The organism is Hyphomicrobium sp., from assembly GCF_019753045.1.
Classification (GTDB): Bacteria; Pseudomonadota; Alphaproteobacteria; order Rhizobiales; family Hyphomicrobiaceae; genus Hyphomicrobium_B.
Window position 1 is genome coordinate 57,310 of record NZ_JAIELN010000012.1, and the last position, 57,671, is coordinate 114,980.

Genomic DNA, 57,671 nt, shown 5'->3' on the forward strand with positions numbered 1-57,671 from the left:
CGATCTCGACGCTTAGCCAAACGCGCCAGATCGTTTTGAAACGGGAACCGCGGCGGTGCAATGCCTGGCAACCGATTGCCGGGTATGTGCGTTGCTATCCCAGCTTGGATAGCGCCGATGGCAGCCTATTCGGGCAAGAGCCAAAACATCCATTCACGCGACAACTGGGAAATCAGGCGGCAGTGACAGTCATGGACAAGCCATCCCCGTCATTAGAACTGCCCACGCATGGGGCTGCTACTTTACCCAGTGTCACGGTTGACAGTTACAATATCGAGGTGTGCGACTACGACGGGTTCGTCGGCGACAAAGCGAGCAAGGGCGCATTTTGGGACATCGTCGAGAAATGGCGCAAGGCGCTCCGGAAGGCCGGTGAAGACCCGTTCGGAAAAACGGCCACGGAAGAGCTATCGAAGAAGCAGTTGGTCGACGAATTAGAAAATGGTGATCCGGAAGCTGCCGGCGTCGTACAAAGTGCGGTCGAAGAATTTTCTCAGCAATTCGCCCATGTCATCCGGCGCTTTTTGCGGACCAAGGAATGGCGAGATACCGAAGCTATCGTCATTGGTGGAGGGTTTCGCGGCAGCAGACTGGGAGAACTCGTGGCGGGCCGGACAGGGCTCATTCTCAAGGCCGAGAAACTCAAGGTCGACCTTGAAATGATACATAACGACCCCGACGACGCCGGTCTTATCGGTGCGGCCCACTTGCTGCCGCCCTGGATGCTCAAGGGACACGATACGATGCTAGCCGTTGATATCGGCGGCACCAACATACGCGTCGGCACGGTCGAATTGAACATCGGAAAATCACGAGATCTCGTGAAAAGTAAAGTGGCGAATTCAGAGATCTGGTGCCATGCGAAGGCCGAGACGGACCGGCAGGGCGCGGTCGGCCGATTGGTGAAGATGCTCGAGGACCAAATTCGCTGGAACGGCAAAGAGAAGCTCGCGTTGGCGCCCGTTATCGGCATTGGCTGCCCAGGGATCATCCGTGAGGATGGCTCGATCGATCGGGGCGGCCAGAATCTTCCCGGCAATTGGGAAAGCAGCAGCTTCCATCTTCCCAGCAGCATCAAAGAAAAGATAGGAGAGATCGGCGGATCCGAAGCGATGATCGTCATGCATAACGATGCGGTCGTTCATGGATTGAGCGAATTACCCCATATGCAAGATCGCAAGAATTGGGCTGTTCTGACGATTGGAACGGGCCTTGGCAATGCGCGCTTCACCAACCGCGATGTGAAGAAAACGAAATAATAGTCGCTCAGCGGCCTTGATAAGATCTCGTTCGAAGCAAAACATTAAGCCTCGGCAATTTCATAGTTGAGGGTGAGTGATGGCCGATATTGTAATCGTCAATCCGCGCTTCAACACGTCGTTCTGGGGTATGGAGAAATGTATGGGGCTGCTTGGCAAGCGAGCGAATCTGCCTGTCGCCTGCCTGCCTTTGCTCGCGGCTCTCGTTCCAAAGCACCACGACGTGACCATTGTCGACGAGAACATCGAAGACATCGACTTCGCTCGTCTCGCACGGGCCGACATGGTGTGCGTCACGGGCATGACTGTCCAGGGAACACGGATGCGGGAAATCCTAAAGGAGGTTCGCGCTCGCGGCGCCTTCACTGTCGTCGGCGGCCCGATGGCCACCGTCGAGCCGGAAGAACTGGAGGATCTCGCCGATGTTATTTTCGTCGGCGAAGCTGACCTTACGTGGCCGCAGTTCATCAATGAGTGGGAAGTCGGCCGTCATGCTTGCCGCTACGAGCAACACGACAAGACCGACATGACGACTTTGCCGCCGCCGCGGCTCGATCTCCTCAAATCGCAACATTATATGTTCGGGAGCATGCAGATCTCACGTGGGTGCCCGTTCACCTGCGAGTTTTGCGACATCATCGTCACCTTCGGGCGAAAACCGCGTTTGAAATCCACTCAGCAAGTGCTGGCGGAACTCGACGCCTACTATCGCGAAGGCATCAAAATCGTCTTCGTCGTCGACGACAACTTGATCGGCAACAAGAAGGCCATCAAGCCGATGTTGCGTGAGATCGCAAAATGGCAGGAAGACCATGCCTACTCGCTCACTCTCTTCACCGAAGCATCGTTGGATCTTGCGGAAGACGACGAGTTGATGAGCCTAATGGGGCGGGCCGGTTTTCAAAGTGTGTTCATTGGCATTGAAAGCCCTGATGAAGCGTCTCTCAAAGAAACGAAGAAACTTCAGAACGTGCGTGAAAGAGCGGGCACACTGACTGAACGCGTAAAACGCATTCAAGACAGCGGGATTGACGTCTGGTGCGGAATGATCGTCGGATTCGACAACGATAAGCCGGGGGCGTTCGATGTTCTTCCGGGGTTTCTAGCTGAAGCGAGGATCGCGAACGCTCTCATCGGCTTGCTACACGCTATACCGACTACGCCGCTGTTCGATCGCCTGAAAGCCGAGGGCAGATTGAATGACGCTGCAGGCAGCGAGAATTTTGGCACCAACGTCATTCCGCTCGGCATGTCGCCAGGCATGTTGCGGGAAGGTTTGACCAGAGTGACCGAGAATTCCTACTCAGCGGATGCCTACTTCCAGCGGCTCGATGCTTTGTTCGTCGATGGTGGCTTCAAGTTCGCGGCTCATCGACTCCCTTATTGGCGGAACCATCGGCTAGCGTGGGCAAAGAGCTGCCTTGAGGATTATGTGAAGTTCCTTGTGCTGGCGACGCGTCTTGTTCGCCGCGTCGAAGACAGAAGCTTGGCGCGCCGTTATCGCGCGCAGCTGCTCCGCGCCTTTCGAGCCCGCGCGTTTGAGCCTCAGCTGCTCTTTACCTACGCAGTGAAAACGGCAATGCACTATCATTACGATGCGATCGCGAAGAGCCTTTCGGCTTCAGCCGGCGGCCCGGTCCCGGAGTCGGTGCGCTCATTTTCGCGCGCACGTTCGCGCGATACCGCCGATCGGGTTACGACAGTCGGCAATCGCGCGGTGCATTAGGAGCGCTCGGCGCTCCAGACGCCTGAGCACAGACCCGAGGGACCGCTGCCCCTCCAAGTCCCGCCGGCTTGAAATTCACCGAACCGTCCGGTTCCATAGGCAATGCGTGGGCCAGCCACTGCATTCATCCGAGCCTGCCCGGAACCTGAAATTCGGCCTCCCAATTGAATTGGGTAAAATGCGAAAGATCCGCTGGTCGAGAAAATTCGGCCACCGGTTATCTCAAGTCCAATCTCGATGTAGCCGCAATGGCCGTTGGTCGTCTCGGCGACCATGCTCCAATATCCATCGTACCGGGCAGCGGTTGCGGGCGGAGCCGAATAGATGATTGCGGAAGCGGCCAACAGAGCGATGTTGCTCATACGATTGCCAATCATAGGAAATCTCCTACGTGCATCAATGCGATTTGTCCGGATGGCAAGGCGCGTCGAAACTCCGGAATCGAAAGCCTCTGCAAACCATCACCGACCTCGCTATTAGTTCGAACCACTAGCTGGCTGCGGCTGCCGCGCAATCCAACTTGCACATCAGAGGCGGGTTCCCTCCCCTCGTTCGCGAATGCCGGGACGTTTTCCGAGCTGATATTGTTGCTCAAGATCGCGAATGCATGACGAGCCGATCGCGGTTATTCCGTGTGCATCCTCGTCGGCCCTGTGCCTACAGGCAAGGCGCGACTGTGAGTGGAGAAAGACGGGCGGGTTACTGCATATCACCAGTGAGACTGAAATGAAGTGGACTATTATTTGCCCGAAATTCTCTGCAATTCGATTTCTGACATTGCTGCTCAACCTTGCGTTGGCACGCCATTCTGGCGCTGCGCCATTCCATTGCCCTCACCCTCGACGCGAGGACGAGAAGCCGGCCGTAGCCGCTCGCGCAGCGCTTGAAATGTTACGTAGAGGGACGGTATCGCGAAAATGCCGATGACGGACGCGAAGATCATTCCACCAAATACCGGCGTTCCGACGTCTCGTCGCGCAAGTTCCGAAGCGCCTGTTGCGATGACCAGCGGCAGCAGGCCGAGTATGAAAGCCAAGGACGTCATCATCACCGGCCGGAACCGCAAGCGGCTGCCTTCGGTGGCAGCCTCGCTGAGCTCGACGCCGCGTTCTCGTTGCTCCTTGGCGAATTCGACAATCAGAATGCCGTTCTTGGCGGCGAGTCCTATCAACACCACCATTCCGATCTGGCCATAGAGGTCGAGGGTCAGACCGCCGATGACGATCGCTGCAAAGGCCCCAAAGACACCGATGCTGACCGATAGCAGGACCGGAACCGGAATGACCCAGCTTTCATAGAGCGCGACGAGAAACAGATAAGCAAATAGCAGCGCGAACCCGAGAATGATCGGTGTCTTGCCCTCGGCGCGCTTCTGCTGAAATGCCGTGTCAGTCCATTCGCCTGCGTAACCCTCAGGCAGCGTGCGCGCAGCAACCTCCTCCATGGCGTTGAGAGCCTGTCCAGATGAAACGCCCGTTGCGGGGCTACCCTGAACCGTTGCTGCTCGGACATTGTTGTAGCGAATGATTGCCGGCGGTCCGATGACGGGGCGAACCTCCAGCAGACTACGCATCGAAATCATTTCGCCTTTCGCATTGCGCACATTGATCCGGTAAATATCGCTCACGCTTGTTCGATCAGCGGCGTCTGCCTGCACTTGGACTTGCCACGTCCGTCCATAGAGGTTCATGTTGTTGACGAAATACCCGCCGAGCGAAGCCTGCAGCGCTTGAAACACGTCGCTTAGCGACACGCCGAGAACCTGCACCTTGTCTCTGTCGATGTCGAGATACAGCGAGGGATTGGTCGCTGAATAGGTGCTGAACACGCGAGAGAGTTTCGGGTCTTGATTGGCGGCCACGAGGAGACCGCGCATTACCTGCGCCAAAGATTTCGGGTCGCTCCCGCGCAGATCTTTCAGCACGTACGTAAAGCCACCGCCGGAGCCAAGGCCGATGATTGGTGGGGGTGCCAACGGCACGACTGTACCGCCGACCAGCTCTCTAAATTTCGGTCCGAGCCGCGCGATCAGCGCGTGCGCTCCCTGCGAACGATCCTCCCGCTCGGAAAACGGCTTGAGCGTAACCACCATGAAGGCGGCGTTTGCCTGCGAATAGTTATCGATGAAATTGAGGCCGATAACCGAGGTAACATCTTCGACGGCCGGCTCCTCCTTCAGAATCGCCTCCGCGCGCTTCATGATATCAGTGGTGCGAACGACCGAGGCGCCGCCGGGAAGCTGAGCAATGACGAACAGCGCACCCTGGTCGTCTTCGGGTAAGAATCCGGTTGGCGTTATCTTCGCCAAGGCGACAATGCCGGCGGACGCAACGGCAACAAGAACCAAGCCGATCAGGGAGATACGAAGCATGCGTGCAACGCCGGCGCCATAGGCATCTCTGATATAATCGATCCCCCTCATCGCCGCGCCGATGATCCCCCTTCGAGGTCCGTGGTGCGGCTTCAATAGAATGCCGCACAATGCGGGCGAAAGCGTTAGCGCGTTGATTGCTGAGAGAAGCATCGATACCGCAATCGTCACCGCGAATTGCCGAAACAGCTCGCCGGAAATTCCCGGAATGAAGGCGACCGGCACGAACACGGAAAGGAGCACGAGCGTGATTGCTATGATCGGCGCCGTGATTTCCGCCATGGCGAGTTTTGTCGCCTCGGCGCTCGACAGTTCGGGACGCTCCTCCATGACGCGCTCGACGTTCTCAACCACCACGATCGCATCGTCGACGACGATACCGATCGCCAGCACCACAGCGAGCAACGACACGGTGTTCGCGGAATATCCGATTGCGAGCAGTACGATGAAAGCGCCGATCAAACTCACGGGCACGGCAAGAGTCGGTATCAACGTCGCCCGGATGCTGCCCAGGAAGAGATAGACAACGATAACCACCAGAATGAAGGCTTCGATCAGCGTCTTTTGTACTTCGTGGATCGTTTCGGTTACGAACTCGGTGGGATCGTAGGTGACTTTCCAGACCAGATCTGGCGGAAATCTTTTCTCCGCGTCCGCTATCTTCGCACGGACTTCCTTCAGGGTTGCGATCGCATTGGCGCCGGGGGCTTGGTAGATGGCGATCACGGCTGCGGGAGAGCCATTGAAGAGCGTTTCGCGATCGAGGTTGGCCGCCCCGAGTTCGAGACGAGCGACGTCACCAAGCCGCAATACCGAACCGTCGGGATTCGTTCGCAACACGATCTTCTCGAAATCCGCAACGTTGTTGAGGCGTCCCTTTGTCTGGATGTTGAGTTGTAGTTGTTGCTCGTTGGAGATCGGGCGGGCGCCGATACGCCCGACAGCGGCTTGAAGGTTTTGCGCGTGGATCGCGTTTATTATATCGCCGGTCGTAAGGTTCAGACCGGTTAGCCGGTCAGTCCGAACCCAAGCGCGCATGGCATAGTCCTGCGGCCCCCAAAGCGTGGCGTCACCGACGCCCGGCGTACTTTTGATCTGGTCGAGAAGGTTGATCGTGACATAGTTCGAGAGGAATAGCGGGTCATAGGTATGCTTCGGGGAATAGACCGCTAAGACACCAAGGAGTGCCGACGACTTTTTCTTTACCGAAACACCTTGCCGTTGAACCTCCGGCGGCAAACTCGAAAGCGCGACCTGGACTCTATTATTGACGTTGACGGTGTTGATGTCGGGATTGGTGCCGATTTCGAACGAGCAGATGAGCGTGTAGCTGCCGTCATCGCCGCTCACGCTCTTCATATAGATCATCTTGTCGACGCCGACGACCTGCGCCTCGATCGGCTGCGCAACAGTCGCATCGACGACCGATGAATTAGCGCCTGGGTACATTGTCGTAACCTGCACCTGCGGCGGAACGATATCGGGATACTGGGCGACCGGTATCGCATATAGCGCGAGCGCGCCGGCGATTGTGGTGACGATGGCAATGACGATTGCGAGGCGGGGACGGTCGACGAAGAGCGCGGAGAGCATCGGTCAACTCCGATCGGCGGTTCCGGGTAATGGTGTTGCGATGACCGATGATCCCGGACGGACCGACTGCAAGCCCTCCACAATCACCTTCTCTCCGCCCGATAGGCCTTCATCGACTATGATGTCGCTTCCACTCTCGCCCCCTGTCTTAATCCGCCGGACCGATGCTTTGCCGTCATCGACGACGAAGACGTAAACGCCTTGCTGATCTGCAATGAGAGCCGCCTGAGGGACGACGACTTTTTCCTTAGGCTCGCCAGATTGAATGGCAACGCGCACCAGCTGTCCGTCGATCAACGCGCCGGTGGGATTGGGGAACTTGGCACGTACGAGGACGGTGTCGGTCGAGCGATTCACCGTGACGTCTACAAAATCGATGGTGCCTTGGTGGTCATAGGTACGGAGATCGGCGAAGCGCAAGGTCGCCTTAAGTTGCGTGACGTCGAGATCGCGCCCGCTCTGCTGCACTCGCAAAAATTCACGTTGACTGACCGGGAACGTAACGTACATCGGATCTTGGCTGACAATGACCGTCAGCGGACCGGTCTCCGGGCTAACGACATTTCCTTTGGTCACGCTCGTTCGGCCGATTTTTCCGGCGATCGGTGCTGTGATTTCCGTGTATCCAAGGTTGATCTTGGCCGTATCGAGAGCCGCTTCGTTGACGAGAATGTTTCCCTTGGCTTGATCGTCCGCTGCGAGTGCCTGGTCTCGCGCAACAGCGGTGCCGGCGTTTTTCTCGTAGAGCTCGCTCGCGCGTTTGAGCTGAACCTCACTCAAGACCTTGGCGGCTTTACTCCGCTCCAACGCCCCCGCAGATTCGTTCACCGCCGCTTTAAAGAGCCCGCTCTCGATCCGGTAGAGAGGCGCGCCGACATCGACCATGTCGCCTTCTTTAAACAGAACTGCTTCCAAGTAACCTGTAATTCGCGCCCTAACCTCGACACGGTCGATCGCTTCAACGCGCCCTACAAAATCGAGAGCGGATGACACGGGTTTCCGCTCGGCGCTCGCAACGCCGACGGAAATTTTCTCGGATTCGCCTTGTTGTGCGCGAGCCTGTTGTGCATGCGCTTGGGAGGCCGCCATGCACATGGCCACGACCGCGATATTGGCAAGGCGCATTTCGGCCTCCCTTCAAATTATCGCCGACTGAATGACGTGTTCTGCCGAACTTTTATATTTTCGTGGACCAATCCTTCGCCTAACAATACGCCGTTGACGGTGCCGGGTCACTCACTCGTATCAAGTGTCGTCGCACACGGTTACTGTCCTCGCCCCTGCACAAAGATCCTCCTCTTCCGCCGCCGCTTGAAAGTGGACGGACGATAAACGCCGCACAGGGATGAAGCGGAAATACCGCCATGGGCCCCTACAGCACTAGGCAACTACGACGCCGGAGGCGACGGTCGTAACGGCAATGCTCGGCTGTGGCTGCCCATGACGGATGCTTCTCGATTAATGTGGCTCGGGAATAAATTTGAAGGGATAGGCGTCGCCGGAATCGTCGACATGCCTCTTCGGCAGCTTGACCTTCTCGCGCTTGATTTCGACATAGGGAATTCGGCTCAGAAGATGTTCGATAATGTTCAGCCGCGTTCGCTTTTTGTCATCTGATCGCGCCACATACCACGGTGCCCACGCAGTGTCGGTCGCCGAGAACATCTCATCTCTGGCACGGGAATAGTCGTCCCAGTGGGTGTAGGATTTCAGATCCATCTTTGATAGCTTCCAGATCTTTCGACCGTCATCGATGCGCGCCTCAAGCCGCTTCGTTTGCTCGTCAGGGCTTACCTCCAGCCAATACTTGATGAGAACGACGCCGGAGTCGACAATCGCTTTCTCCACCTCCGGCACGACCTTTAGGAAGCGCTGTGCCTGTTCCTCCGTACAGAAACCCATCACACGCTCGACGCCCGCGCGATTGTACCAACTGCGATCGAAGATCACGATCTCACCGCCCGCTGGAAGGTGAGGTAGATAGCGCTGAATGTACATTTGGCTCTTCTCGCGGTCCGTCGGGGCGGGAAGCGCCACCACGCGAAAGATGCGCGGACTTACTCTTGCTGTTATGGCCTTGATGGTGCCGCCTTTGCCGGCCCCGTCACGTCCCTCGAATACGACGCAGACCTTCTGGCCCTTGTGGCGAACCCATTCCTGCAACTTGACGAGTTCGACGTGAAGCTTCTCAAGCTCGCGCTCGTAGTCCTTGCGCTTGAGCTTCACATTGTGTGACGTCGCTTCTTCGAACGAATGAGCTTTAGCGTCTTTGCCGTGTTCCATGTGAGTCCTCAGCCGAACCGAGTGCCCAACCGTCGCCAATTCCAAGCCCGTGCCGATTGTGACTGATAAAGGCCGCGCTTGAAACAACTCTTCATGTTTTTCGCTATTAATTCGCTATTGCGCCGCGGGAAGCTATGAGAGGCGGCCGCCTAAACTTGTGGAGTCAGATAGAAAGCAAGACCAAGGATCAGGTAAACGGCGAGTAGTTGAACGCCTTTTAACCAATCCGACCGGCCATCGCTTGCGACTTGCCCTGTAATCACTACCGCCACAAACACAGCAAGCAGCAAGCCCTTCCCGAACAGAAGATCCATGGGCTGCGGTCCAACAAGCAAGCTCGCCAGAACAAGGACTGGCGCCACGAACAGTGCGACTTGAATGCTCGAACCAATCGCAATCGATAAGCTGAGATCCATTCGGTTCCTTACTGCTGCTGTAATAGCGGTTGAATGCTCGGCGGCATTTCCGATTATGGCGATGACGAACACGCCAACGAATATATTGCTCAGTCCGAACGCGTGCGCGGTCGGCTCGACCGTGCCAACGAGGATCTCGCTCAGCCACGCAATTGCAACGGTGCAGACTGCAAGGACCAAGAGCGATTGCGCGAGCGTCCAGGACTCAGCTTGCTCGCCATTCTCCGATGCCTTGGCCCCACGAAAAAATGTCGGATGAGTCCATAGGGAGAATACGAGAAACATGGCGTAGACAGCCAAAAGGACGAGAGATATCGAAATGCTCAGCGCGCGCTCGCCTCCCGCATACTGCTCTCCCACCAGAACACTGTAGGCGGCGGGAATGACGAGCGCGATGACCGCTAAGGTCAGCATCGTTGCCTCGGCGCGGGCGCCGGCAAGATTGAAATTCTGTTCGCGATAGCGCAGGCCGCCAGCCAGCATGGAAGCGCCAAGCACAAGAAGAATGTTCCCCACGATCGATCCTACAATCGTCGCCTTGACGACATCTTGAAGGCCGGCGCGCAAGGCGGCGAGAGCAATGATCAATTCCGCGGCGTTTCCGAATGTAGCATTGAGGAGTCCCCCAACGCCTTCGCCGGCCCGATCCGCAAGCTGCTCAGTGGCGCGCCCGAGCCATCCAGCCAAGGGAAGTATACCGATCGCCGCCGAAGCGAAGATCAGCGCATAGTGGCCCGGGGCGAAGTGGTTAAGCGCGATTGCGACAGGGCCAAAGACCAGCAACCAATTCGGCATCGTTTGTCTCCCCGGTTGGCGATAGTCACGGACGCCTGTCCTCCCAATCGACCCAGTCGACAGGATAGGTATCCAGGTAGGCGCTGACGGCTGCGCCGACAGTTGGAAAGAACGACTGCTCACCGAGCGTTGTGAGCAATCCGAAGCGCTTCAACTTGTCTTTGACGGGATCTTTCAACTCCGCAAACAAAAGCTCTATGCCGGCCTCTCGCAGGGTGCTGTCCAGTTCCGCCACCACGTCCGCCGCGGTGACGTCGACGCTTGTTACCGGCTCCGCTGCGACGACCACCCACCGCACCGGCGTCCGTGAATTCTCGACGGAGGCAATCACACTTTGCTGAAACAGCTCCGCGTTTGCGAAAAACAAAGGTGCGTCCCAGCGGAAGAGCACGAGACCCGGGACCTGCCGGGCCTGCGGGTAGCGAACGACGTCGTGGTAGCCTTTGACGCCTTCCGCCCGGCCGAGAATGGCGAAGTGGGGCCGCCACGCATCCCAGAGGAATTCGATGACCGCCACGATCACAGCGAGCGCGATTCCCTGGATGGCACCGAACACGGCGACGCCAGCAAAGCATAGCATCGACAGCCAGAACTCCCACTTCTGCATGTGATAAATGCGGATCAAATCTTTGACCTCAATCAGCCCAATGGCCGACGCGATCACGACCGCGGCAAGTGCGCTCATGGGCAGGTGCTGAAGCAAATTCGGTGCGGCGATGATGAGAAGGGCCACAGCGATGGCGCCTACGACCCCCGTCATTTGCGTCTTTGCGCCAGCTGCCTCTGCGACCGGTGTACGAGAGGAACTGCTGCTAATGGGAAAGCCTTGAAAGAAGCCCGTTGCGAAGTTTGCCGCTCCGAGGCCTATGAGTTCCTGATTGGGATTCACGTAGGTTCGCGTACGCGCGGCGTAGGCGCGCGACAGGACACTCGTATCGGCAAAGGAAATGAGAGCGACGGCGAGGCCCCCGGACAGAACCGCCGAAAAATCCGCGGTTGAGATCCACGGCACTTCGAACGCAGGCAGTCCCTGCGGTAATGGCCCCAGAACGGATACGCCTGCGTTCTCGGACAGGCCGAAGATTCCCACGACGGCCGTCGCGCCGATAACGGCGATCAATATTCCGGGGACGACCTTGAATCGCTTGAGGATGAAGATCACAGCCAGGGTTGCGGCTCCGACGCCGAAGGCAACCCAGTTCACGCGTCCGTTGATTATGCCGTTACCGATCGCCCAGATATCCCGCAGCGGACCAACGCCTTCGACTGAGAAACCCAGAAATTTTGGCAGCTGGCTTAGCAAGACGGTCAAAGCGATGCCGTTCATGTAGCCGTAGCGGATTGGCTTCGAGAGAAGCTCCGTCACGAAGCCAAGCCTGGCCAATCCCGCTCCGATGCAAACAATGCCCGACACGATGGCCATCGCGCTCGCAAGGGCCACTGCGCGCATTGAATCGCCTGCCGAAAGGGGCAGTACGACAGCAAGAATGACGGCGGCGAGCGATGAATCCGGTCCAAGCACGAGAATGCGGCTCGGACCGAATAGGGCGTACACGAACAACGGGACGATGGTCGCATATAAGCCGTAGATTCCCGGCACGCCCGACGCGACGGCATAGGCAATACCGACAGGCACGAGCATCGTGGTGAGCACCAAACCGGCCACGATGTCATGCCGCAGCCAACCGCGATCGTACCCCTGCAGCATTCTAATGCCGGGAAGCCTACGTTTCAGGCCTGACTGATCAATAGCGTCGCGCCGAAGCGATAATCGGCCTTTTCTGGATGCGGGCGCGGCCGGATCAATGTTCATCTCTGGCGCCCTGAAAGCGCAGTCCAACAATCGATTTGCAAACTGCCGTTTCACAATTGCGCTGTTGGGAAGCGGCCGCAAGAGGGAGATGCTTTGTTGCACTTCTCATCGGAGCCATCTCGCAATGCACAAGCGAACTCCGCTCGCGAGAACTCCTGAATGGATGGAAAAAGGCATTCAGCGCTCGCCCAACGCACCCAAATTTGATAATTAGTATTTGTACTGTATTTTAATCAATCGATTGCGAGTGACCTTCACGGAAGAAGATCGCTTCGAAAATAAGATGGGCGATTCACTCAACTGCAGTGCGGACAAGTTTGGAATCTCGTGGCAATGCCGGGCTCTCGGTCATGGCGACCAACGATCGTTAACCAGCAGATTTTATCGCGCCATGAGCTGCGAACTTCCGTTAGCTATTTATCGCTCTCCTAATCTTGATTTCGATCGACGTCGGCATATGCTTCAAAAACTTCGTATGCCGGTGGATCAATTGGAGCAACCGGACATGCCCGATTCAGCGATCTCAGCCGTCCGAACGCCAAACAACACGTGGCCTCTCAACTTCGCCCACGACGCGTGGGCGTATTCGATCGATGCCTGGCAGCGGAGCATTCTCATTCTCGATGCGCTTGAGCAAAATGCGGCCGCGGCTCCAACGGTGCAAACAGTCAGAAGTTCGAAGCATCACTGAGAAAGCAGCTTTCCGCCGGCCGAAGACAGAAGGAGAAGGTAGCATGCCTGGACTGTTGCGACCCGAAGATCTGCAGATGATCGCATCCGACGCGGAAATGGAAGAGCTGAAGCGCGAGCAAAAGCTCAGTCAAAGCCATAAACAGCAGCAACGCGAACTGCGCGAAGCCTTCATGTCGCGCAAAGTCGCGCCTGAGGCGGTCGAGCGCATAAACAACGCCGTGCGCATCGCAGCTCAAAACGGACATCATCACCTACAGGTCATTACGTTCCCGGCGCACTACTGTAGCGACGGCGGACGGCGCATCAACATAGCGGATCCCGAATGGCCGACGTCGCTAACCGGATTCGCCAAGGATGCGTTCGAATTCTACGACGTGCAATTGCGGCCACTTGGGTACAAGCTTCGCGCAGAGATCGTAAGTTTTCCCGGTGGAATGCCTGGGGAGGTGGCGCTCTCCATCGTGTGGTAACCTTTTCAAAGGAGAGAGGTTAAAGCGAGCATGATCGACGCTGCATCGCTGAACCTCCTCATGGGAAAAAAGGCGCTGGTCACCGGCATCGCAAACGATCAGTCGATTGCTTGGGGATGCGCCAAGGCTTTTCGGTTCTTCGGCGCCGATGTCGCAATCACCTATCTCAATGACCGGGCCAAGCCCCACGTCGAGCCTCTCGCTAAAGAGATCGATGCCCCTATCTTCATGCGGCTTGACGTGCAACAGGAGGGCCAGCTCGAGCGAGTATTCGAAACAATAGACAAGGAATGGGGCAGGCTTGATCTTTGTGTTCATTCGATCGCGTTCGCGCCGAAGGAAGACTTGCAGGGGCGCGTTGTCGATTGTTCCAAAGACGGCTTTCTTCAAGCGATGGAAATCTCGTGCTGGTCATTCATCAGAATGGCGAAACTCTCCGAGCCCTTGATGAAATCCGGCGGAGCCCTGTTCACGATGACCTATTACGGCTCGCAAATGGTGGTCGAGCATTACAACATCATGGGACCGGTGAAGGCTGCTCTCGAATCCGCGACGCGCTACATGGCCGCCGAACTCGGACCGAAAGGCATCAGAGTTCACGCGATATCTCCCGGTCCGCTGAAGACACGCGCCGCCTCAGGCATCACCGAATTCGATAAGCTTCTTCGAAAAGCACAATCGAAGGCGCCGAGCCGCAGTCTGGTCTCGATCGATGACGTTGGCATTGCCGTCGCGTTTCTCGGCATGGACGGAGCTAAGCTGATCACAGGCGAGACGCTGTTCATCGATGGCGGATACCATATCATTGATTAGATCGAGCCGCCGATGAGGCTGGCTGCGATTCATTCGAACGCGAGTGAGACTGGCGCTCAGCAAAATTGACAATTTTGTAATCTTCTAATCCTTGCGCTGAGCATTCAGTTGCTCCCTCGCAACCTCATCTGTCCCGAACAAAAATCGGGAAAACTTTCCACTCCGTCGGGTTCGGCGCGTTTGCCAAACTGGCCTAGCTGAACTGTCGATTCTCGTTTGCCAAAAACCGGGGAAGGCAAAGAGCAAAATCGATAACTCTGCTGCGTGATGTTCTCCTGTTCGGGACAAGATCGAAGCAGTCAGGATGGGGGACGGCATGAGGCATCCGACTTTCGCCTTGGCGACAGTGGTCGCATTATGCGCGGCGGTAGAAATCGCAGGGCCGGCGATCGCACAAGATGCGGGAGGGCCGCCATCCACATCCGCGCCGGCGCCGTCCACATCTGCTCCAGCGCCTGCCGGGGGCGCCACAACGCCGAGCACAACTCTTCCGGAAGTCCAAGTCATTCAGCAAAAAAAGCCGAAGCCGGGGCCTTCCAAACACGTGACCAAAGCGCCAAAGGAGGCGAAGCCGATCCCCTCCGTGCAAGTGAGCAAACCTCCCGCGAAAAAGCCTGCTCCAGTTGCGGCCGCGGCTGCCGTTGCGCCACCGGCAGCTGCTCCACCGCCGGTCGCGCCGCCACCGGCTGTCGAATCCGATACGGAAGGCGTATCGCAGGGCGTGACGTATGAGGTTGCTCCTGGTCCGAGCACCGTGAAGATGTCGCCGATCAGCGGTAGTGAGATTCCGATCGAGAAAGTGCCGGGCGGCGTCAGCACCATCTCCGCAGGCGAGATCGCACGGCTTAAGGCGGATTATGTGCCAGACGCGCTAGCGCACTATGTGCCTGGCGTGATCCTCAGTGACGTCCAAGGAAACGTCTTCCAGAACAACGTCGACTATCGAGGCTTCACTTCATCGCCGGTCGATGGCGTGCCGCAAGGACTTGCCGTCTACCAGAATGGCGTCCGCATCAATGAAGCCTTCGGGGATACGGTCAATTACGACTTTCTGCCAGCCGTCGCCATCAACCACATGGCGATCTTGAGCGGCAACCCCGTCTACGGCTTGAACGCGATTGGCGGCGCGCTGACGATCGACATGAAGGACGGATTCAATTATCAGGGTTTGGAGACGGATGCGCGCTTCGGATCTTTCGGCCGGGCGCAGGGCTCCATTCAGGACGGCATGCAGTTTGGCAACTGGGCGACCTACATTGCGCTCGAAGATATTCACGATGACGGTTACCGCGATTTCGGAACGTCGGATATTCGCCGGATGTATGCCGATCTCGGTGTGAGAGGCGATGGTTCCGAGTTTCATATCAACTTTACCGGCGCCGATAACACCTTTGGCGCCGCGGCTGCATCCCCTATCGAGCTGTTGGATGAACGGTGGAGCAAGATCTTTACATCCCCGCAATCGACAACCAATCAAATGGAGATGGTGTCCGTCAACGGGAAGGTGAAAGCTTCCGACACTTGGGACTTGGCCGGCGTCGCCTACTATCGCCACTTCAATCAGCAGCATGTCGACGGAAACATTTCCAACGCGAGTCCCTGTCCCATCTTGCCCTCCGGCACGACGACTGGAGCATGCTTCCAGAATCTCGATGGCACCAACACCCTGCTGAGCGATACCAATGGCAATACAATCCTCTTGCCGAATGACCTCACGGGCCTCGGCGAAATTGACCGAACATCCATCGATGCGAACAGCTTCGGCGTTTCGCTTCAGGCTGTAGACAAGGAAAGGCTCTTTGATCGTCACAATCAGTTCTTGGTGGGAGCGAGCATCGATCACGGCAACGTGTCGTTTCGATCTTCCGCCGAGCTTGGATTTTTCCGACCGAATTTCATCGTAAGCGGAGGTGCCGGGTTTGTCGGACCTGTCGCCCAGGGATGCGATCTCACTGCTTCCGGAGACCCCGCCGACGGGTGCACTCCCAATGGAGCGACCGCTCTATCCGACATTCGGCCCGTCAATATTTCGACGACGAACACGTACTACGGCATATTCTTCCTCGACACGTTCGACGCGACGGATCGATTGGCTCTGACCGTGGGCGGTCGATTCAATATCGCCGACCTCCGTATCCATGATGAAACCGGTTTGGCCCCGAACCTCAACAGTTCCCCCACCTATACGCACTTCAATCCGGTGGCGGGTGGCACATATAAGCTCTTCGACGGGATTTCGGTTTACGCCGGCTATTCGAAAGCCAATCGCGCTCCGGTTCCGGCAGAACTCGCCTGCGCAGATCCCAATCAACCGTGTCTTCTGCCGAGCTTCTTGACCTCGGATCCGCCGTTGAAGCAGGTCGTCTCGAATACGTGGGAGGCGGGCTTCAGAGGTGAAAACACAAATATTCTGACACACGAAAAGGTGAGCTGGAGTCTCGGCTATTTCCGCACAACGAATAATGACGACATCACAGAGGTCGCATCAGCCATCATCGGGCGCAGTTCGTTCGCCAACGCCGGAGAAACGCTGCGGCAAGGCCTCGAGGCGCAGCTGAATTATTGGTCGGGAGGGCTTTTCACCTACATGGGATACAATTTTGTCGAAGCCACTTTTCAGAACGATCTGACCCTTCCCTCACCCTTCAACCCCGCGGCCGATGCGGATGGAAATATCTTCGTCCATCCCGGAGATCGCATTCCGGGCGTGCCGGCCCACAAGTTCAAAGCTGGCTTCGATTACGGTCTAACGCCGCGTTGGAGAGCAGGAGCCGATCTGATCGCTGCAAGCAACCAGATCTTCTTTGGCGACGCGTCCAATCAGAATGAGCCGCTTGGCGGTTATGCAAAAGTCAACTTGCATACCTCCTACGATGTGACCAAAAACATTCAGATCTACGGGCTCGTGGACAACCTCTTCGACCGGCACTACGGCGCTTACGGAACCTTCTTCGATGTTGAGGAAACCAACGACAGCGGCGCGGCGCTCGGCAGCATTACTTTTTCGAATCCACGCACTATTGTACCGGCTCCGCCAATTACGGCGTACGGCGGCATAAAATTCAAGTTCAACTAAGCTCCGCCAAAGGGGGAACCAACATGCTGACCCGATATATCTTGGTCGTTGCCATGCTCTTCTCTTGCGGCGCCGAGCCGGCTTTGGCGGCGCTGAAGCCCGGCGATAAGGCGCCGATGTTCAAAGCGCATGCCTCACAAGGCGGCAAAGAATTCACGTTCTCGCTTGCCGAGGCGCTGAAAAAGGGACCTGTCGTCGTCTACTTCTATCCGCAGGCTTTCACGTCGGGCTGCACCGTCGAAGCGCACGAGTTCGCGGAGGCGATGGAGAAATTCAATGCCCTCGGCGCGTCAGTCATTGGCGTCAGCAACGACGACATCGCAACGCTCAATAAGTTTTCGACATCGGAATGCCGTAGCAAGTTTCCGGTCGCGGCAGACAAGGATCAGCGGATCATGACGGCCTACGATTCCGTGATGATGGGCTTCTTGCCGTATGCAAACCGCACATCGTACGTCGTCACGCCGGATGGGCGGATCTCGTACGAATACACGTCGCTCGATCCATCAGACCACGTGAAAAATACGCTGGCTGCAATCCAGAGCTGGAAGACAAAGCACGAGTAGCCGCGCGCTCTCGTTCTTAGCTCTCAGCCGGCCCTGATCACCGAAACGCCCGCTTCTTCGAGCGCATCGGCGATTGCCTGGGGCGGCTCGGACTCAGTGACGACACGATGCACAGCTTCCAGCGGCGCGACCTTGATGAGGCCGCCGCGGCCGAATTTCGACGCATCGGCGAGCACCGTGACGGAACGCGATTGCGTGATCATCGCGCGTGCGACATCCGCTTCTCTCAAATCGAAATCGAGGATGCCCACCGTCTCGATCGAGCCGACGGCAAGCACGGCGTGGATGGCATGAAACTGGCTGATTTGATCGATGGCCAGCGGGCCCAGATTCTCAGTGCTTTCAGCGCGATACTCGCCGCCGATCAAAAACGTCGAGTTGGAGGTGCCGCGCGCCGCCAGTGCCGCAATCGCCGCGGAATTGGTGATGACGGTCAGACCGCTTGCCATCGCGAGCTCTTCCGCAAACAGCAATGTCGTCGTTCCGGTATCGACGAACAGGGTATCGCCGGGCTCAAAGAGTTGTATGGCGCGCCGTGCAATAGCGCGCTTGGCATCGGCATGCTCCAGGAGGCGCCCCTGAAACGATCCCTCGATGTCCGCCTCGGGAGCCCCCCGAGGCTCGGCAAGGGTCGCCCCACCATGGATTTTGCGAACGCGGCCGCGCTCCGCCAGATCCGTTAGATCCCGCCGGATCGTTTCCCTTGAAGTTCCAAGGAGTTCCGCCAGCGCATCGACGGTTACCCGCTCGCGCTCGCGAACCATTTGCTCAATTCGTTCACGCCTTATGTTAGGCCGCATTGCATTCTGCCCGTTCGGTCATTTTATTTGACTGTTCAGCCATTCTATTGGAGCATGCCACAGATATTTCGCCCATACGGGCAAAATGTTGACGATGTCGGTCCGAGTTAACAACTGGGGGTTGGGAATGGGTCAGGACGAAGATACCAAAGTATTGCATTCCATGGGCTACGCGCAGGAACTGTCGCGGCGCATGGGTGCATTCTCGAACTTCGCAATTTCGTTTTCCATCATTTGCATTCTTGCGGGCGGCATCACTTCATATCCGCTCGCAATGGGAACGGGCGGCGGTTTCCAAGCAACCATCGGCTGGATCGTGGGCGGCGTCTTCGCTCTCGTCGTCGCCACGTCGCTCGGGCAGATCGCATCAGCCTATCCGACAGCCGGCGGTCTCTATCATTGGTCATCCATCCTTGGCGGACGTGGTTGGGGTTGGGCAACAGCCTGGATCAATCTCCTCGGCCTTATCTTCGTCGTCGCGTCGGTAAACGTCGGCGTCTGGCTTCTATTTCGCGACCTCGTTCTTGCCGGCGTTTTCCACATGGACGTCACCGCGTGGACCACGTTGTCGACCGATCCGCTGCCTGCCGGCATGACAGCCGATCAAGTCGCGGCCAACAATAACCACGCCTATCTGGTTCAGGTCATTGCAGTCAGTCTCATTACGTTTTGTCAGGCGGTTTGCAACCACTTCGGCATCAAGCTCACCACTGCACTCACGGATTTTTCCGGATACCTGATCCTCGTCGTTGCGGTCGTGTTGACTGCGATGTTCCTGATCTGGGGAGCGAGCTGGGATTTCTCGCGGGTCACGACGTTCGTCAACAACACCGGCGAGCCTGGCGGCGGCTATGTGCCGGAGCCACGCACGGCTCTCGTCGCCTTCCTTATCGGTCTGCTCTATCCGCTCTATACGATCACGGGCTTCGACGCGTCGGCGCATACGTCTGAAGAAACCCGCGATGCCCGCAATGCGGTGCCGCGCGGCATGATCCATTCGGTGTTCTGGTCGCTCGTGTTCGGCTTCGTGATGGCGTTGTCGTTCGTGCTCGCCAGCCCCGATATGGCGGCGACCGCCAAAGACGGCGCAAACGCGTGGTTCAACCTCTTCAACAACCTGCCTGCGCCGCAAGCACTGAAGGACGTGATCGCGATCTCGATCGTGCTTGCGAACTTCATCTGCGCTCTCGCCGGTCTCACCTCGACCTCGCGCATGATCTTCGCATTCGCCCGTGATGGCGGCCTGCCGGGATCGAGCGTATGGAAGAGGGTCAGCCCGACGTGGAGAACGCCGGTTCCGGCCATCTGGCTCGGAGCGGTGCTTTCCGTTGCCGCAACGCTCTACTCGCCGGCCTTTGCTGCTCTTGCTGCCGGCTGCGCGTTGTTCCTCTACGTTTCGTACGCCATGCCGATCGCGGCTGGACTCCTTGCTGAAGGAAAGACCTGGACCGAGTTCGGGCCGTTCCGCCTCGGCATCTGGTCGAAGCCGTTGGCACTGCTGACCGTACTTGGCGTCTTCGTGCTCATGTACGCGGGCATCCAGCCTCCGTTCGACATTCTCATCAACTATGCGATCGGCCTGCTCGTTCTCCTCGTGGTGCTGTGGTTCGGAATCGAATCGCGCCGCTTCAAGGGTCCTCCGATCGGAGCCGAAATTGCGAAGCGGCAAGCTGAAATCGCTGCGGCCGAGCGCGCCGTCGGCGAAGCCGTTTAAGACTCATGTAACGAAGGCCGCGAGCTCACCGCTCGCGGCCTTTTTGTTTCCGTTACGTCGCTCGCAATCAAAAACGCCGAATGGCAAAGGACCAAAGCAATATGTCGATCGCAGATGTCGCGATCGTAGGCGCAGGTGTCGTCGGCTGCGCGATGGCGCGACGTTTCGCTCTCGAGGGGGCAAAAGTCGTTCTTCTGGAACGCGGCGCGGACCTCCTCTCGGGCGCCAGCAAGGCCAACAGCGCCATCTTGCACACGGGCTTCGATGCGCCGCCCGGCAGCGTCGAACTCAGCTGCATGCAAGCCGGATACGCCGAATACCAGGCGATACGCGAAAGCTTCAATCTTCCGTTGCTCGAAACCGGAGCCATGGTCGTTGCCTGGTCCGACGCGGAGAAAGCGGCGCTCGACGGGATCGAGGCGCAGGCGCGTGCAAACGGCGTCCACGATGTGCGGCGACTGACGGCTTCCGAAATACGCGCGCGCGAACCGCAGCTTTCGCCTCGCGCGCTCGAAGCTCTGCTGGTCCCGGGCGAGCATGTGATCGATCCGTGGTCGCCATTTCTGGCTTATCTGCTGCAAGCAAAAGCCCACGGCGCCGAGATCCGATTTGCGACAGAGGTGATTTCTGGAAGCTTTGACGGCGATATCTGGACGCTACAGACGAGCACCGGCGAGCAGAGGGCGCGAACCGTCATCAACTGCGCCGGACTTTTTGGCGACCGGCTCGACGCGCGTCTCCTCGGCGCGGCTTCATTTCAAATACGCCCGCGCAAGGGTCAGTTCGTCGTCTTCGACAAGGCGGCGGCAGCGCTGCTCAGAACCATCGTCCTGCCTGTTCCGTCGGAGCGCACCAAGGGCGTCGTTCTTACCCGCACCGCTTTCGGGAACTTGCTCGTTGGGCCGACAGCTGAAGAACAGCAAGATCGCGAACGCGCGAACGTCGTGGACGACACGCTTCGCGGTTTGATCGCGCGCGCCGTGGAAATGGTGCCCGCTTTGGCGGATGCCGGCGTGACAGCTGTCTACGCTGGGCTTCGTCCCGCGACCGAAGAGAAACATTATCGTATCTCCACGCATCCAGACCGCAATTGGATCACGGTCGGCGGCATCCGGTCGACGGGCATGACCGCATCGCTCGGCATCGCGCAGCACATCTACAAACTCTATGAGGAGATGGGTCATCGCCACGTGCCCGTCGCGGAGCCGGCAACGGCGCGCGTTCCAAATCTCGCTGAGCATGAACCGCGGGACTGGCAATCGGCGGGTTATGGCGAGATCGTGTGTCACTGCGAGATGGTGACGTTGCGAGAGATTGAGCAGGCTCTTTCGGGTCCGCTGCCGCCCGGAAATTTCGGTGGCCTCAGGCGTCGCACACGGTGCGGCATGGGCCGATGCCAGGGCTTCTATTGCAACGCCCGGCTGGCGCAGCTCACGGCCGGACATTTTGCATCGCCTCTGGCAGTCGGAGATGCTGCGTGATGGCCGTGCAGTCTGAGAGATCCGCGAGCGTTGACGCGCTCGTCATCGGCGCCGGACCTGCGGGCCTCGCGGCGGCGACGCGGCTGAAGCGTCTCGGTCTTGCGCGCGTGATTGTCATCGATCGCGAGCTCGAAGCCGGTGGCGTTCCCCGTCACTGTGGGCATTCGCCGTTCGGCATGCGCGAATTCGGACGCGTATTGACCGGCCCCGCCTACGCGCGGCGGCTGACAGACGCCGCAAGAGGCGCGGGTGTTGAACTGATGCTTGGCAATACCGTCGTCGCGATCGACACCGCCGAATCTTTGGTCGCGACTTGCACGAGCAGCGAAGGCATCGTCCGCATCGCGGCCAAACGCATAATTCTGGCGACCGGCGTACGCGAGACGCCGCGCGCGGCGCGCCTCGTTTCGGGCGACAGGCCTCTGGGCGTTCTGAATACGGGCGCTCTGCAGGGATACGCGTATCTTCAACATCTGGCGCCGTTTCGCAGGCCAGTGATCGTCGGCACGGAACTCGTTTCGCTTTCGAGCCTGCTGACGTGCCGCAAGATCGGCGCGCGTCCGGTCGCGATGATCGAGGAGCGGAGCGGACCGACGACGCGGCGGCTTTTCATGGGCTTGCCGCGCCTGCTCGGCGTGCCGGTATTTTATGGAACCCGCATCACCGACATTCGAGGGGCGCAGCGTGTCGAGGCCGTGACGCTATCGGGAGCGGACGGAAAGCGGCAAGACATAGAATGCGACGGCGTGCTTTTTACGGGCCGCTTTACGCCCGACGCGCCGCTCGCTCGAGCCGCGGGGCTCGACATCGATAGCCGCACTGGCGGCCCGACGATTGATCAATTCGCACGGACGAGCGAGCCGCGGATTTTCGCTGCTGGCAATGTGCTGCATCCGGTCGAGACAGCCGGTTGGTCGTGGCGAGAGGCAGTGCGCGTCGCGGACTTCGTTGCTGCCGATCTCGCTGGGTGGCTGCCATCGCCAGACAACGCGATCACACTCACACCCGGAGATGGCGTCCGCTATGTCGTGCCGCAACGCATTGTGCGGGGACCTGGGGGATTGTCTCATATTCAATTGCGTGCGACCGGCGATGTTTCCGGCGCATTGGTTGCCCACAGCAAAGGCCAGCGATTGAGAACACAACCGATGACATCTGGACCTGAGCGCCGGATTCTGGCGCCGCTAGATGCGTTCCGTCAGGCCGATAGCGATATCACCTTTAGTTTCGATAACCGCCGTTCAACGGCATCCCGGAGCGATGCGACATGCGTGTAGCGGCGATCGATCAAGGCACAACTTCGACGCGGGTTCTCGTCGCCGACACGGACGGTACGGTAGAGATCGCGTGCTCCATAACGCATCAACAAATCCATCCGCATCCCGGCTGGGTGGAACACGATCCCGAAGAGCTGCTGTCGAACATTCGGGCTTGTCTCCAAGCTGCGGGCGCCGTCGATGCGATCGGCATCGACAATCAGGGCGAGAGCTGCCTCGCGTGGGATGCGCGAACCGGCGCGGCGTTATCTCCTGTCATCGTATGGCAGGACAATCGTACCGCCGACGTCATCGAACGCCTGAAGGCGGCTGGCGCCGAAGCATTGACGCTGGCGCGGGCCGGGCTGCCGCTAGATGCGTATTTCTCAGCCTCGAAGCTCGCTTGGATCATCAATACGCTTCCGGCGGCGAAGGCGGCCTTGGACGCGGGGCATCTGCGGCTCGGCACGACGGATGCGTTCTTTCTCGACCGCCTGACCGGCACCTTCGCAACGGACGTTACGACAGCCTCACGCACGTCCTTGATGAATCTCGAGACAGGACAGTGGGATGAGGAGCTCTGCCAGCTCTTCGGCGTTCCGATGTCGTGCCTGCCAAAAATCATGCCGACCGTTGCCGATTACGGTCGCGTTGACGGGGTGCCGATTACCGCGGCCGTCGTCGATCAGCAGGCGGCCCTCTTCGGTCATGGATGCCGAAAACCCGGCGATGCCAAGATCACCTTCGGCACCGGCGCATTCGCACTGACGGTGACGGGCGACAAGATCGCGCGCGCGCCGGAAAAAGGTTTGCTGCCGACGGTCGCCTGGTCAATCGATGGCCAAATGACCTACGCGGTCGACGGCGGGGTCTATGACGCGGGTTCGGCCATCGAATGGGCGCGGCGCATCGGTCTTGTGACGGATCTGACTGCGGATCTCGATTGGTTCGACTGTGAGCCTGCTATCGAGCGCGGCGTCGTCTTCGTGCCGGCGCTTTCGGGCCTCGCCTGTCCGCATTGGGACCGGACGGCCGCGTCGCTTTTCCTCGGCATGTCGGCTGCGACGACACGGGCGGATCTCTGTCAGGCGTTGCTCGAAGGAATTGCGCTCAGCGCCGCGGATGTCGTCGGGGCCATGGACGCGCACGTTGCGATTGGCCGTTCGATTGCCATCGACGGCGGCCTCGCCCGCAGCCGGTATTTCGCGCAGTTCCTTGCCGACATGATCGGCCGCGACGTTGTCGCGACGAGCTTCGATGAGCGCACGGCATTCGGGACGGCGTCACTTGCCGCGCGCGGCGCCGGCTTTGCATTGCCTGAGCCCGAGACCGTCTCGCGGACGTTTTCGCCGCGCGCCGGCGATAATGGCAAGATACGCGCACGCTTCAGCGAGGCCGTATCACGGGCCAAGGGCTGGCGGGATCACGGTGGACAGCAGACCGGCTAAACGTTCGCAAATAGATAGGTGAGCTGACATTGGAACTCCCCGCACCTACATGTTCGGGAGGCCGGAGGTTTCAATGGTTCCACTTTCCATACTCGATCTCGTTCGCGTCACAGTAGACACCGATGCGCGCGGCGCTCTCGATAACGCGCGCGACCTCGCCGCGCATGCCGAACGCTGGGGCTACCGCCGCTTCTGGGTCGCCGAGCATCACAACATGCCGGGGATCGCGAGTGCTGCGACTTCGATCGCCATCGCGCACATTGCCGCCGGATCGAAGTCCATTCGCGTCGGTGCCGGCGGCATCATGCTGCCCAATCATGCGCCGCTCATTATCGCCGAGCAGTTCGGCACACTTGCACGGCTTTTTCCCGGCCGCATTGATCTGGGCGTCGGCCGCGCGCCCGGCACGGATCAGCTGACGGTGCAGGCTCTGAGGCGGCAACCGACTGCCGCCGATACGTTCCCGCGCGACGTACTCGAGTTGCAGGCCTACTTCGAACCGGCGGCGCCGAACGAGCGTGTGCAGGCTGTGCCGGCGGCCGGAACGAAGGTGCCCATCTGGATCCTCGGATCGAGCACGTTCGGCGCGCATCTCGCGGCGGAGCTTGGACTTCCGTACGCGTTCGCTTCTCACTTCGCACCCGACCAACTGCTGGCCGCGCTCGACGTTTACCGCAGCCGCTTCAAACCGTCGGAGCAACTCGCCCGACCGTACGCGACGGTCGGCGTCAACATCATCGCCGCTGAAACCGACAGGGAAGCGCGGCGGCTGGCGACGACGCAGCAGATGTCGTTTGCCAACATCTTTCGCGGGGCGCGGGGGCTCAGCCAGCCACCGATCGACGACATCGAGACCTATTGGACGCCGCGCGAAAAGGCACAAGTTCTGCAGATGCTTCAGCGTTCCATCGTCGGCTCGCCGGAAACGGTCCGCGCCGGCATCGACGCGCTCATTGACGAAACCGCTGCCGACGAGATTATGATCGTATCCGACGTTTATGATCATAACGCGCGGTTGCGCTCGTTCGAGCTCATCGCGGCCGTCCACGAAACCAGCGGCACAGAACACATGTCGACGGAGACTTGTCCTTGAGCGACGACAAAAGCGAAACGCCTCCGAGCGCGACCAAGCTTACGCGGAGCAAGCAACGCTGGGCGCGGGAAGGCCGCTTCCTTACGGGACGAACGGCGCGCCCAGAATCGGAGCGGCTGCCCCCGGGGCAGCACGTGGTTCGCGATTGGCCCGTACTCGATCTCGGGGAGCAACCCGCGATTGCTCTCGACGCTTGGAACCTCGTGATTGACGGCACGGTCGATCATCCCGTGACGCTCGATTGGGCTGCATTTCAGAGCGAGCCTCAAACGGCGAAGACTTCGGATATTCATTGCGTGACGACTTGGTCGCGGTACGACAACCGCTGGACCGGCGTCGCGACACGAGATCTGCTCGAACTCGTCATGCCGAACGCCGCCGCCCGCTTCATCGTTCTGCACAGTTATGATCGCTATACGACCAATATAACGCTCGAAGACTTTGCGTCCGACGACGCGGTCGTGGCGCACACGTGGGAAGGAAAGCCGCTGACCCGAGAACATGGCGGGCCCGTCCGCCTCGTGGTGCCACATCTTTATTTCTGGAAAAGCGCGAAGTGGCTGAAGCGGATCGAGTTCACGGCTGAGGACGCGCCGGGGTTTTGGGAGGTCAACGGCTATCACAACCGCGCAGACCCGTGGCTGGAACAGCGCTATTCCGACGATTGAAGCGGCGGCTTCACGTGCGGCTCAATTGGTTAACATCCCCTGGGGACGAATTGCACCTAACCCCCCGATGAGTGAACGCGAATGCGTTTGGCTCGCGGCGCAGTATGAGGGCATAATTTCTGCCATCGTTTCGGCGGAGCATTCACGCTAAGGTCGAATCTTATTGCGGGGCAATTAAAAAAAGGGGGGGTCGATTGTTTCCCCATCGACGTTTTTTCGGCATCGCGCCGGCAATTTTGCCGATAGCGATTGCGTTTCTCTCCCTGGTCGTGCCGCCAGCCGATGCGCAGGCAAAGGACGCTGCGGACGATTGTGAAGGCGCCATCGGCCTGTCGGTACTCGCTTCGCCAGTCGCGCCGTGGAAGGGCGCGCCGTTGCGGGTGATTTTCACTTCGGAAAAGCCGATCACGGCCGAATTCTCGCTCGCCGGTCCCGATGGCGCGATCGCGGTCAAGTCCAGCGAGCGTCACGGCGGGCCGCCGTATTTCTGGTTCGCCGAAGTGGCGTCGCCCGCCGCCGGAACGTGGCACGCTAAGCTCACGCGCGAAGACGGCGACGCCAATTGCGCGACGATCACACGTGAGATCACCGTCGGCCGAACCGCATCGGCACCCATCAAGGCCGCGAACAAAAGTGTCTGGCCGGTCAGGGGCGCATGGAACCGGTCGACCGAAGACCTCTATTCGGCCTGGATCGAGAAGTTGTTCGACGCACCGGTCGAGCAGGAACTGTCATGGCCGGCTTTGCATGAAGTGCTGCGCGATAAATCGCGCAATTTCCTGTTCAACCATCTCGGTCTTGACGAGGACTCTAAAAAGCTCGTCTTGAAGCCGGATTGCGCCGACCTCCCATACTTCCTGCGCGCATATTTTGCATTCAAGACCGGGTTGCCGTTCGGATACTCGAAGTGCACGCGCGGCGGCGGCGGTAAGGCGCCCCGGTGTCCGCAGTGGTTCAACATTCAGCGGGAAGAATCCGCCCCGGCGTCCGATCAAAATGATGCGCAGGCAGGCTCAGGTTCGCTCTTCGGCGTTTTCGGTAATGCGGCCGCGCAAACAGCCCCTTCCCGCGCTTCGTCGCGGCCCCCAGGCCTTGTGCCGGGATTTGGCTACTATTTGCGAACGACAGTCGCCAATGGGGTTCATTCGGGCTCCGGCCGCACGGCGGCGGACGACGACAACACCGATTATTATCCTGTCCCGCTCACGGCGGACGCGCTTCGTCCGGGTACGATCTACGCCGATCCCTACGGGCACGTATTGGTGCTCGTGAAGCGGATCGCGCAGACGAGTGATTCCGCTGGGGTCTTTCTTGCGGTCGATGGTCAGCCCGACGGGACTGTCGCGCGTAAGCGGTTCTGGCGCGGAAATTTCCTCTTTGCACAAAACCCTTCGCTCGGAAGCCCCGGCTTCAAGCGCTTCCGGCCTGTCGTCGCCGATGCAAAGGGTGGTCTGCGACGGCTGGCCAACGCCGAGATTTCGAAGGATTCCCAGTACGGAGACTTCTCCCTCGAACAATCGAAGCTCGGGGTCGAAGACTTTTACGATCGGATGGACGATGTGATGTCGCCGGAACCGCTCGATCCTTTGCGGGCGATGAAGGAGACGATCACGGCGCTCGAAGAGCAGATCAAGACCCGTGTCACCTCCGTCGAGAACGGCCGCAAGTATCAGAACGGCGGGGGCGCGGAGGTCGCAATTCCGGCAGGCGCGTCGATCTTTGAGACGACCGGAGCATGGGAAGATTTTTCCACCCCATCCCGGGACCTAAGGTTGCTTATCGCAATCGACGTCGTGCGCGGTTTTCCTGATCGTGTCGCGCGGCGGGCGGACCGGTATGCGATGCCCAAGGATAAGAGCCCCTCTGAGGTTAAGGGCGAACTGGAGAGCGTGCTCGCAGCTGAACTTGCAGCACGGAAGTTCTCCTATCCGCGCACTGATGGCTCGACTTGGACGCTTGCCATGAAGGACGTCATCGACCGCGCCGCCGATCTGGAGATGGCGTACAATGTCAACGATTGCGTCGAGCTCAGATGGGGTGCGCCGCAGCAAAGCGACGAGGCTTCAACTTGCAAGCGTCGCGCGTCCTCGGCGCAACGGGCCAAAATGGCGGAGTATCGCGCGTGGTTTCACGACCGGCGGCGCCCCGCGCGCGAATAGCTGAACTTTCTCGGCGATTCAAAAAGGCAGATGATACAAAAATCATCTTGGAGATTACGCTCGTATACATGAAAAGACCCCGACGATTTAACGGCAATATTGCCGGGTCGACGGGGTCAGTTGAAGATTGATAAAATTAATACGTAAGAAAAAATGATTTCTGCAACATGCTATGCAGTGTACTGAATAACCGCTCCTCTTGCTAGGGCGCCGAATTCCAAAATGAGCTGACGTTGCTGAGGATTTGCGTCGCCAATATCCGCGCAGTTGCTGCACATCTTTGCGAAGATCCGGAATGATGTCTTGGGAAATGCAGCACAATAACCCCGCCGCTATATCGCGCTTAGCGATATCCCCAAAAGCGGAAAAAGCCCCGAAAAAAATTTATGGCCTAGGCTGATTGGGCGAAAGTTTTCAACCGGAATTGATCAGTCTGAAGAAATCTGCATTAGGACAACATTGGCGATAACCCGGCGCATTATCGCTCGGCGGAAATCGCACTTCACTCTGGCGCGTGCAGAGCTTCGCTCATCGTCGCGAAAATTGGAGAGACGATTGCGCTTTGTGAGGCGATCACTTGACGAGCGCCAACCCGCGAACTTCCCGTGTCGCAGTCAACGCCCCGATGACAAGGATCGCGAGGCGCGAAACCGCGCTTGGGGCGCTCTCGTCTCGCCCCAAAATAGCGTCGCTGATTGTCGTGAAGTCTATTCGGAGCGGCTCAGGACTTTCCGATCAGCGCTATGATTTCGGTTCGTGACGAAGACCACCAAACCGGTACCGAGAGCACCCAAGACAAGCAGGGCCTCAACTGCGAAAATCATGGTGTAGGCTGAATCGGGCATTGCGCTTCCCTCTTTATTCTTATGCGGCAATGAAACGCTGTTCCCTCGCAAAAAGCTACCCAGGACTGCGCTAAACGGCATTTCTTTTTCGAATGCGCGCTGCACTGCACAAAGCCATCTCCAAGCCGTAGACTTTGATTGGATGGTATTTTGTCGAACGATCGCATGCGCTTGCGATCTTCATTACGCACCCAGACTACGGGTTATTGAGAAACGTTCTTCCCGCGGCGCAACCGGTTGCCTAACCCTGCTTGGGCAAATATCCCGATTGAACTAACGAGTTTCGAGGAACTGCTGGAGTTCAGCTCGAGTCGGGAGAGCCGCTCGAGCGCCGAGCCCCTTGCAACTGATCGCGGCGACGGCGGATGCAATGCGTGCACACTCAGCATCCTTCAGGCCTTCGGATATCGCCCATGCAAACGCGCCGTGAAAGGCATCGCCGGCGCCTGTCGTGTCGACAACTTCGACGGGGAACGCAGATTGGCGGCAGAGTTCTCCGTTGCCGGTCATCCAAAGATACCCGTTTGCGCCCAAGGTTACGCCCGCATGGCGAATGCCGGATTGAACCAGCGTCGCCAGGCGCTCCTCGTCGCTGGAGCCCCTCACGAATTGCCTGAAGGCCGGGGCGGAGAAGATCGCGTAGTCGGCGAGCCCGAGGACTTTCGAAAGCAGTTGCCCGCTGTTCAGATCAATATCGAGGACGGTTGGGACGTTCTGAGCACGGGCGGCTTCGAAAGCGGCAACGGTTCCTTCAAGCCAGGTCAAGTCGCTGGAAACGGCGCCCGCATTCGCAATATCGGCAATGGGCAGCCAATCGGCGGCGAGAGGGAAATCATGATCGTCCTCGCTGATGACGAGTCGTTCTCCGTTACGATCAACGATGACGGCAGCAGTCGCCGATGAAACGCCGGCGCACGTGCGCACGTGGTTCGTATCGACACCCACCGCATCGAGTTGCTGGCGAATTATTGCGCCGGAAGGATCATCGCCTATGCGCGCCCAGAGCGAGACATCGCCGCCGAGACGCGCGATTGCGGCTGCAGCGTTCGCTGCCATGCCGCCTCCGCTCGCGACGTGAGCGAGTGCGCGAATTTTCGTAGGCGATGATGGAAACGCCTGGATCCGATAAACGTAATCGAGTGCGGCGTGGCCGACCGCGATGATGTGCTTTCCGGGCATGAAGCTTTCGCGCGTATGGACGACTTCAGGGTAGTGGAGGACGCTCATCCGGCTGGTCGCCAAGAGAGCTTCGCGCGCTCGCGAGAACGTTCAAACGAGCATGCAGCCGCTCGATCTCGTTCAGGAGATCGAAGACGAGCGCGATGCCGGCGGGATTTAGTCCCAGGTCCCGATCGAAGCGTTTCGCCTTCGCGGCAACGACGACGCTCAAGCTTGAAAACCTCCATTCGGACGGGCTCTGTCCCTCAGGCTCGATGATCCCCTGCTCGACGAGTTCCGAAATCCACGCCACTTCAACATGGCAAGTGTGGCAGAGTTCTTCGAGTGAGTAGACCGATGCGGGACCAATCATTTCAGCGGGCATCGGCTCGCGCTCTCCATTTGCCATGTCTCAAACTCCCAGGTTGGCGCGTGGATCGAACGCCAACTCCTTCGCCATTTCCTCGTAAATCTGACGCGCCTTTTCGTTTGTTGCCGGCGGCCAAACGATCTTCAGAACCGCGTATAGATCGCCGGGCGGCGTCGCCGGAATTCCGCGGCCTCTGACCCGGAGTTCGCGGCCATGCGCGGAGCCGGGGGGAACTTTCAGCATGATCGCTCCTGCGGGTGTCGGCATCTTCACGCTTGCACCCAATGCGGCTTCCCACGGGGCAACCGGAAGATCGAGATAAAGGTCCTTGCCGACCACGCGATAGCGCTGCTCGGGCTTGAAGCGGATTTCGAGATAGAGATCACCTGCCGGGCCGCCTCCCATTCCGGGCGAGCCCTGGCCTTTCAAGCGAATGCTCTGTCCCTCGGTAACGCCTTTCGGGATCTGAACGGTCAGACTTTTATCGCGCACCAAAACGTGGCCGCCCTCATCGAGTTCCGGCACGCGAAGCGTGATCGTGCGCGTGGCGCCTTCGAGTGCGTCCTGGAGATCGATGACGATTTTCGCGTGATGATCTTCACCCCGCATGCGGAACGTCGTGTGCGCGCGGCCGGGACGCTCCGCGCGAGCTCCGCCGAAAATAGATTCAAAGAAATCGCTGAAGTCGCCTGCTCCGGGCTTCCCAGAAAACTCGAATCCGGCATCCCAGTTTGGAGGCGGCCTGAACTCCTGCCCGGGCTGATAATCTTTGCCGAGCTGATCATAGGCGGCGCGTTTCTCGGGATCGCTCAGGACATCATTGGCTTCGCCGACCTCTTTGAACTTTGCTTCGGCACCCTCCTCCTTGTTGACGTCGGGATGGAATTTTCGCGCGAGTTTGCGGTATGCACGCTTGATGTCGTCCTCGGTTGCATTTCGTTCCACGCCGAGGATTTTATAATAGTCCTTGAATTCCATGTGGGCTCACATCATCGGATGAGGTTTAGCGCATCAGTGATAATCTCCCGGTGATCGAAGGCAATATCAATACCATCGAAGTCTTTTATCCAGACCACGGCTGCTGCATCGTCGGCGGCTCTCGCGTCGCCGCGCGCGTCATTCGTCAGGAAGGCGACCGAGCAGATGTGACCGCGAGGATCTCGATCGGGCCGTGAATAAACGCCGACGAGCGCGAGATTCATCGCGTCAAGCCCCGTTTCCTCCGCCAATTCGCGTCGCGCCGCATCTTCCACTGTCTCACCGATTTCGACAAATCCCCCGGGAAGCGCCAGATAGTCCTTGAATGGCGGATTTTTCCGCCGGACCATAAGGACTCCGCGGTCCTGATCGACAACAACACAGTCGGCGGTCAGGGCAGGCGTTTGAGGAAGCGGCATGGCGATCCTATTTATGGCGAAAGCGACAACGTGAAAACTGCGACGAGCGCCGGATTGCTGTTGTATCGCGATAGAAACGGGCTTGAAGTTTTGCTCGCTCACCCTGGTGGACCCTACTGGCGCAAGAAGGATGAGGGTTCGTGGACAGTACCGAAGGGTGAAGTTCTAGCCGGAGAGGACTTATATAAAGCAGCGTTTCGCGAATTTGTTGAAGAGACCGGATTTCACCCTCGAGGCATTGTCACTCCTCTCGGGTGCATCCGGCAGGCCGGCGGCAAGCGCGTTCATGTGTGGGCGGTGGAGGGCGATTGGAATCCTGAGACGCTCGTTAGCAATACGTTCAGCATGGAATGGCCGCCGCGCTCTAGCCGGATACAAGCTTTTCCCGAGATCGATCGCGCCGAATGGTTCGATATCGCGACAGCGCATCGCAAAATACTGAAAGGGCAAGCCGAATTGCTCAACCGGCTCGAGCTTTTGCGGCATACTAAATGAGGGCGCCGTTCAGGAGTGGCACCTCATCGTTATGGAAGCGACCGCGCAATACGATCCAATACGAAAACAGCGCTAACCGGATTTTAAGCAATCCGGCAGTCGAGGGGCGAAAGCTCTGAAAGTCTTAGGGAATATCGTGGGATATCGATGGCATGCGCGCCGGTCATCTCGAGAGGATTGGGATGGCCGGACAAGTGCGAAAAAATTCCAACGGGATTGAGTGGCGTCATGGACGAATGCAATTCAAAGATCGTGCTCTCTGAGGCCTATTCGGAGAGGCTTTCCGACGACGAGATCGCGGAGATGATGGCAGAGGCTGCCATGGTCGACCTTCTATTCCAGTCTGGGCGAATTTCGACTTTGTATCTTTCCGGCATGGCGGCAGCTGCCGATGCGTCGTCCGAATGGCATCCGGAGCCCGAAGCCTCGGCGGCCTAATTCGCAATTCGGTCCACGGCCTTTTGTCAACGAATGAGCGGGCGCGATCTTGCCCCGCTCATTTTTTTGCGCAGCTCGTCTCTCTGAAGGCGAGCCGATCTCATTTCACAGGGCCATACTCTGGGGCATATTCCGGCGCCAACGGTTCCGCTACGGCACTGAAAAGGTAGGTCAGGCCAATGCGGGTTACCCAGAAGCTGTCCTCAAATTTCGCTTGGACATGACACGGTACACCAGGACCGCCGCAGGAATCAAACGAGAACGAGTTGTTGTCGGTTCCTAGATCGACATAGGCTGCGTCGCCGCGAAACGTCCAATGGTCCCTGAGAAAAATTTCGAAGCCGCCGCCCACCGTCCAGCCCACCTTCGTTTCGTCATTGTGCCGCGTGAAGGGCCCATCAAGCGCAAATGGATCGGAGAATTTGTGGTCGACGGTCGCGTAGGCGAACCCGCCGGTCGCGAACAGAAGTATGTTGTCATCGGCTATGACGCCTACCCGCCCATTCAGCGAGCCGAACCAATTCATCGATGAGTTGAAGGATGGGCCAAACCTTTCGTTTCCTAAGCGGTTGTCGGCGCCGAAATAGTTGAACGCCGATTCAATGCCGATCAGCGCGTTTCCGCATTGGATATTGTAACCGGTGTACGAACCGAGGGTGAAACCCTTGTCGTTGCCGCTGATCGTGCCCAAATCGCCGGACACCTTAGACCGCATGCTGCCGCCGCCGAGCTCACCGCCTGTGTAAAGGCCTGAGTATATGCCGCCACATGGCGTTCCAGGCGGCCCGCCCCAAAGGATATCCGGGCCATCAGCGCGCGCTGCGGAGGCTCCAGCGAGGCAGATTATCAGCGCAACAACTATCTGAATGATCTTCATAATATGGACACCCGTCTAAAATCCAATTTTGAAAAATCTGACGTTCGAAGTCGAAAAATTCTCAAGTCTGAAAAATCTGAATCGGTATTTTGAAATCCGAGAACGGCGGCCCGAAAATCCAAACCGCGATGAGCGCTTGAGCGTCACAAGCAGGGGATGTGATTCGCAGAGTGCCGTCGAGCGGCGAGCTGCGGGTTTCGATCTCATTGCAGAGAGGCGTTGCTCAACTTACACGCACGCCGCCTTTCGGCGAGATCGCCGGCGCGTTCAACTGTCATTTCGTGATTTCATTTAAAAAGATACGGCGCGACTTTACGCAAACTCCACGCCACAGCGGTACGATCAGATATATTTCGCGGCATATTTTTATACTCTGGATCTTTTTACAGTGTTGAAGGGCGTATTAGCGCAGATCGTGCCTGATCGGGCGGCGATCGTTGAGCGGGACAAGGGCATCGCGTTTCTATCGGCTACGCGATCCATTTATCAGCTCAATGAGCTATTCTACTTCTGTGCAAACATTCCCCGGCATTCGAGCCGCGCGTTCGTACATTGTGCTTTCAGCAGTGATTTCGCTGCGCAAGCGATTACGTCTCATCCGATTTCGCCCGAGCAACTGGCGGGCCTCGAAATCATCAAGCTCTCTCAGCGATGGAAGGAGTGCAATAGCGGTGACGCTGCAGAGTCCGCCATCGCACTGACGGCGCGTGGACGCGAAGTCGCGATCCTGGGTTTCTCTCGCAGCCCAACCCCTGCCAGCGAAGCAGATGCTGAAGATCCTCTCTCCTCGGCCGAGCTGAAAGCGCTCGGGGATTATTTCCATAGCCATATGCTCAGACGGAACGGCATCGATACGTCCGATGCGCTCGTGATATCTGCAAGAGAACTCGATTGCCTGAGATGGGTCGCAGCAGGAAAATCGGCGTGGGAAGCAAGCGTGATTCTTGGAATCAGCGAGCGCACGGTTCGCTTTCATCTCAATTCCGCGCGGGAAAAGCTCAACTGCACGACAACGACGCAAGCGGTCGCAATGGTTGTCGCTCAACAACTGATTGCGATATGACGCCGTTTCGCTCCTGATTTTCGGAACGCATATACGTTCGCCGTGTGCGGCTCGGCGACTGGCGCCGAATACAAGCATTCTTTCGTGTTCGGCAGCTGACTGCTTTCGAGAGCTGCGCAAACGCGCACGTATTCAGACCAGGCTTGAAGAGCATATGACCGGCCTTCGATCGCGTCTGCGAGTGTCCGAAGCACTCGGTCCGCGATGATGGACGCCGCGATCATCATTCCGGCTGTCAAAGAACCTGCGAGCATGAGATGCACGCCCCAGCAAATGATGGCAATCGGCGCAGCGATGCGAACGACCCGTGCGGCGAGGGTGTTTTTGAAAAGTGCTGCTCTCAAGACAACGAGAGCGGCGGTGAACGCGATTAAGCCGAGCCCGGGATCAATGAGGAAGATGACGGCGAAGAAGAGCGGCGTCAGCGGCGCATCGAATAGGAGCAGCATCGTCGGGCTCGACAGAAAGGCGCGCAGCTTATGCAGAGCGCGCAGCTCTTGCATCTGGCTACCGGACCTGAGCAGGGCTGACAGCATGGCGCTGCCGAGGACCGCCTCCATCGCAGCGCCGAGCCTGCCGAGCGGTCGCCTTCGAAGGATGTCGAGCACCGACATCATAGCGAGAATACCGAGCGTGAGGGCGGGCAGCATTACCAGCGGATCCATGCCGCCGCCGGATAGGGCCTGGTCGGCCATGCGGAAGGAATAGATCGGTATCGCGAGCATCAGCAGGTTGGCAAAAATCGAGAATGCCGCAACTGCGGCAAGCGTTCTTTTTGCCGTCAATCTCCACAGCGCCAGGGCATGGACGGCACGATCCTGCCGCTCAGATGGGGCGGCGGTCGATGCAATGCTCTTGAATGACCGCTCGACATCGCGGTGAATGTTCGCGAGTCTGGCGAGAGCCGGATGCGGGCGGATGGATTTGCCGAGGTCATCAAGCGTCCCCGGCGTGCGATCCGTGACTAAGTGTAGACCGTGTCTCTCAACCGTTGACATGACCGGCATCGAATAGGTTGAGCGTACTGGTCAGGTCATCGAGATCGAGGTTCGATGCCGCCAGATGGTGGGCCGGCAAGGCATGCGGCGTTGCGCCTATGCCTTCCAAATGGATCACGCGGGCGCGATAGGGACCCCTCCCAATCCTCTGACTGATTATGTTCCTGCGGAGACGATGTACGAGTTGGCGATGGAGGCGGTGGGCCGCACTCCGGGGTCTCCACGCAGTCAGGTCTTTCATTTCGCCTCTCCGATCAAAAGCAAGGCAATTTGCTCGGCTCGTTTTTGCTGCTCAGGGACAATGACGAAGAAGGATCGTTTAAGAACCTGATCGGAACGACAGTGGCGACGCGAAAATGCTGCTCAATTTGGAAACAAACCGGCAAGGATTCGCTACCTGTCCTGAAGACAGGGCGCGGGGCATACGTTTTGCCGGACAAAACTTTTTGGGGCTTTGATCAAATATTCCGTCGAGCGGTGATTTTGGCGTCAGGCCAAGACGCACGTGCGGGCGCCTCGGTTTGGGAGAGCATCGAGGCGCCCGCTATCTGGCGCCAACGCGCGGACGGAGCGTCGCTGGCTTGATCAGGGTCTCACATCTGCAACCCTAATCAACTGTCGAAACCGTCAGGGGGAGTTGTCCGAAATGCCCATAGCGCGGGCGCGGTTTGTGGCGTCAATTGGAATCGTCTTAAGAAGGCGAACATCCGCCAAATTCTGCTTCGAAAGATTTGACCGATGAAAGCCATGGTCTTCCGCGCCGTCGGGCAACCGCTGGATCTCGAAGAGCGGCCCGATCCTGTTCCGCAAAGCGGCCAAATTCGCATTCGTATCGAAGCATGCGCGGTTTGCCGGACGGACCTTCACGTTGTCGACGGCGATTTGCCGTTTCCGAAACTGCCCATCATTCCCGGACATCAGATCGTCGGCATCGTCGATGCCGTGGGTCCGGACACGACGGATCATCGCGTTGGCGATCGGGTCGGGGTGCCTTGGCTTGGCCACGTCTGCGGACACTGCCACTATTGTGCGAGCGGACAGGAGAACCTCTGCGATTTCCCGCTCTTCACGGGCTATACGCGCGATGGTGGTTTCGCGACGCATACAATCGCGGATGCCGATTTTGCATTCCCGATGTCGAATTTCGACGATCCCGTCGCGGCTGCGCCCTTACTGTGCGCCGGGCTCATCGGCTGGCGTTCCCTACGTCTTGCCGGCGAGGGAGCGCGGATCGGTCTCTTCGGATTCGGAGCGGCGGCGCACATCATCACGCAGGTGTGCAACTGGCAGGGCCGGGAAGTCTACGCGTTCACCCGGCCCGGCGACGAAGCAGCTCAAAAGTTCGCTCTCTCGGTTGGTGCGCGATGGAGCGGCGGCACGGACGCGGCGCCGCCAGACCCTCTTGATGCGGCGATCATCTTTGCGCCGGTCGGGGCACTCGTGCCGACAGCACTCAAAACCGTTCGCAAAGGCGGCCGCGTCGTGTGTGGGGGCATATACATGAGCGACATCCCGACGTTCCCTTACTACTTGCTCTGGGAAGAGCGGGACATTCGATCCGTCGCCAACTTGACTCGCCAGGACGGCAAGGAGTTTCTTGCGATTGCTCCCAAAGCCGGAGTCCGCACCACGACGACAGTTTATCCCCTGGAGCGCGCGAACGAAGCGTTGGCGGATCTTAAGGCGGGACGCTTTTCGGGGGCGGCCGTGCTCGTTCCCTAGAGCCGGTTTGGCCGTGCCGCCCTCGCGGCCGCCTTTAAGAAGGTATCCGAAACATCGCCGTCAACTTCCCTTCTATGCGGACGTCGGCGTGATGTTACGAGCCTGAAGCGCCATGGCGCACAACGCGAATCCGCCGAATACGAGATTGATGCCGACCAACAGGCCGATCGCCCAAGCCGCGGATGACGGCAGGGCAAAGAAGATCAACCCAGCGAGCACCAAATCGACGATACCGCTCAAGAGCATCACCCACCAGCTTCCCGGCAATTCATTGCGATGTTCGGTAGCGAACATGATCGAGGAAATGCCTTCAATGATGAAGAAGGCAATCAGGACGAGCGTGAGAGATATCATCCCCGATATTGGCCAGAAGAGCAGGACCAATCCCGCTGCAATGGCGATCAGTGCCGAAATGAGCGACCACCAAAAGCCCGGCATCGGACGGACGGAAAAGGTCGTGAATAGGCCGGCGATGCCGCTGAACAGCAAAAGCCAGCCGATAAAAAGCTCAACGGTCAAAGTCGCCACTTGCGGAATGATGATCGCGGCCGCGCCAAGGATGATCAGCACGATGCCTTCGAACAGATAGAGCTTCCAGTTTGCGTGGAGCGCCGACGCAAATTCCATTCTCAAGTTGCGAATGTCGGATTGATTGAATGCCATTTGTCATACTCCCCATTGTTGGAGTGAGAAATCAATGCAGACAATACGACAAAATCCGTTGTCGTGCTTTAAGAGCCGACACGTCGTGAATTTCTTATGACCAGCAGAGGGAAATTCCCCGATGGGTCCGCTGGTTGGCAATGCGCGGACGCAATCGTCGATCGTGACATGAAATGAGTTGTCGTTGCAATTATCGCTATGCCGCTCAACGGAGCTTGGCGCGACGACTTTGAACGTTCGCAGAGAGCAACCCGGAATTCCGCCGTGCACGTCAGAATGACAGAGGCCCGGCAGCTCCTCGCCGCCGGGCCTCTGATTTTCGAGCTGATTTTCTATCAGGCGACTTTATCGCCCATCGGCAGATTTCTGAGCCGCTTGCCGGTCGCCGCGAAGATGGCATTGGCAAGCGCAGGCGCAAACGGCGGGACGCCCGGTTCACCGACGCCACCGGCATGGACGCCCCACGGCGCATCGATGATGTGCACCGAGACCTTCTGCGGATAATTGCTCATCCGCGTCACGTCGTAGTCGGTGAAATTCGACTGCTCCACAGCGCCGTTCTTGAAGGTGATGCCGCTGTAGAGCGCGTTCGACATGCCCATGACGGCAGCGCCCTCCATCTGCGAACGGATGCGCTCGGGATTGACGTGGAAGCCGCAATCGATCGCCGACGTCACCTCCGGCACACGGATCGTTCCGTCGTCATCGATCGCGACATGGACGACGCTCGCGACATAGCTCGCGAACGCGCGATGGACTGCTATCCCGAGGCCCTGACGCGGAGGCAACGCCTTACCCCAGCCTGCATTCTCCGCCGCAACGCGGACGACGTTCTTCAGGCGCGCCGTGTTGATTGGAAATTCCTTGTAGGGCTCGCCGTAGTTCCAGAAGTCGTCGGGGAAGCCCGCTGTCTTCGGATCAATCTCGCGGTCCGGACCGAGGAGCTCGAGAAGGAAGTCCTTCGGGTCGCGACCTAGCTTGTGGGCAACTTCGCAGACGACTGACTGCGCGGCAAACGCCCGCTGAATGTTCGAGACCGAGCGGAACCAGCCGATGCGCGTGTGCGCCATCGCCTGGCCGTTCTCACAGCGGATGTTTGGAATATCGAACGGCATATCGACAAAGCCCATGCCGTATTCGATCGGGAACTGGTAGCCGTCATCCTGCTTGAACGTCGAGACGATGGACGGCGCGACCGTGCGGTGCCGCCAGCCGGAGACCTTGCCTGCACCATCGACCGCAACCTCGATACGCTCGACGGAGGTCGTGTGATAGAACGCATGCTGAATGTCGTCCTCGCGCGTCCATTGGACGAGCACCGGTTTGCCGCCCATTTTCTGCGAAAGCAGTGCGGCCTCGAGCATGAAGTCCCACTTCGACTTACGTCCGAAGCCGCCGCCAAGAAGCGAGACGTGTACAGTCACATTCTCAATCGGCATTTTCAGAGCTTCGGCGATTTCCTTCCGTGCGCCGTACGGGCTTTGTACCGGTGCCCAGATCTCAGCTTTGCCGTCGACGATGCGAGCGATGGCGACAAGTGGCTCCATCGGTGCCTGCACGAGATGTCGGCCGTGATATTCGGCTGTAATGACGTCCTTGGCGTTGGCAAATGCCGCGTCGGGATCACCTTGGTTGCGCAGAACTTTGCCGGGCTTTGCTGCCGTCGCCGACATTTCTGCCGCGTAAGCAGCGCTATCGTAACTGGTGTTGGGGCTGTCTTCCCATTCGATCGTCAGCGCCTCGCGACCTTGCAGCGCTGCATACGTGGTGTTGGCGACGACTGCGATGCCGCCCAGCTGTCCGAACTTGCGCGGGACCGTGAACACGCCTTCGATTTCGTGCACGGCCTCGACGCCCGGCACCTTGAGCGCTGCCGAAGCGTCGTAGGACTTCACCTTACTGCCGAGAACAGCGGGACGAGCGATGACGGCGAACTTCATACCGGGCAAACGCGTGTCGGCTCCGTAGCCCGCCTTGCCGATGGTGATGTCGCGCAAATCCGCGATCTGGACTTCGCCCTTCCCCATCAACGTGAATTCGTTCGGCGACTTGTAGAGGATCGTTTCGGGAGCCGGCACCGGGACCGCCATCGCGGCTTCGGCGAGTTCGCCAAAGCCCAGGACCTTGCCTGTTTCCTTTCCTTCCTTGTCGAGCAGCGCCACCTGATGATTGCGTGCGCGGCAGAGCGTGGGGTCGACCTTCCACTTGGCTGCGGCCGCGGTCTCCAGCATTTGGCGCATCGCGGCCCCGCATTGACGCATGGGCTGGATGAAATGGCGCATGCTTCGGGAACCGTCGGTGTCCTGGTTGCCGTATTTCGGCTCATCGCCCGGCGCCTGCACGAGCGTCACGCGCGACCAGTCGGCGCCCATCTCGTCGGCAACGACCATAGGAAGGCTCGTTCTGATGCCGGTGCCCATCTCGCTTCTGTGCGTGACGATCGTCAGGGCACCATCGGGCGCAATGGCGATGAACACATGCGGATCGGCGACGACGCCGTCCGGCATCGTGAGACCGCCGGTGGGGTAGGGTTTCAGGGCTTCTCTCGCGCTCGCGGGCGTAATGCGAACGGCGAGCACCAAGCCCGTCGCCGTCAACAACCCGCCAAGCACACCGCGGCGGCTGACGTTCGATATCTCGGCGTCGAATCTCTGGACGTTTTCCGTATCTACTTCGGTTTTGAGGTAATGCAGCATGATCAGACCCCTCCCGCAGCAAGACGAACGGCTTCGTGAATGCGCTGATAGCATCCGCACCTGCAGATGTTTCCCGACATGGCCTCGACGATTTCGGCGTCGGAGGGCGCGCGATTTTTGGCGAGCAACGAAGCTGCCTGCATGATCTGTCCAGCCTGGCAGAAGCCGCACTGCGGCACGCTGATCTTGCGCCAAGCCTGCTGGACGGCGTGCTCCCCATCCGGGCTCAAGCCCTCGATCGTCGTGACAGATTTGCCGGCCGCTTCGCCGAGCGTCGTCTGGCACGAACGGACAGCAACGCCATCGAGATGAACCGTACATGCGCCGCAGACGCCTGCACCGCATCCGAATTTCGTGCCAGTCAGATTGAGCATGTCGCGGACATACCAGAGCAGCGGCATGTTCGGATCGCCGCTGAACTCGTGAGCTTCGCCGTTTATCGTGATGGATGACATACCCATACTCTCCTTCTAGTTCGCGTGTTCGAATTTCAGACTTCAATGGATTTCCGCTCGCGGCGAACGCGAGCGCAACTTGCTTTCAAGATTTCTTCACGGCGCGAGTAGCGTGAATGGCCAAAGGTACACCTGCGCCATGACAAGTAGTCCGACGAGCGTCGCAAGCGCGAGTGAATGGAAGAACACAAAACGAAGTATCGCCCCCTCGTGCCCGTACCATTTGGTGGCAGTCGAGGCGACCACAATAGATTGCGCATCTATCATCTTGCCCATGACGCCGCCCGCGCTATTTGCCGCTGCCATAAGGACCGGATTGATGCCGAGCTGTTCAGCCGTGATCCGCTGCAAGCCGCCGAACAATACGTTCGACGATGTGTCCGATCCTGTCAGCGCCACACCGAGCCAGCCGATGAGCGTGCCGAAGAACGGATATGCCCATCCTGTGTGAGCAAGCGTCAGCCCGAGCGTTGCGTCGCTGCCGGAGTAACGCGTGATGAAGCCAATCGCCATCATGCACGAGATCGTCAAAAGCGAGTAGCGGACCACGTAGATGGTCTTGGCGTACATCCGCGCGAGTTGGCCGAGACTGTATCCCAAGAAGATGCCGGAGATGATCGCAGAAATCAGAATACCTGTTCCCGTGGCGGACAGAATGTTGACGTTGAAGATTGCGGCTTCGGCGTGCGGCGATTGAACGACGGGCGGCATTTTCTGCACGAGTTCGTGCAGACCCATGACCGGAATCTTCTGTATCCAAATTCCATCGAGCGCGGCGCGGACTTGCGGCGTTCCCCAAAGAAAAACGAAGACCGCGAGAATGATCCACGGCGTCCATGCGCGGCCTATAACGGCCAGCGAATGAGAGACGGCCGCCGGCGCGAGGGGCTTTTCCGGAACGGGGTCATTCGGCAGCTTGGTCATCGGAACGGCCGGGCTCCAGACCCGCAAAAAGAGCGCGAGAGCCGCCATCGAAACGAGCGAGGCGACGACGTTGACCAGCCATGGTCCGTGAAAATTGGAGACGAGATACTGCGGTATCGCGAAGGAAACTCCGGCGACGAGGATCGGCGGCCAGACTTCGATCATTTTGCGAAAACCGACGAAGGCCCAAATCAACCAGAACGGAACGATGACTGCAAAGGGCGCAAGCTGACGGCCGACGGTCGCGCTCAACTCGTAGAGATCGAGCCCGGTGACGGCAGCCAGCGCCACGAGCGGTGTCCCGAGCGCGCCGAATGCAACGGGTGCGGTATTGGCGATCAGCGACAGGCCCGACGCGGCGAGCGGCGGAAAGCCCAAGCCGATCAGCATTGCAGCCGTCACCGCGACGGGCGTTCCAAAGCCGGCGGCGCCTTCGAAGAACGCGCCGAATGAAAACGCGACGAACAGAAGTTGCAGCCGGCGATCGTTGCTTATCGCGCCGATCGATTTTTGCAGGACGTCGAACTCGCCTTTTTCGCTCGCGAGGCGATAAAGAAAAATGACATTCAGAATGATCCAGCCGATCGGCAAAAGGCCGAAAGCCGCGCCATAGACAGCGGCCATGCCGGCCATTTTCGCCGGCATTCCATAGGCGAGGATGGCGACCAGCAGGGCCGCGCCGAGGCCAAGGAGAGCGGCGATGTGGGCGCGCAATTCGAAGAGGCCGATACCTGCAAGCAGGACGACCACTGGAATGATGGCCACGACTGCGGACAACGGCATATTGGCAAAAGGGTCATATATTTGCGACCACATACGACCCGTGCCCCTCAACATCGCGGTGCTAGACTGCAGCGGTGTTTCTGGTAAATTTTTTATACCAGTGATGGCGAATGGTCAAATCAGCGAGCCATATAGCTGAACGGAAATAGATAATGGCATCCGCGGGCACGCCGGTTTAGAATTGGGCGCATTACCACAGGGATCAGGCACAATGCTTGCCGTACGTACGCCAAAAATCGCGGACGCAATCGCATCGAAAATCGAGAAGCTCATTCTCGAGGGCGCACTTCGTCCGGGCGAGAAACTCGCGCCGGAGCGCGAGCTTGCGCAAAAGCTCGACGTGTCGCGGCCGTCGCTGAGAGAAGGCATCGATAAGCTCGTGCGACGCGGACTGCTGAAATCTTCGAAGAACGGAACATTCGTCGCCCAGTTCCTGTCGCCGATCATGGCGCCGCTGGCGAACCTCTATCGCGGCAACCAACAGGCGTTCACAGACTATTTCGAGTTTCGCAAATGTGTGGAGGCGCAGGCCGCGCGAGATGCTGCGCTTCGGGCGACGGACGTCGAAAGGGCGGCCATTCGAGCCTGCCTGGACGACATGCGCAAAGCTCACAAGCTCGAGGATCCAGCGCAGGAAGCGGAAGCCGACGTGACATTGCACATGCTCGTCTACGAAGCTGGGCACAACTTCGTCGTACTGCACGTGATGCGTGCGCTCAGCGAACTTCTTCGAAACAATATCTTCTTCAACCGGAAGAACCTGTATTTGAAGGCGGGCGTCCGCGAGAAACTTCTGGCGCAGCACCTCGCAATCGGCGAGGCCGTCCTCTCAGGAGATCCGGAGCGCGCGGAAACGGCGGCGGCCGATCATATCGGCTTCGTGTTTGACACCGTTGCGGAAATCCAGAGGGCGAGCGCGCGGCTCGATACGTCGCTGCTTCGCGCGCGGAGGCGCGATTTCCTGGCAGGCTGATCAGGCAGCTCGAAGCGTCAATATAACTCGGACGCCATTATTTCGCCGCAACCTATTCACGCGGGCTTCATATCGCTGCCTTTATCCCTCATCGTCGAAGCGATAGCTTCGGCTTCGTCGAATTGAGGCATTCGCCGAATTTGCAACTAAAGAGAACGTCGAGGCTATATCGATTCGCGGCGTCATACGGGGACGCAGCAATAATCCGAGGAAACAACATGAAATCTACCCGACAAGCGATCTTGGCTGGAGCATCGCTTTTGGCAGCAGTGGCCGCAACGCCGACACTCGTTCGAGCCGACGATCAACAGAAGTGGCCGGGCAACAACGGCGACAACAGGGGCAAGGACGACAATCAAAGGCGCCGCGGCAACGAAGATCGCGGCGGTCAGGATCGCGGCCCGCGGGGTCAGCAGGATCGTGGTCAGCAGGATCGCATGCAGCAGGGTCAGCAGGACCGCGGTCAGCAGGATCGGATGCAGCAGGGTCAACAGGACCGCGGTCAGCAGGATCGCGGCCGGCAGGACCGCGGCCAGAAGGCCCAGCAGTGGCAACAGCAGCAAGAGCGGCAGGACCGGGCGGTCGGACGGAGGGATCGGGAACCGGGCTCGAATGGACCGGGCAAGCAGTTTGGCGGTGACCAGCCTAACGGCAATCCGAATGCATTCGTCAAACCGCAACAGATGAACCCGCAGCAGCAACCCCAACAGTTGCCCAACACCAAACCGCAAAACTTCGACAACCAGTTCGGCAATCCCGGTCGAGACAAAGAGAAACACAAGCGGGACCAGCAGAAGCAATTCGGCGGACGAGATCAGGGACCAAATCCCGGTGCCAGCGGCCCCGACAATCGGCCTATCGTCGACAATCCGAACGGCCCGCAGAAGCAGTTCGGCGGACGGGATCAGGGACAAAACCAAGGGCCAAACGCTGGAGGCAACAACCCCGGCAATCGGCCTTTCGTCGACAATCCGAACGGCCCTCAGAAGGAGTTCGGTGGACGGGATCCGCGCCGCGAAAATCGGCCTTTCGACAATCCGAACGGCAAGCCGCCGCAGGCGACCAACTTCGGCCAGCCACGCCAACCACTCTCTGCGGCTGACGCAAAACGCAGGTTCGAAACGATGCGCGGCGAGCGCAAAGAGGTCAAAATCGACGGTGGCAAAGGCGTTGTCATCGAAGAGCCGGGCAAACGCCGGATCTTCAAGGAGAACAATCGCATGGTCATCCAGCACGATGAGACCGAGCGGTTGCGGCGCGTGGCACCGAACGCCCGCTTCGAGAAGGGACAAGGCGGCTCGAACGTCTCGATCATCGATCGGCCCGGCGGCTACCGGGTCTATTCGGAGACCGACTCCAATGGCCAGTTGCTCCGGCGGTATCGCCGCGGGCCGGATGGACGCGATGTCATCATCATCGACAACCGCCGCCGCCACGGAAATGGTTTCGGCAAAGGCGTCGCGACGGGCGTCGGGATCGGCATCGGCGTCGTGGCCGGAGCTGCGATCCTGAATTCCATCCTCGATGTGCCGCCGCCGCGCGTCAGAATTCCGCGCGATAAGTATATCGTCGACTACGGTCGTGCGAACGATGACGATCTGTATGAAGCCCTCAGCGCGCCGCCGGTCGACGACTACGACGACCGCTACTCGCTCGATGAGATTCGGGCGACGGTCGGCCTTCGCGACCGCATGCGTCGTATCGATCTCGACGACATCACCTTCGAGTTCGGCTCGTGGGATGTCGATCCGAGCCAATACCGCAAGCTGGAACGTATCGCGCGTGGGATGAACCGAGTCATCGACCGCAATCCCAACGAGGTCTTCATGATCGAAGGCTACACCGATGCCGTCGGATCGGAGGAAGACAATCTCTCACTGTCGGACCGGCGCGCCGAGTCCGTCGCGGAGGTGTTGTCCGAGCAGTTCAATGTGCCGTTCGAAAACCTGGTCACGCAGGGCTATGGCGAGCAATACCTGAAGGTGCCGACCCAGGCTCCCGAACGGCTCAACCGTCGCGTTGCGGTCCGGCGCATCACGCCGCTTCTGTCGCGTGACAATGGACCGCCTCCGCCGCCGAGCCGGTATCCGGACTAACTCGGAGTAAGCCGTGCTTCGCCGGATCGTGCTGATAGGAGCGACTGGCTTCTTCGGACGGCGGCTTGCACGGCGCCTCGCCACCATTCCGGATGTCGAGCTCACGCTGACATCGCGCAGTGAGGAGCGAGTTCGAGACTTCGCGAAGACGCTAGAAGGGGGTGAGCACATCACCCCCTTTTCTTTTGACCGGGACGACGCGTCGAGCATCGCGCGGCTCGGGTCTCTATCTCCGTGGCTTGTCATCGACGCTTCGGGGCCCTTCCAGTCGACCGGTTACGATCTTGCGCGCGCAGCAATTGGGTTCGGTGCGCATTGGATCGATCTCGCCGACGCCCGCGACTACCTTCTCGGTTTCAGCGCCGCGCTTGACGCGGCGGCCCGGAAGACGGGCGTCGTCGCGCGTGCAGGCGCGAGTTCGACGCCCGCCTTGTCGATGGCCGTCGTCACGGACGTGACCGATGGATGGCAGCGCGTCGACAGCGTCGACATCGCGATTTTGCCCGGTGGCGCCGGTGACGTCGGCGAAGCCGTCATTCGCGCAATTCTCTCGTACACCGGCGCGAAGATCACGGTCTACGAAGAGGGTGTGGAACGGGAGATATCCGGATGGGGCAGCGTCACCCGCGCAAAGATCGCGCGGCTCGGAACTCGTTACCTGTCGCCGGTGGAGACGGCGGACGCAACCCTGATGCAGCACCGCTTCAACGTCGCGTCGCGCGTGTCGTTCAGCGCGGGACTTGAGTCCCGCATCGAACATTTCGGACTTGTCGCTCTCGCGCAGCTGAGACGGCGCGGGTTGATTTCACGGCCAGAGACCTTGGCGCCACTTCTTGGGAAGGCGCGGCGGGTAACGCGCCTCTTTGCGACCGATCGCGGAGGCATGACGATCACGTGCGCCGGGCTCGACGCGGGCGGCCGGCAAATTTGTGCTCGCTGGTTTCTTCATGCCGAGAAAGGGGCAGGTCCCGACGTTCCAGTTCTTCCGGCTGTTGCGTTGACGCGATCGCTGCTTCGCGGCGAGAGCGAAACTGGTGCCGGGATTGCGGCCTTGCCGCTCCCTGCAATCGAAGCCGAGATGACGCGGCCGTCGCTCACGACGACGCGCACCATACAAAGCGGAGGCGACACCTGCCTTCTCGCGTTGGCGTGCGGGGAAGACGCCTACCGGCGATTACCCAGCGCAATTCGAGCTTTTCACGATCAGACTGCGCCGCCAGTCTGGGCCGGCAAAGCCGACATCGACGCTTCGAACTCGATCGCCGGACGTTTACTGAGGGCTGTCTTCGGCTTGCCGTCCCCAGCGCGCGGCGTCGACGTAACGGTTACAGTGGATCGCACCGGAGACGAAGAAATCTGGCAACGGAATTTCGATGGCCAGCGCTTTGCTTCTCGGCTTGCGCACAAAGGCAGGAACGTCGTTTCCGAACGTTTTGGGCCGATCGAGATCCTGATGGCGATTGACGCCGACAGCATTGAGGTTCGGATGCCCGTTGCCGGTTGGCGCATTGGCCGGATCAGACTGCCGCTCATGCTTGCGCCGACATCGAAGACTCGCGAATTCGTGGGCGAGGACGGCCGCTTTCATTTCGATGTTGCGATCGGACTGCCGGTCATCGGGCTCTTGGCGCATTATCGCGGCTGGCTCGAGCCGAAGACCAGTCACGCTCTCAAGCAGACTTCGGTCGCATCGTCATGTACTGGGTAGGTGGGCGCCGACTAGTTGGTCGATGCGGGCCGCCAGCCGGCTGCGGTTGCCTCTTCCTCGGAGCAGAACCAGCGCTTGCCGTGTCCTCCGTCCATTCGGACCTTGTCGTACCAGGTCCCCCACGGCATGTGATAGATGCGGCCGCGGGACGAAACGTTGCCTTTGATCGCGCAACCTTTCGGAGCGGCGATTTCGGCGACTTGCCATTCGTTACGACGGTAATCCCAAGGCGCTTGCGCCTGTCCTTGCCAAACGCCGATCTTTTCCAGGCGCGCTTGGGCTTCGACGTCGACATAGGTGGTCGAATATTTCACAAAGGCCCAGGCGAGCCCGGCGCGCACCATCGCGTCTTCGATGTCGATGCCATCCACGAAGCACGTCGCGAGCGTCCGGTGATAGCGATCAGTGCCAGTGCGGTCGCAGGCAATCTCTTTGTGTTCGACCAATTTCCGCAGCATCGCCGCGGCAGCCTTTCCGCATTCCCACATCGCTCCGGTCGCCGTTTGACATGTCTGCGTCAACTCCGGCGCGTCGATGCCTTCAAGACGAACGCGTGTCTGCCCGACGTCGAGCGTATCGCCGTCAACGACTCGGCCTGGGCCCGAGACGATCGCCGGCTGGCCATTCTCCGGGCCCGTCACAGCGAGGGCCGCAATTGGCGGAAGTGCCAGGAGAAAAAGCGCACCTGCCTGAAGGCAAGTGCGCGATAGTCGAGACGAGAAAGACAATTCTGGCATGGGTCGATCCTGAATGATGGATGCGGCGCAACCTTGGCGATAGCGTGTTATAATTATGCAACCCATAAGCGATTCTCCTCATGAGCGCTAAAAGCGACGAGACGTCAGGAGGCGATTTGAAAATGTGAGAGGGGCGCTTGGCCCCGATAGACTGGTTCACCCACAGAACAGCGGGCGCCCGGAGCGCTTTGACCTTGCGCCGCAGGAGTGAGCGGCCCGTAAGTGACATAATTCGCAGCGATATTTCGGCCCGCATTACGCGGCCCGTTCGCCGCTCTTAAGAGGACTGCATGCCTTACACTCCCGCGCCGCCTCCGCTGCCGACGATACGGCCGAGCTTCGAGCGCGCTCCCCTCGGTTCAGGTCCACGCCGCACGCCTCCGCCGCCGGGCGGTGGGGGTGGGCGCCGGGGGCCGCCGGCACGACGGGGCGGCCTCTGGACGGGTATCCTCTACGCGCTGCTTTTCATCGTCGCGGTGGGTGGTGCGGGCATCGGCTACCTTCTTCTCAATCCGCCCAGCGACCTGATCCGGCAGAAGATCGCCGAAGAGGTGAAGGCACGGACCGGCCGCGATCTCATCATCGCCGGACGGGCGTCCTTCACATTCTTCCCGGTGCTGGGTCTCTCATTGAAAGACGTGTCGCTCTCGGGGCCGCCCGGAATGGACGGCCCGTTCCTCAATGCTCAAGCGCTTGAGGCCAGCCTCGATCCGATGACGCTTTTGGAGCGTCAACCGAAGATCACCGCGGTGACGCTCAAGAGCCCTGTGCTGGACCTCCGCATCGATAAAGAAGGCCGCCGAAACTGGAAGTTCGCGGCCCGCTCCGCGCCGACGCGGCTCGCTGAGTTGCAGATGCGCGGAACGCAGCGCGACACTGCTCCGATAGAGATCGCGATGGCGGAAGCCGGCGGCTCGGGAACCGATGCGGCCGATCTGAAAATCGAAAACGTCAGGTTGGAGAATGGGACGTTCCGTTTCACCGACGACCGAACGGGGAAAATTTCGGAAGTCTCGCAACTCAACGTCACGCTCGGGCTTCCGTCTCTTCAAAGCCCGCTCGTCGCGAACGGCAATCTCGTCTGGCGCGACCAGCGGCTCGACTTCGACGGCAAAGTCGCCGACGTCCGCGCGATAGCCACCGAGAAGCCGACGCAACTCTCCTTCAACGCCCGGAACTCGTTGATCACAGCTTCCTACGAGGGAGGCGTCATCCTCAAGGACGGGGCTACCCTCGACGGCAAAGTTTCGGCGCAATCGAATTCGACGCGCGGGCTTGCCACATGGTTCGGCACTCAGCTGCCGCCCGTTAGCGGCTTCGGCCCGATGTCGATCCAGGGAACGCTGAAGACAGCCGGCAACGTGACGGTGTTTTCGGACGCCGCATTCAGTTTGGACGGCGCTGCCGCCAGCGGACAGATCAAGGTGACGACCGGCGGCGTCCGGCCGTTGGTAGAGGCCGATCTCGCCGTCTCGGAATTGGATCTCAACAAGTATCTGACGAGCGCGGTAACCGGCGGGGAAGCAGGCCCTGTCGCGGACGAGGGGCAAGGCAAGAGTGCGGCAACGCCAGCGGCGCCAGCGCCGGAGTCGCCGGTTGCGCCGAAGCAGCCAACACCGGCGACGCCGGATCAGATCCAAAAATTGTTGGAAGGCTCGAAAGTTTATGGCTTCGCGCAGCGCGAGGGATGGTCGAGCGAGCCTCTGAACCTGACCCTTCTCGGCGTCGCCGACGGCAGTGCCCGCGTGAGCGTCGAGAAGCTTCATTTCAAGAATATGTCGATCGGCAAGTCATCCGTCGACGTTGCAGTCAAAAACCTCGCCATGCAGGCGAAATTCAATGATGTCGCGCTTTACAAGGGGCACGGCAGCGGCGTCCTTGCCATCAATGGATCGGGAGGCAACGCCGACGTCACCGCCAACTTCAAACTCGACAACGTTTCGGCGTTTCCGTTCCTCAAGGATGCTGCAAATTTCGGCTGGGTTTCGGGTAACGCCAATGTCGCCCTGCAGCTCTCGGCAAACGGCGCGAACCAATTGCAGCTGGTTGAAAGCCTCAACGGAACGGCCGGCTTCCAATTCGCTGACGGCGCCATTGTCGGCTTCAATCTGCCCGGCGCCATACACGGGCTCACGCAAGGCAACCTGGGCGCGCTCAGAACGTCACCTTCGGAAAAGACCGACTTCACCGCGCTCGGCGCCTCGTTCACGATTACCAACGGCGTTGCGCAGAACCAGGACCTACAGCTGATCAGCCCGATGCTGAAGGTGACAGGCGCGGGAACCGCTCACATGCCGGAGCGAACGATCGATTATACGGTCAGGCCGAAACTCGTCGCAGCGGCGGAGCCGCAGAAGGGGAACTCCGAGGCGTCAGGGATCGAAGTTCCGGTCCACATCACCGGCTCCTGGGACCAGCCTTCCTACCGGCCCGATTTCAAAGCCGTGCTGTCGGATCAGGACAAGACCGTCGAGACGATCAAGCAGATCGGCAAGAAGTTCAAAGGCAAGAATGCCAACGAAATCGTCGATCAGCTCTTCGGCAAAAAGGCCGACGAAGATCCGACGAGCAGCGCTGCGACCAACAAGAAGAAAGCCAAGGATCTGCTGAACAAGTTCCTCGGCAAAGAGGCCCAGTGACCTGCTCGATTGTCGCGCTTCGTTCGCTCGTTCGGCGTGTTGTTTTATCTTCGGTTAAGTTGATGGAACATCAGCGCGAAAAAAAATCCGCATAGGGGTCAAAAAGATCTTGCGTAGGGGGGGCGTTGGCCTCATATGCACCCTCTCTCGTCTGTCCACCTGCCAACATGGTCGAGGTTTTCCAGAACCAATGAGGTAAGGAGCGGGCGAGTCAAACCTATCTGCTGGTTGGGGAGGGTCACATGGCCTTTAATGACACCCTCTTCCAATTGGGGATGGACTTGACTCGTTCAAGCACCGCCCAAGAGGAAGATTTTTCGCGCGCTGCGTTCAACACGGAAGTAGAAGACTCGACGAGTCCCTCTACTGAACAAAGCGTAAATAGTGCAGGGACTACGATCTTTATCGATCTCCACGGCGCCAAGCGCCTCGACGACGTCAAGTCGGCCGAGCGTGCGACAAAGCGTGCCGTCGAGAGCTTGGGCCTCAAGCTCAAGAGCCTCCACCTCGATCGCGTCGCTGGCGGCGGCGTGTCGGGTGTCGCGGTCTTGGGCTCCGGGCACCTGTCCTTGCAGGCTTGCTCGCGGACCGGCTTTGCCTCCGTCGACGCGCGCGGCTGTGCCGGACTCCAGCCGGCATCCGCTTTGCTCGCTCTCGCTGAAGCGTTCGGCGCGCGCGAGGCTGTCATCCGGCGGGAACGGACGCTGTCCACCCTGACCGTGCCTGCCCTTCGCGTTGTGCCAAGAGCACCGCGCAAGGTTCAGCGCCAGAAGGCCCAAGCGAAGAAAGCGGCTTAAACCCGCTTCGCTCTCTTCAAGACCAGCGATAGTGGCCGCGATCGGAACTCTCCGATCGCGGTTTCTGGCCGTTCGCGGATTTCATGCTTGGCCGGTTCCGGCTTTCAACTCATCGAATTTATCCGACGTGGCCTTCGCTGAGGCGCGCCACTTCCTTCGGCGGTTCGGCCGCCTTCATCGCATCCGTCGGCAATAGCGAAGCGCCCGCTGACGGCGACAGCTGCCTGAAGAACAGGATCGACGACGCCGAGACGAGTGCGATCAAGATGAAGACCGGCGGAAAATGTCCGACGTCGATGGCACTGCCTCCAGCAACGTGCTGCATGCCTTCGAGCCCCATCGCAGCGATCGTCACGCCGACCGAGCCCGACAACTCCTGACAGACGACGGCGAAGCTCGTCGCGTTGCTCAGTCTCTCGGGCGGTACGTCCGCGTAAGCCAGCGTGTTGACGCTCGTGAACTGAAGCGAGCGCGACAGGCCGCCCATCAGGAACAGGGCTATGATCATGACCGGCGAGGTCGTGACAGAGAACAGCGCCGGGAACGCAGTAAACAAGCTCGCGATGATGGCGTTCACCATTAGCACGCGCCGGAAGCCATAACGCTTGATGATCGTGGCGGCCTGCGTCTTCATGAAGATGGCGCCGACGCCGGTCGCGAACGTCATCAGCCCCGACTGGAACGCCGTCATGCCGAATCCCGATTGGAACAGTAGCGGCAGCAGGAAGGGACCTGCTCCGAGGCCGGTGCGGAACAGGAAACCGCCGGCAACGCCCGCGCGGAACGTCGGGATAGCAAGCAACCGGAAATCGATTATCGGCGCCGGCACACGCAAGGCATGCCAAGCATAACCACCGAGCAGCACCGCACCGGCGGCCGTGACCAGAAACACCGTCTCGGGCCCGACGATGCCGAGGCCCATCAGCGTGACGCCGGTCAAGAACAGCGACAGACCGGGGCCGATCAACAGGAAGCCGCGCAAGTCGAAGGATCTCGACGTTTCCTCGCGCACGTCCGGAATGAAGCGGGTGATCAGCGCGAGCCCGAGAAGCGCGACCGGAATATTGATCCAGAAAATCCAGCGCCAATTGAAATACGTGGTGATGAAGCCGCCGAGAGGTGGCCCCAGGACGGGTCCGACGAGGGCCGGTACGGTCAACCAGGCGATGGCGTTGATCATGTCCGACCTCGGGATCGTACGCAGTACGATCAGGCGGCCGACCGGGGTCATCATCGCTCCGCCGATGCCCTGGAGGATGCGGGCTGCCACGAGCGTGCCGAGATCCGTCGAAAGGCCGCAGGCGATGGAGCCAGCCGCGAACACCACCATCGCAGCGCGAAAGACGTTCTTGGCGCCGAAGCGATCCGCCATCCAGCCCGACGCTGGGATGAAAACGGCAAGCGCCAGGAGATAAGTCGTCAGGGCGAGTTTAAGGTGAATCGGATTGGCGTTCAGATCCTTAGCTATCGCCGGGAGCGAGGTCGCAAGCACCGTCGCGTCCAGGTTCTCCATGAAGAGGGCCGTGGCCACGATCAGGGGGATGAAGTTGCGTCGGATCTGTTCGGTCATGGCGGGTGTCTAGCATCCTAACGCTGCCCGGCCAGCCTTTCCGGCGTGCGGCTTATGCAGGCCTCAATTGCAGAAAGGTGCGGCATAAGCCCCTCGCCACCCCTCGGATAGGGGCCTATTACCCCCTTGAGTGGTGCATGCCCATTCGAGCTAAGCTATGCGCGAATGGCGGTCCGGCTCACAATCCGGTGTCCGACATAAAACAAAACAACAGCACGGCCTCTACAGGGACCGCTCGAAGTCTCATCGAAGCCTGGACTGTGACTCGGGGAAACGCATCGCATGTCTACCAGCAAGATCATTTCGGCTGACGAAGCAATCGCCCGCATTGGCGAAGGCGCTGTTGTCGCCACAACGGGTTTTGTCCAGAGCTGCATTCCGGAAGCGCTGCACGCCGCCCTCGAGAAACGTTTCGTCGAGACAGGAGCGCCGCGCGATCTCACGTTGATCATGTGCGCAGGCGCCGGCGACAGCAAAGGGCTCGGTACTGGCCGGCTCCATCACGAAGGCCTGTTGAAGCGCGTCATCGCCGCGAACTTCGGGCGCATGCCTAAGGTTGCGCAGGCTGCCCAAGAGGACAAAATTCAGGGCTACAACCTTCCCCAGGGCGTCATCTCCAAACTTTATCGCAGCTGCGCATCGGGTAGCCCCGGTCTCTTCACGCGCGTCGGCCTTCATACCTACGTCGATCCGCGCCTCGGCGGCGGCAAAGTCAACACGAAGACCAAAGAGGATCTCGTCAAGCTCGTCGAGGTCGATGGCAAAGAGTGGCTGTTTTATAAGGCGACCCCGATCAACGTCGCTCTCATCCGCGCGACGAGCGCCGATCCGCTAGGCAATCTCAGCATGGAAAGAGAAGCGCTGACGCTCGACGTGCTGGCCCAGGCCATGGCTGCGCACAACAACGGCGGCATCGTCATCGCTCAGGTCGAGCGCATCGTCGCCGAGGGCTCGATCAAGCCGAAAGACGTAAAGGTTCCGGGCATTCTGGTCGATTGCGTCGTCGTCGCCGATCCGCCCGAGATGCATCGCATGAACTACGGCGTCATGTATGACCCGGGTCTTGCAGGCGAAGTGCGCGTGACCGTCGACAGCCTGCCGACGATGGAACTCGACGAACGCAAGATCATCGCGCGCCGCGCGTCGTTCGAGCTGCCGCCGAACGGCGTCATCAATCTCGGCGTCGGCGCACCGGACGGCGTTGCAAACGTCGCAAACGAAGAGAAGGTAACGCCCTACCTCGTCATGACGACGGAAGCGGGCGCGGTCGGTGGTGTGCTGGCGGGCGGCTCGAGCTTCGGATCATCGGCCAACGCGCATTCGATCCTCGATCAGAACCAGATGTTCGACTTCTATCACGGCGGCGGTCTCGATCTTACGTGCCTCGGCATGGCGGAATGCGACAGTCTCGGCAACGTCAACACGAGCAAGTTCGGCGGCAAGCTCAACGGTTGCGGCGGCTTCATCGATATCTCGCAGAACGCACGCGCTGTCGTTTTCGCGGGAACGTTCACTGCCGGCGGCCTTGAAGTCGCGATCGAGGACGGCAAGCTGCGCATCGTCAAGGAAGGACGCGCACGCAAGTTCGTGAAGCAGGTCGAGCAGGTGACGTTCTCGGGCCAGTATGCGGCACAGAAGGCGCAGCCCGTTATCTATGTCACCGAGCGTTGCGTTTTCCAGCTGACCGATCATGGCCTCGAACTGATCGAAGTGGCGCCCGGCATCGATATCGATCGGGATATCCTTGCGCACATGGCGTTCAAGCCGCACATCCATTCGCCGGTGACGATGAACCCGCGGATCTTCATGGACCAGCCGATGGATCTGCTGGCCGATCTCCTGAACAAGAACCTCAAGGACCGCGTCAGCTTCGATTCCGAGCAGAAGATCCTCAACCTCGATCTCGAAGGCTGGAGCGTCCGCAAGAAGGACGACATCGCCGACTTGAAGCAGGTGATCATCGATGCCTGCGAGGCAATCGGCGGCCGCGTCAATGTCGTCATCAATCAGGCCAGCTGCCGGATCGCCGAGGATCTCTACGACGAATACGCCGATATGGTCGCGTACGTTACGAAGCACCACTATGGCCGCTCCGCCCGCTATGCGACGAGTGCGCTTACCCGGCAGAAGCTGCTGGAAGCGCTGAGACGGCGCGGGCTCGATACGCACGTCTTCGCGAACGCAGCTGAAGCGTACGGCTTCCTTCAGCGCCAAGCGGCGGAATAGCCGTCAGCCTGCAAATCGTCATTGTTCGGCAAATTTAGCCGAACGATGATGCATGCCTGGAATGCGCCGCAGTGCTGTGCGGGACTTGATGGATGTGAGGCTCGTCGCCATTTGTTCGCGACTTCATTTCCTCGGGTGCATCATGGAACACAGCTTCTTCCGGGTTCTCGACGATACCGAAATCGAGACTGGCATCGAACGCGGCGGCGCTCGCCACGACGGCGTGCGGCGCGATGACGTCGCGCTGATGGATGCCTACAGCAACGCCGTCGTCGATGTCGTCGACACGGTGTCTCCGGCCGTCGTGCATGTCCAGGTTCGCAGCTCGCGCGGCGGACGTACGGGGCAAGGCTCGGGCAGCGGCGTCATCGTTTCGCCGGACGGTCTCGTACTGACCAACAATCACGTCATCGACGGCGCACAATCGATCACGCTTGCGCAGGGCGACGGCCAGCGGTTCGGCGCGCGCCTCGTCGGTCGTGACCCCGATACGGATATCGCCGTGTTGCGCGCGGAGACGACGGAGCGGCTGAAGTTCGCGCGCTTGGCCGATTCCAAGAAGCTCCGTCCCGGGCAGATCGCCATTGCGATCGGCAATCCGCTCGGCTTCCAGTCGACGGTGACGGCCGGCATCATCAGCGCGGTCGGACGGTCGTTGCGCGCGGAGAACGGCCGCCTCATCGACGACGTCATCCAGACGGACGCAGCGCTCAACCCCGGAAACTCCGGTGGTCCGCTCGTCAATTCGTCCGGTCACGTCATCGGCATCAACACCGCGACCATCATGGGCGCGCAAGGGCTTTGCTTCGCCGTCGCATCGAACACGGCTGAGTATGTGCTCACGCAGATCTTGAGCCATGGCCGCGTCCGCCGTGGCGTGATGGGCATCGTTGCCGAACACGTTGTGCTGCCGCAGCGGATCCGACACGCGCTTGGCCTCACCCAAGCGGGCGCGATCGGCATTCGCAGTGTGCAGAACAATGGTCCGGCGGAGGCTGCTGGACTGATTGCGGGCGATATTCTGATCGCGGTCGACGGCGTCGCCATTGCCGGTGTCGACGACGTTGCACGCGTTCTCGATGCGGGCCGCATCGGTCAGAAGGCGACCCTCACGGTCCTGCGTGCAGGAGAAAAGCTCGAGTTCTCGATCGTCCCGGAAGAACGGGGTTAGTGTTCTGATCGCGCACGGCGGGAGCTTTTAGCTGCGCACGGCGACTCCGCTTCGCGGAGCCGGCCGCCGTGCGCGAAATGCTACTCCCGCGTCAGGCCCTTGGCGGCAAGCTCTTCGAGATACTCGCCCCAGCGCTGATCCTTCTCGCGGCCAATGAGGTGCAGATAGCCCCACGTATAAAGCCCCGTGTTGTGGCCGTCGTCGAAGGCGATGCGCGTCGCGTAGTTCCCGATAGGCGTCATCCCCGTGATCTTGACGTTCTTCTTTCTCGGCACGGTGATGCGCTGCGACGGCGTGTGTCCCTGGACTTCGGCGGAAGGACTGACGACGCGCAGGAATTCAGCCGGCAGCTCGAACGTGCGACCGTCGGGAAATGC

Annotated in this window: 47 protein-coding genes and 1 pseudogene (2 of these 48 only partly in view); 26 read left to right on the plus strand and 22 right to left on the minus strand. The window is 59.5% G+C overall.

Annotated features, from left to right (window positions below; all coding sequences use genetic code 11):
- The 3 genes and pseudogenes from K2Q04_RS14395 to K2Q04_RS14405 all read left to right on the plus strand — a co-directional run.
- Positions 1 to 16 (plus strand): annotated as a pseudogene (locus tag K2Q04_RS14395) (catalase) (its annotated part extends 2,036 nt beyond the left edge of the window); the annotation flags it as partial.
- 175 nt (positions 17 to 191) lie between these two features.
- Positions 192 to 1,259, plus strand: a complete 1,068-nt coding sequence (locus tag K2Q04_RS14400) for an ROK family protein (RefSeq protein ID WP_291165094.1) — start codon at positions 192 to 194, stop codon at positions 1,257 to 1,259.
- A 79-nt stretch (positions 1,260 to 1,338) separates the two neighbouring features.
- Entirely contained in the window at positions 1,339 to 2,985 is a 1,647-nt protein-coding gene (locus K2Q04_RS14405) for a radical SAM protein (protein WP_291165097.1), read from the plus strand.
- Here the strand turns inward: K2Q04_RS14405 and K2Q04_RS14410 are convergent.
- From K2Q04_RS14410 to sulP, 6 genes are all read right to left on the minus strand, one after another.
- Positions 2,982 to 3,362: a hypothetical protein gene (locus tag K2Q04_RS14410; protein WP_291165100.1), complete on the minus strand. Its 381-nt coding sequence runs from the start codon at positions 3,360 to 3,362 to the stop codon at positions 2,982 to 2,984. The two genes, K2Q04_RS14405 and K2Q04_RS14410, sit on opposite strands and share 4 nt — an antisense overlap.
- Positions 3,363 to 3,769: 407 nt before the next feature.
- Entirely contained in the window at positions 3,770 to 6,949 is a 3,180-nt protein-coding gene (locus tag K2Q04_RS14415; protein WP_291165103.1) for a multidrug efflux RND transporter permease subunit, read from the minus strand.
- 3 nt (positions 6,950 to 6,952) lie between these two features.
- Positions 6,953 to 8,038 carry an efflux RND transporter periplasmic adaptor subunit gene (locus K2Q04_RS14420; RefSeq protein ID WP_291165532.1) on the minus strand — a complete coding sequence of 362 codons (1,086 nt, stop codon included), beginning with the start codon at positions 8,036 to 8,038 and terminating at the stop codon, positions 6,953 to 6,955.
- Between the two features lie 369 nt (positions 8,039 to 8,407).
- Positions 8,408 to 9,232: a polyphosphate kinase 2 gene (gene ppk2 / locus K2Q04_RS14425; protein ID WP_291165106.1), complete on the minus strand. Its 825-nt coding sequence runs from the start codon at positions 9,230 to 9,232 to the stop codon at positions 8,408 to 8,410.
- A 149-nt stretch (positions 9,233 to 9,381) separates the two neighbouring features.
- The gene (cax, locus tag K2Q04_RS14430; protein ID WP_291165109.1) at positions 9,382 to 10,443 is read right to left on the minus strand and encodes a calcium/proton exchanger; all 1,062 of its coding nucleotides are present in this window, start codon (positions 10,441 to 10,443) and stop codon (positions 9,382 to 9,384) included.
- A gap of 25 nt (positions 10,444 to 10,468) precedes the next feature.
- Complete coding sequence (sulP, locus tag K2Q04_RS14435) at positions 10,469 to 12,151, minus strand: sulfate permease (protein WP_291165112.1); 1,683 nt, start codon at positions 12,149 to 12,151, stop codon at positions 10,469 to 10,471.
- Between the two features lie 610 nt (positions 12,152 to 12,761).
- On the opposite strand from sulP, the gene K2Q04_RS14440 reads away from it, so the two are divergent.
- The 5 genes from K2Q04_RS14440 (at position 12,762) to K2Q04_RS14460 (ending at position 17,874) form a co-directional block, all read left to right on the plus strand.
- Positions 12,762 to 12,947 carry a hypothetical protein gene (locus K2Q04_RS14440; RefSeq protein ID WP_291165115.1) on the plus strand — a complete coding sequence of 62 codons (186 nt, stop codon included), beginning with the start codon at positions 12,762 to 12,764 and terminating at the stop codon, positions 12,945 to 12,947.
- A 43-nt stretch (positions 12,948 to 12,990) separates the two neighbouring features.
- Positions 12,991 to 13,419, plus strand: a complete 429-nt coding sequence (locus K2Q04_RS14445; protein ID WP_291165118.1) for a hypothetical protein — start codon at positions 12,991 to 12,993, stop codon at positions 13,417 to 13,419.
- 30 nt (positions 13,420 to 13,449) lie between these two features.
- Positions 13,450 to 14,232 (plus strand): enoyl-ACP reductase FabI, encoded by a 783-nt coding sequence (gene fabI, locus K2Q04_RS14450; RefSeq protein ID WP_291165121.1) that lies wholly within the window; start codon positions 13,450 to 13,452, stop codon positions 14,230 to 14,232.
- 544 nt (positions 14,233 to 14,776) lie between these two features.
- Complete coding sequence (locus K2Q04_RS14455; protein ID WP_291165123.1) at positions 14,777 to 17,308, plus strand: TonB-dependent receptor; 2,532 nt, start codon at positions 14,777 to 14,779, stop codon at positions 17,306 to 17,308.
- Positions 17,309 to 17,331: 23 nt separating this feature from the next.
- A complete protein-coding gene (locus K2Q04_RS14460) occupies positions 17,332 to 17,874 on the plus strand; it encodes a peroxiredoxin (protein ID WP_291165126.1) in 543 nt (180 codons plus the stop codon).
- 23 nt (positions 17,875 to 17,897) lie between these two features.
- On the opposite strand, the gene K2Q04_RS14465 is transcribed toward K2Q04_RS14460, so the two are convergent.
- Complete coding sequence (locus K2Q04_RS14465) at positions 17,898 to 18,674, minus strand: DeoR/GlpR family DNA-binding transcription regulator (protein WP_291165129.1); 777 nt, start codon at positions 18,672 to 18,674, stop codon at positions 17,898 to 17,900.
- Between the two features lie 127 nt (positions 18,675 to 18,801).
- Between K2Q04_RS14465 and K2Q04_RS14470 the strand changes: the two genes are divergently transcribed.
- The 7 genes from K2Q04_RS14470 to K2Q04_RS14500 all read left to right on the plus strand — a co-directional run bounded on the left by K2Q04_RS14470 (position 18,802) and on the right by K2Q04_RS14500 (position 28,493).
- Positions 18,802 to 20,388 carry an amino acid permease gene (locus K2Q04_RS14470; RefSeq protein WP_291165132.1) on the plus strand — a complete coding sequence of 529 codons (1,587 nt, stop codon included), beginning with the start codon at positions 18,802 to 18,804 and terminating at the stop codon, positions 20,386 to 20,388.
- 80 nt (positions 20,389 to 20,468) lie between these two features.
- A complete protein-coding gene (locus K2Q04_RS14475) occupies positions 20,469 to 21,869 on the plus strand; it encodes an NAD(P)/FAD-dependent oxidoreductase (protein WP_291165134.1) in 1,401 nt (466 codons plus the stop codon).
- Entirely contained in the window at positions 21,869 to 23,146 is a 1,278-nt protein-coding gene (locus tag K2Q04_RS14480) for an FAD-dependent oxidoreductase (RefSeq protein ID WP_291165136.1), read from the plus strand. The genes K2Q04_RS14475 and K2Q04_RS14480 overlap by 1 nt, the downstream gene beginning before the upstream one ends.
- Complete coding sequence (locus K2Q04_RS14485; RefSeq protein ID WP_291165139.1) at positions 23,137 to 24,573, plus strand: FGGY family carbohydrate kinase; 1,437 nt, start codon at positions 23,137 to 23,139, stop codon at positions 24,571 to 24,573. The genes K2Q04_RS14480 and K2Q04_RS14485 overlap by 10 nt, the downstream gene beginning before the upstream one ends.
- Positions 24,574 to 24,646: 73 nt before the next feature.
- Positions 24,647 to 25,666, plus strand: coding sequence for an LLM class flavin-dependent oxidoreductase (locus K2Q04_RS14490; protein WP_291165142.1), 1,020 nt, complete (start codon positions 24,647 to 24,649; stop codon positions 25,664 to 25,666).
- Positions 25,663 to 26,334 carry a sulfite oxidase-like oxidoreductase gene (locus K2Q04_RS14495; RefSeq protein ID WP_291165144.1) on the plus strand — a complete coding sequence of 224 codons (672 nt, stop codon included), beginning with the start codon at positions 25,663 to 25,665 and terminating at the stop codon, positions 26,332 to 26,334. Before K2Q04_RS14490 ends, K2Q04_RS14495 begins: the two co-directional genes overlap by 4 nt.
- Before the next feature lie 194 nt (positions 26,335 to 26,528).
- Complete coding sequence (locus K2Q04_RS14500) at positions 26,529 to 28,493, plus strand: hypothetical protein (RefSeq protein WP_291165147.1); 1,965 nt, start codon at positions 26,529 to 26,531, stop codon at positions 28,491 to 28,493.
- Positions 28,494 to 29,611: 1,118 nt separating this feature from the next.
- Here the strand turns inward: K2Q04_RS14500 and K2Q04_RS14505 are convergent.
- From K2Q04_RS14505 to K2Q04_RS14520, 4 genes are read right to left on the minus strand one after another with little or no spacing between them, the layout of a single operon-like run.
- Positions 29,612 to 30,565: a PfkB family carbohydrate kinase gene (locus K2Q04_RS14505; RefSeq protein ID WP_291165150.1), complete on the minus strand. Its 954-nt coding sequence runs from the start codon at positions 30,563 to 30,565 to the stop codon at positions 29,612 to 29,614.
- Positions 30,543 to 30,905: a chaperone modulator CbpM gene (locus tag K2Q04_RS14510; RefSeq protein ID WP_291165153.1), complete on the minus strand. Its 363-nt coding sequence runs from the start codon at positions 30,903 to 30,905 to the stop codon at positions 30,543 to 30,545. The genes K2Q04_RS14505 and K2Q04_RS14510 overlap by 23 nt, the downstream gene beginning before the upstream one ends.
- Positions 30,906 to 30,908: 3 nt before the next feature.
- Complete coding sequence (locus tag K2Q04_RS14515) at positions 30,909 to 31,844, minus strand: DnaJ C-terminal domain-containing protein (RefSeq protein ID WP_291165156.1); 936 nt, start codon at positions 31,842 to 31,844, stop codon at positions 30,909 to 30,911.
- A gap of 11 nt (positions 31,845 to 31,855) precedes the next feature.
- Positions 31,856 to 32,263 (minus strand): NUDIX hydrolase, encoded by a 408-nt coding sequence (locus tag K2Q04_RS14520; protein ID WP_291165159.1) that lies wholly within the window; start codon positions 32,261 to 32,263, stop codon positions 31,856 to 31,858.
- 30 nt (positions 32,264 to 32,293) lie between these two features.
- On the opposite strand from K2Q04_RS14520, the gene K2Q04_RS14525 reads away from it, so the two are divergent.
- Both K2Q04_RS14525 and K2Q04_RS14530 read left to right on the plus strand, forming a co-directional pair.
- Positions 32,294 to 32,758 (plus strand): NUDIX domain-containing protein, encoded by a 465-nt coding sequence (locus K2Q04_RS14525; protein ID WP_291165162.1) that lies wholly within the window; start codon positions 32,294 to 32,296, stop codon positions 32,756 to 32,758.
- Between the two features lie 147 nt (positions 32,759 to 32,905).
- Positions 32,906 to 33,196: a hypothetical protein gene (locus K2Q04_RS14530; protein WP_291165164.1), complete on the plus strand. Its 291-nt coding sequence runs from the start codon at positions 32,906 to 32,908 to the stop codon at positions 33,194 to 33,196.
- Between the two features lie 100 nt (positions 33,197 to 33,296).
- On the opposite strand, the gene K2Q04_RS14535 is transcribed toward K2Q04_RS14530, so the two are convergent.
- Positions 33,297 to 34,073 (minus strand): outer membrane beta-barrel protein, encoded by a 777-nt coding sequence (locus K2Q04_RS14535; protein WP_291165166.1) that lies wholly within the window; start codon positions 34,071 to 34,073, stop codon positions 33,297 to 33,299.
- 388 nt (positions 34,074 to 34,461) lie between these two features.
- On the opposite strand from K2Q04_RS14535, the gene K2Q04_RS14540 reads away from it, so the two are divergent.
- Complete coding sequence (locus tag K2Q04_RS14540; RefSeq protein ID WP_291165169.1) at positions 34,462 to 35,136, plus strand: LuxR family transcriptional regulator; 675 nt, start codon at positions 34,462 to 34,464, stop codon at positions 35,134 to 35,136.
- On the opposite strand, the gene K2Q04_RS14545 is transcribed toward K2Q04_RS14540, so the two are convergent.
- Both K2Q04_RS14545 and K2Q04_RS14550 read right to left on the minus strand, forming a co-directional pair.
- Positions 35,115 to 36,134 carry a hypothetical protein gene (locus K2Q04_RS14545; protein WP_291165172.1) on the minus strand — a complete coding sequence of 340 codons (1,020 nt, stop codon included), beginning with the start codon at positions 36,132 to 36,134 and terminating at the stop codon, positions 35,115 to 35,117. The genes K2Q04_RS14540 and K2Q04_RS14545 overlap by 22 nt on opposite strands.
- Positions 36,121 to 36,375, minus strand: a complete 255-nt coding sequence (locus tag K2Q04_RS14550; protein WP_291165176.1) for a hypothetical protein — start codon at positions 36,373 to 36,375, stop codon at positions 36,121 to 36,123. The genes K2Q04_RS14545 and K2Q04_RS14550 overlap by 14 nt, the downstream gene beginning before the upstream one ends.
- Positions 36,376 to 36,872: 497 nt before the next feature.
- Between K2Q04_RS14550 and K2Q04_RS14555 the strand changes: the two genes are divergently transcribed.
- Entirely contained in the window at positions 36,873 to 37,856 is a 984-nt protein-coding gene (locus K2Q04_RS14555; RefSeq protein ID WP_291165179.1) for a zinc-dependent alcohol dehydrogenase family protein, read from the plus strand.
- Positions 37,857 to 37,928: 72 nt separating this feature from the next.
- On the opposite strand, the gene K2Q04_RS14560 is transcribed toward K2Q04_RS14555, so the two are convergent.
- The 4 genes from K2Q04_RS14560 to K2Q04_RS14575 all read right to left on the minus strand — a co-directional run bounded on the left by K2Q04_RS14560 (position 37,929) and on the right by K2Q04_RS14575 (position 43,410).
- Positions 37,929 to 38,519: an HdeD family acid-resistance protein gene (locus K2Q04_RS14560; protein WP_291165182.1), complete on the minus strand. Its 591-nt coding sequence runs from the start codon at positions 38,517 to 38,519 to the stop codon at positions 37,929 to 37,931.
- 335 nt (positions 38,520 to 38,854) lie between these two features.
- Positions 38,855 to 41,215 carry a molybdopterin cofactor-binding domain-containing protein gene (locus K2Q04_RS14565; protein WP_291165184.1) on the minus strand — a complete coding sequence of 787 codons (2,361 nt, stop codon included), beginning with the start codon at positions 41,213 to 41,215 and terminating at the stop codon, positions 38,855 to 38,857.
- A 2-nt stretch (positions 41,216 to 41,217) separates the two neighbouring features.
- Complete coding sequence (locus K2Q04_RS14570) at positions 41,218 to 41,670, minus strand: 2Fe-2S iron-sulfur cluster-binding protein (protein WP_291165187.1); 453 nt, start codon at positions 41,668 to 41,670, stop codon at positions 41,218 to 41,220.
- Between the two features lie 96 nt (positions 41,671 to 41,766).
- A complete protein-coding gene (locus K2Q04_RS14575) occupies positions 41,767 to 43,410 on the minus strand; it encodes an L-lactate permease (RefSeq protein ID WP_291165189.1) in 1,644 nt (547 codons plus the stop codon).
- A gap of 178 nt (positions 43,411 to 43,588) precedes the next feature.
- Here K2Q04_RS14575 and K2Q04_RS14580 point away from each other — a divergent pair, with 178 nt between their 5' ends.
- On the plus strand, positions 43,589 to 44,350 hold the full coding sequence (locus tag K2Q04_RS14580; protein ID WP_291165191.1) for an FCD domain-containing protein: 762 nt from the start codon (positions 43,589 to 43,591) through the stop codon (positions 44,348 to 44,350).
- 182 nt (positions 44,351 to 44,532) lie between these two features.
- Here K2Q04_RS14580 and K2Q04_RS14585 read toward each other — a convergent pair whose 3' ends face one another.
- Positions 44,533 to 45,585, minus strand: a complete 1,053-nt coding sequence (locus K2Q04_RS14585; protein ID WP_291165192.1) for a hypothetical protein — start codon at positions 45,583 to 45,585, stop codon at positions 44,533 to 44,535.
- Between K2Q04_RS14585 and K2Q04_RS14590 the strand changes: the two genes are divergently transcribed.
- Complete coding sequence (locus K2Q04_RS14590) at positions 45,571 to 46,446, plus strand: OmpA family protein (protein WP_291165194.1); 876 nt, start codon at positions 45,571 to 45,573, stop codon at positions 46,444 to 46,446. The two genes, K2Q04_RS14585 and K2Q04_RS14590, sit on opposite strands and share 15 nt — an antisense overlap.
- Positions 46,447 to 46,459: 13 nt before the next feature.
- Complete coding sequence (locus tag K2Q04_RS14595; RefSeq protein WP_291165196.1) at positions 46,460 to 48,154, plus strand: SDR family oxidoreductase; 1,695 nt, start codon at positions 46,460 to 46,462, stop codon at positions 48,152 to 48,154.
- 11 nt (positions 48,155 to 48,165) lie between these two features.
- Here K2Q04_RS14595 and K2Q04_RS14600 read toward each other — a convergent pair whose 3' ends face one another.
- A complete protein-coding gene (locus tag K2Q04_RS14600; RefSeq protein WP_291165199.1) occupies positions 48,166 to 48,891 on the minus strand; it encodes a thermonuclease family protein in 726 nt (241 codons plus the stop codon).
- Positions 48,892 to 49,181: 290 nt separating this feature from the next.
- Here K2Q04_RS14600 and K2Q04_RS14605 point away from each other — a divergent pair, with 290 nt between their 5' ends.
- Together K2Q04_RS14605 and K2Q04_RS14610 are read left to right on the plus strand one after the other, a co-directional pair.
- Positions 49,182 to 51,530 carry an AsmA family protein gene (locus tag K2Q04_RS14605; protein ID WP_291165202.1) on the plus strand — a complete coding sequence of 783 codons (2,349 nt, stop codon included), beginning with the start codon at positions 49,182 to 49,184 and terminating at the stop codon, positions 51,528 to 51,530.
- A gap of 275 nt (positions 51,531 to 51,805) precedes the next feature.
- Complete coding sequence (locus tag K2Q04_RS14610) at positions 51,806 to 52,327, plus strand: S-adenosylmethionine decarboxylase (RefSeq protein ID WP_291165534.1); 522 nt, start codon at positions 51,806 to 51,808, stop codon at positions 52,325 to 52,327.
- 118 nt (positions 52,328 to 52,445) lie between these two features.
- Here K2Q04_RS14610 and K2Q04_RS14615 read toward each other — a convergent pair whose 3' ends face one another.
- A complete protein-coding gene (locus tag K2Q04_RS14615; RefSeq protein WP_291165205.1) occupies positions 52,446 to 53,897 on the minus strand; it encodes an MFS transporter in 1,452 nt (483 codons plus the stop codon).
- 282 nt (positions 53,898 to 54,179) lie between these two features.
- Between K2Q04_RS14615 and K2Q04_RS14620 the strand changes: the two genes are divergently transcribed.
- Entirely contained in the window at positions 54,180 to 56,123 is a 1,944-nt protein-coding gene (locus K2Q04_RS14620; RefSeq protein ID WP_291165207.1) for a malonate decarboxylase subunit alpha, read from the plus strand.
- A gap of 142 nt (positions 56,124 to 56,265) precedes the next feature.
- Entirely contained in the window at positions 56,266 to 57,294 is a 1,029-nt protein-coding gene (locus K2Q04_RS14625; RefSeq protein ID WP_291165209.1) for a trypsin-like peptidase domain-containing protein, read from the plus strand.
- A gap of 80 nt (positions 57,295 to 57,374) precedes the next feature.
- Here the strand turns inward: K2Q04_RS14625 and K2Q04_RS22240 are convergent, their stop codons facing one another.
- Positions 57,375 to 57,671, minus strand: partial view of a DUF971 domain-containing protein gene (locus K2Q04_RS22240; RefSeq protein ID WP_366935757.1) — the 3' portion only. It continues 54 nt past the right edge of the window; only the last 297 of its 351 coding nucleotides appear in the window; its start codon lies beyond the right edge, outside the window; the stop codon is at positions 57,375 to 57,377.

What these genes read in the sequence shown, in the direction of transcription:
- K2Q04_RS14400 (WP_291165094.1), top strand. Translation starts at nt 192, where the DNA reads ATGGACAAGCCATCCCCGTCATTAGAACTGCCCACGCATGGGGCTGCT.
- K2Q04_RS14405 (WP_291165097.1), top strand. Translation starts at nt 1,339, where the DNA reads ATGGCCGATATTGTAATCGTCAATCCGCGCTTCAACACGTCGTTCTGG.
- K2Q04_RS14410 (WP_291165100.1), bottom strand. Translation starts at nt 3,362, where the DNA reads ATGATTGGCAATCGTATGAGCAACATCGCTCTGTTGGCCGCTTCCGCA.
- K2Q04_RS14415 (WP_291165103.1), bottom strand. Translation starts at nt 6,949, where the DNA reads ATGCTCTCCGCGCTCTTCGTCGACCGTCCCCGCCTCGCAATCGTCATT.
- K2Q04_RS14420 (WP_291165532.1), bottom strand. Translation starts at nt 8,038, where the DNA reads ATGGCGGCCTCCCAAGCGCATGCACAACAGGCTCGCGCACAACAAGGC.
- ppk2 (WP_291165106.1), bottom strand. Translation starts at nt 9,232, where the DNA reads ATGGAACACGGCAAAGACGCTAAAGCTCATTCGTTCGAAGAAGCGACG.
- cax (WP_291165109.1), bottom strand. Translation starts at nt 10,443, where the DNA reads ATGCCGAATTGGTTGCTGGTCTTTGGCCCTGTCGCAATCGCGCTTAAC.
- sulP (WP_291165112.1), bottom strand. Translation starts at nt 12,151, where the DNA reads ATGCTGCAGGGGTACGATCGCGGTTGGCTGCGGCATGACATCGTGGCC.
- K2Q04_RS14440 (WP_291165115.1), top strand. Translation starts at nt 12,762, where the DNA reads ATGCCCGATTCAGCGATCTCAGCCGTCCGAACGCCAAACAACACGTGG.
- K2Q04_RS14445 (WP_291165118.1), top strand. Translation starts at nt 12,991, where the DNA reads ATGCCTGGACTGTTGCGACCCGAAGATCTGCAGATGATCGCATCCGAC.
- fabI (WP_291165121.1), top strand. Translation starts at nt 13,450, where the DNA reads ATGATCGACGCTGCATCGCTGAACCTCCTCATGGGAAAAAAGGCGCTG.
- K2Q04_RS14460 (WP_291165126.1), top strand. Translation starts at nt 17,332, where the DNA reads ATGCTGACCCGATATATCTTGGTCGTTGCCATGCTCTTCTCTTGCGGC.
- K2Q04_RS14465 (WP_291165129.1), bottom strand. Translation starts at nt 18,674, where the DNA reads ATGCGGCCTAACATAAGGCGTGAACGAATTGAGCAAATGGTTCGCGAG.
- K2Q04_RS14470 (WP_291165132.1), top strand. Translation starts at nt 18,802, where the DNA reads ATGGGTCAGGACGAAGATACCAAAGTATTGCATTCCATGGGCTACGCG.
- K2Q04_RS14475 (WP_291165134.1), top strand. Translation starts at nt 20,469, where the DNA reads ATGGCAAAGGACCAAAGCAATATGTCGATCGCAGATGTCGCGATCGTA.
- K2Q04_RS14480 (WP_291165136.1), top strand. Translation starts at nt 21,869, where the DNA reads ATGGCCGTGCAGTCTGAGAGATCCGCGAGCGTTGACGCGCTCGTCATC.
- K2Q04_RS14485 (WP_291165139.1), top strand. Translation starts at nt 23,137, where the DNA reads ATGCGTGTAGCGGCGATCGATCAAGGCACAACTTCGACGCGGGTTCTC.
- K2Q04_RS14490 (WP_291165142.1), top strand. Translation starts at nt 24,647, where the DNA reads ATGGTTCCACTTTCCATACTCGATCTCGTTCGCGTCACAGTAGACACC.
- K2Q04_RS14505 (WP_291165150.1), bottom strand. Translation starts at nt 30,565, where the DNA reads ATGAGCGTCCTCCACTACCCTGAAGTCGTCCATACGCGCGAAAGCTTC.
- K2Q04_RS14510 (WP_291165153.1), bottom strand. Translation starts at nt 30,905, where the DNA reads ATGGCAAATGGAGAGCGCGAGCCGATGCCCGCTGAAATGATTGGTCCC.
- K2Q04_RS14515 (WP_291165156.1), bottom strand. Translation starts at nt 31,844, where the DNA reads ATGGAATTCAAGGACTATTATAAAATCCTCGGCGTGGAACGAAATGCA.
- K2Q04_RS14520 (WP_291165159.1), bottom strand. Translation starts at nt 32,263, where the DNA reads ATGCCGCTTCCTCAAACGCCTGCCCTGACCGCCGACTGTGTTGTTGTC.
- K2Q04_RS14530 (WP_291165164.1), top strand. Translation starts at nt 32,906, where the DNA reads ATGGCATGCGCGCCGGTCATCTCGAGAGGATTGGGATGGCCGGACAAG.
- K2Q04_RS14535 (WP_291165166.1), bottom strand. Translation starts at nt 34,073, where the DNA reads ATGAAGATCATTCAGATAGTTGTTGCGCTGATAATCTGCCTCGCTGGA.
- K2Q04_RS14545 (WP_291165172.1), bottom strand. Translation starts at nt 36,134, where the DNA reads ATGTCAACGGTTGAGAGACACGGTCTACACTTAGTCACGGATCGCACG.
- K2Q04_RS14550 (WP_291165176.1), bottom strand. Translation starts at nt 36,375, where the DNA reads ATGAAAGACCTGACTGCGTGGAGACCCCGGAGTGCGGCCCACCGCCTC.
- K2Q04_RS14555 (WP_291165179.1), top strand. Translation starts at nt 36,873, where the DNA reads ATGAAAGCCATGGTCTTCCGCGCCGTCGGGCAACCGCTGGATCTCGAA.
- K2Q04_RS14560 (WP_291165182.1), bottom strand. Translation starts at nt 38,519, where the DNA reads ATGGCATTCAATCAATCCGACATTCGCAACTTGAGAATGGAATTTGCG.
- K2Q04_RS14565 (WP_291165184.1), bottom strand. Translation starts at nt 41,215, where the DNA reads ATGCTGCATTACCTCAAAACCGAAGTAGATACGGAAAACGTCCAGAGA.
- K2Q04_RS14570 (WP_291165187.1), bottom strand. Translation starts at nt 41,670, where the DNA reads ATGTCATCCATCACGATAAACGGCGAAGCTCACGAGTTCAGCGGCGAT.
- K2Q04_RS14575 (WP_291165189.1), bottom strand. Translation starts at nt 43,410, where the DNA reads ATGTGGTCGCAAATATATGACCCTTTTGCCAATATGCCGTTGTCCGCA.
- K2Q04_RS14580 (WP_291165191.1), top strand. Translation starts at nt 43,589, where the DNA reads ATGCTTGCCGTACGTACGCCAAAAATCGCGGACGCAATCGCATCGAAA.
- K2Q04_RS14590 (WP_291165194.1), top strand. Translation starts at nt 45,571, where the DNA reads ATGGTCATCCAGCACGATGAGACCGAGCGGTTGCGGCGCGTGGCACCG.
- K2Q04_RS14600 (WP_291165199.1), bottom strand. Translation starts at nt 48,891, where the DNA reads ATGCCAGAATTGTCTTTCTCGTCTCGACTATCGCGCACTTGCCTTCAG.
- K2Q04_RS14605 (WP_291165202.1), top strand. Translation starts at nt 49,182, where the DNA reads ATGCCTTACACTCCCGCGCCGCCTCCGCTGCCGACGATACGGCCGAGC.
- K2Q04_RS14610 (WP_291165534.1), top strand. Translation starts at nt 51,806, where the DNA reads ATGGACTTGACTCGTTCAAGCACCGCCCAAGAGGAAGATTTTTCGCGC.
- K2Q04_RS14615 (WP_291165205.1), bottom strand. Translation starts at nt 53,897, where the DNA reads ATGACCGAACAGATCCGACGCAACTTCATCCCCCTGATCGTGGCCACG.
- K2Q04_RS14620 (WP_291165207.1), top strand. Translation starts at nt 54,180, where the DNA reads ATGTCTACCAGCAAGATCATTTCGGCTGACGAAGCAATCGCCCGCATT.
- K2Q04_RS14625 (WP_291165209.1), top strand. Translation starts at nt 56,266, where the DNA reads ATGGAACACAGCTTCTTCCGGGTTCTCGACGATACCGAAATCGAGACT.